This window comes from Bacillus sp. FSL H8-0492, assembly GCF_038006145.1.
In the GTDB taxonomy this organism is placed as follows: Bacteria; Bacillota; Bacilli; order Bacillales; family Bacillaceae_G; genus Bacillus_A; species Bacillus_A mycoides.
This window is the reverse complement of the sequence record NZ_JBBOUP010000001.1, coordinates 4518900-4574981: the sequence shown is the minus strand read 5'-3', so window position 1 is coordinate 4574981 and position 56082 is coordinate 4518900. Positions and strand designations below refer to the sequence as shown.

At 37.9% G+C, this 56082-nt stretch carries 63 protein-coding genes and 3 pseudogenes (2 of these 66 running past the window's edge); 50 read left to right on the top strand and 16 right to left on the bottom strand.

The window, feature by feature from the left end:
* On the bottom strand, positions 1–947 hold the beginning of the coding sequence (locus tag MHH66_RS23595; protein ID WP_078184665.1) for a spore germination protein. It extends 1180 nt beyond the left edge of the window; the window shows 947 of its 2127 coding nt (coding positions 1–947); it begins with the start codon at positions 945–947; the stop codon falls past the left edge of the window.
* A 152-nt stretch (positions 948–1099) separates the two neighbouring features.
* On the opposite strand from MHH66_RS23595, the gene MHH66_RS23590 reads away from it, so the two are divergent.
* Complete coding sequence (locus tag MHH66_RS23590; protein ID WP_078184664.1) at positions 1100–2224, top strand: alpha/beta fold hydrolase; 1125 nt, start codon at positions 1100–1102, stop codon at positions 2222–2224.
* Positions 2225–2272: 48 nt separating this feature from the next.
* Here the strand turns inward: MHH66_RS23590 and MHH66_RS23585 are convergent, their stop codons facing one another.
* Complete coding sequence (locus MHH66_RS23585) at positions 2273–2455, bottom strand: hypothetical protein (RefSeq protein WP_002129493.1); 183 nt, start codon at positions 2453–2455, stop codon at positions 2273–2275.
* Between the two features lie 199 nt (positions 2456–2654).
* Between MHH66_RS23585 and MHH66_RS23580 the strand changes: the two genes are divergently transcribed.
* From MHH66_RS23580 to MHH66_RS23555, 6 genes and pseudogenes are all read left to right on the top strand, one after another.
* Complete coding sequence (locus MHH66_RS23580) at positions 2655–2960, top strand: rhodanese-like domain-containing protein (RefSeq protein WP_000141214.1); 306 nt, start codon at positions 2655–2657, stop codon at positions 2958–2960.
* A gap of 76 nt (positions 2961–3036) precedes the next feature.
* Positions 3037–3261 carry a spore germination protein gene (locus tag MHH66_RS23575; protein WP_000512595.1) on the top strand — a complete coding sequence of 75 codons (225 nt, stop codon included), beginning with the start codon at positions 3037–3039 and terminating at the stop codon, positions 3259–3261.
* 20 nt (positions 3262–3281) lie between these two features.
* Positions 3282–3605, top strand: coding sequence for a hypothetical protein (locus MHH66_RS23570; protein WP_002167540.1), 324 nt, complete (start codon positions 3282–3284; stop codon positions 3603–3605).
* Positions 3606–3726: 121 nt separating this feature from the next.
* Positions 3727–6456, top strand: a pseudogene (locus tag MHH66_RS23565) (BclA-related collagen-like exosporium protein).
* Positions 6457–6653: 197 nt separating this feature from the next.
* Positions 6654–7667: a GTP 3',8-cyclase MoaA gene (gene moaA / locus MHH66_RS23560; RefSeq protein WP_002138702.1), complete on the top strand. Its 1014-nt coding sequence runs from the start codon at positions 6654–6656 to the stop codon at positions 7665–7667.
* A 16-nt stretch (positions 7668–7683) separates the two neighbouring features.
* Entirely contained in the window at positions 7684–8697 is a 1014-nt protein-coding gene (locus MHH66_RS23555; RefSeq protein ID WP_002067678.1) for a molybdopterin-synthase adenylyltransferase MoeB, read from the top strand.
* Positions 8698–8739: 42 nt separating this feature from the next.
* On the opposite strand, the gene moaC is transcribed toward MHH66_RS23555, so the two are convergent.
* The gene (gene moaC, locus MHH66_RS23550; protein ID WP_002129484.1) at positions 8740–9225 is read right to left on the bottom strand and encodes a cyclic pyranopterin monophosphate synthase MoaC; all 486 of its coding nucleotides are present in this window, start codon (positions 9223–9225) and stop codon (positions 8740–8742) included.
* A gap of 83 nt (positions 9226–9308) precedes the next feature.
* Here moaC and MHH66_RS23545 point away from each other — a divergent pair, with 83 nt between their 5' ends.
* From MHH66_RS23545 to MHH66_RS23515, 7 genes are all read left to right on the top strand, one after another.
* Positions 9309–10598, top strand: a complete 1290-nt coding sequence (locus MHH66_RS23545; protein ID WP_078184663.1) for a molybdopterin molybdotransferase MoeA — start codon at positions 9309–9311, stop codon at positions 10596–10598.
* Positions 10562–11083 (top strand): molybdopterin-guanine dinucleotide biosynthesis protein B, encoded by a 522-nt coding sequence (mobB, locus tag MHH66_RS23540; protein WP_033709510.1) that lies wholly within the window; start codon positions 10562–10564, stop codon positions 11081–11083. Before MHH66_RS23545 ends, mobB begins: the two co-directional genes overlap by 37 nt.
* Positions 11080–11544 carry a molybdopterin synthase catalytic subunit MoaE gene (gene moaE / locus MHH66_RS23535; RefSeq protein WP_002129479.1) on the top strand — a complete coding sequence of 155 codons (465 nt, stop codon included), beginning with the start codon at positions 11080–11082 and terminating at the stop codon, positions 11542–11544. The genes mobB and moaE overlap by 4 nt, the downstream gene beginning before the upstream one ends.
* Before the next feature lie 2 nt (positions 11545–11546).
* Positions 11547–11780 carry a molybdopterin converting factor subunit 1 gene (moaD, locus tag MHH66_RS23530; RefSeq protein WP_002089064.1) on the top strand — a complete coding sequence of 78 codons (234 nt, stop codon included), beginning with the start codon at positions 11547–11549 and terminating at the stop codon, positions 11778–11780.
* A gap of 99 nt (positions 11781–11879) precedes the next feature.
* A complete protein-coding gene (locus MHH66_RS23525) occupies positions 11880–12302 on the top strand; it encodes a DUF3888 domain-containing protein (RefSeq protein ID WP_063218520.1) in 423 nt (140 codons plus the stop codon).
* A gap of 33 nt (positions 12303–12335) precedes the next feature.
* A complete protein-coding gene (gene glcU, locus MHH66_RS23520) occupies positions 12336–13193 on the top strand; it encodes a glucose uptake protein GlcU (RefSeq protein WP_002015656.1) in 858 nt (285 codons plus the stop codon).
* A 12-nt stretch (positions 13194–13205) separates the two neighbouring features.
* Positions 13206–13991, top strand: coding sequence for a glucose 1-dehydrogenase (locus MHH66_RS23515; protein ID WP_002067691.1), 786 nt, complete (start codon positions 13206–13208; stop codon positions 13989–13991).
* Between the two features lie 74 nt (positions 13992–14065).
* Here MHH66_RS23515 and MHH66_RS23510 read toward each other — a convergent pair whose 3' ends face one another.
* Entirely contained in the window at positions 14066–14545 is a 480-nt protein-coding gene (locus MHH66_RS23510; protein WP_002089061.1) for a CarD family transcriptional regulator, read from the bottom strand.
* 280 nt (positions 14546–14825) lie between these two features.
* Between MHH66_RS23510 and MHH66_RS23505 the strand changes: the two genes are divergently transcribed.
* Positions 14826–15062 (top strand): DUF2553 family protein, encoded by a 237-nt coding sequence (locus MHH66_RS23505; RefSeq protein WP_002089059.1) that lies wholly within the window; start codon positions 14826–14828, stop codon positions 15060–15062.
* A gap of 1 nt (position 15063) precedes the next feature.
* A complete protein-coding gene (locus tag MHH66_RS23500; protein WP_000621751.1) occupies positions 15064–15246 on the top strand; it encodes a sporulation protein Cse60 in 183 nt (60 codons plus the stop codon).
* Between the two features lie 34 nt (positions 15247–15280).
* On the opposite strand, the gene MHH66_RS23495 is transcribed toward MHH66_RS23500, so the two are convergent.
* A complete protein-coding gene (locus MHH66_RS23495; protein ID WP_078184662.1) occupies positions 15281–15508 on the bottom strand; it encodes a DUF3973 domain-containing protein in 228 nt (75 codons plus the stop codon).
* Between the two features lie 424 nt (positions 15509–15932).
* Between MHH66_RS23495 and MHH66_RS23490 the strand changes: the two genes are divergently transcribed.
* Positions 15933–16364 carry an SRPBCC family protein gene (locus tag MHH66_RS23490; RefSeq protein ID WP_002015664.1) on the top strand — a complete coding sequence of 144 codons (432 nt, stop codon included), beginning with the start codon at positions 15933–15935 and terminating at the stop codon, positions 16362–16364.
* Positions 16365–16688, top strand: a complete 324-nt coding sequence (locus MHH66_RS23485; RefSeq protein ID WP_002015665.1) for an ArsR/SmtB family transcription factor — start codon at positions 16365–16367, stop codon at positions 16686–16688. It abuts the gene before it with no gap.
* A gap of 40 nt (positions 16689–16728) precedes the next feature.
* On the opposite strand, the gene MHH66_RS23480 is transcribed toward MHH66_RS23485, so the two are convergent.
* Positions 16729–18171 (bottom strand): MDR family MFS transporter, encoded by a 1443-nt coding sequence (locus tag MHH66_RS23480; protein ID WP_002112346.1) that lies wholly within the window; start codon positions 18169–18171, stop codon positions 16729–16731.
* Positions 18172–18383: 212 nt separating this feature from the next.
* Positions 18384–19655, bottom strand: a complete 1272-nt coding sequence (locus MHH66_RS23475) for a BaiN/RdsA family NAD(P)/FAD-dependent oxidoreductase (RefSeq protein WP_078184660.1) — start codon at positions 19653–19655, stop codon at positions 18384–18386.
* Between the two features lie 283 nt (positions 19656–19938).
* Here MHH66_RS23475 and MHH66_RS23470 point away from each other — a divergent pair, with 283 nt between their 5' ends.
* Both MHH66_RS23470 and MHH66_RS23465 read left to right on the top strand, forming a co-directional pair.
* Positions 19939–21591 carry a putative polysaccharide biosynthesis protein gene (locus tag MHH66_RS23470; protein ID WP_002089053.1) on the top strand — a complete coding sequence of 551 codons (1653 nt, stop codon included), beginning with the start codon at positions 19939–19941 and terminating at the stop codon, positions 21589–21591.
* 41 nt (positions 21592–21632) lie between these two features.
* Entirely contained in the window at positions 21633–22361 is a 729-nt protein-coding gene (locus tag MHH66_RS23465; RefSeq protein WP_002034388.1) for a pseudouridine synthase, read from the top strand.
* A gap of 82 nt (positions 22362–22443) precedes the next feature.
* Here MHH66_RS23465 and MHH66_RS23460 read toward each other — a convergent pair whose 3' ends face one another.
* Complete coding sequence (locus MHH66_RS23460) at positions 22444–22665, bottom strand: DeoR family transcriptional regulator (protein ID WP_000805512.1); 222 nt, start codon at positions 22663–22665, stop codon at positions 22444–22446.
* Positions 22666–23022: 357 nt separating this feature from the next.
* Between MHH66_RS23460 and pepV the strand changes: the two genes are divergently transcribed.
* The 4 genes from pepV (at position 23023) to MHH66_RS23440 (ending at position 28485) form a co-directional block, all read left to right on the top strand.
* Positions 23023–24429: a dipeptidase PepV gene (pepV, locus tag MHH66_RS23455; RefSeq protein WP_078184659.1), complete on the top strand. Its 1407-nt coding sequence runs from the start codon at positions 23023–23025 to the stop codon at positions 24427–24429.
* Between the two features lie 103 nt (positions 24430–24532).
* The gene (gene thpR / locus MHH66_RS23450; protein ID WP_002067707.1) at positions 24533–25078 is read left to right on the top strand and encodes an RNA 2',3'-cyclic phosphodiesterase; all 546 of its coding nucleotides are present in this window, start codon (positions 24533–24535) and stop codon (positions 25076–25078) included.
* Positions 25079–25300: 222 nt separating this feature from the next.
* Entirely contained in the window at positions 25301–27442 is a 2142-nt protein-coding gene (gene pulA, locus MHH66_RS23445; protein WP_078184657.1) for a type I pullulanase, read from the top strand.
* Positions 27443–27687: 245 nt separating this feature from the next.
* Positions 27688–28485 (top strand): phosphotransferase family protein, encoded by a 798-nt coding sequence (locus MHH66_RS23440; protein ID WP_002034382.1) that lies wholly within the window; start codon positions 27688–27690, stop codon positions 28483–28485.
* 3 nt (positions 28486–28488) lie between these two features.
* On the opposite strand, the gene MHH66_RS23435 is transcribed toward MHH66_RS23440, so the two are convergent.
* Positions 28489–28767 (bottom strand): YtzH-like family protein, encoded by a 279-nt coding sequence (locus MHH66_RS23435; RefSeq protein ID WP_002015625.1) that lies wholly within the window; start codon positions 28765–28767, stop codon positions 28489–28491.
* Between the two features lie 232 nt (positions 28768–28999).
* Between MHH66_RS23435 and trmB the strand changes: the two genes are divergently transcribed.
* Positions 29000–29653 carry a tRNA (guanosine(46)-N7)-methyltransferase TrmB gene (gene trmB / locus MHH66_RS23430; RefSeq protein ID WP_002015624.1) on the top strand — a complete coding sequence of 218 codons (654 nt, stop codon included), beginning with the start codon at positions 29000–29002 and terminating at the stop codon, positions 29651–29653.
* A 70-nt stretch (positions 29654–29723) separates the two neighbouring features.
* Positions 29724–30578 (top strand): YtnP family quorum-quenching lactonase, encoded by an 855-nt coding sequence (locus MHH66_RS23425; RefSeq protein ID WP_100248573.1) that lies wholly within the window; start codon positions 29724–29726, stop codon positions 30576–30578.
* Between the two features lie 128 nt (positions 30579–30706).
* Here MHH66_RS23425 and MHH66_RS23420 read toward each other — a convergent pair whose 3' ends face one another.
* Positions 30707–31018, bottom strand: coding sequence for a PepSY domain-containing protein (locus MHH66_RS23420; protein WP_002015622.1), 312 nt, complete (start codon positions 31016–31018; stop codon positions 30707–30709).
* Positions 31019–31166: 148 nt separating this feature from the next.
* Here MHH66_RS23420 and MHH66_RS23415 point away from each other — a divergent pair, with 148 nt between their 5' ends.
* The 17 genes from MHH66_RS23415 (at position 31167) to MHH66_RS23335 (ending at position 47149) form a co-directional block, all read left to right on the top strand.
* Positions 31167–32240: a M42 family metallopeptidase gene (locus MHH66_RS23415; RefSeq protein WP_078184718.1), complete on the top strand. Its 1074-nt coding sequence runs from the start codon at positions 31167–31169 to the stop codon at positions 32238–32240.
* 289 nt (positions 32241–32529) lie between these two features.
* Positions 32530–33039 (top strand): DUF84 family protein, encoded by a 510-nt coding sequence (locus tag MHH66_RS23410; RefSeq protein WP_078184656.1) that lies wholly within the window; start codon positions 32530–32532, stop codon positions 33037–33039.
* An 83-nt stretch (positions 33040–33122) separates the two neighbouring features.
* A complete protein-coding gene (locus tag MHH66_RS23405) occupies positions 33123–33437 on the top strand; it encodes a thioredoxin family protein (protein WP_002015619.1) in 315 nt (104 codons plus the stop codon).
* 79 nt (positions 33438–33516) lie between these two features.
* Positions 33517–34329, top strand: a complete 813-nt coding sequence (locus MHH66_RS23400) for a DUF1444 domain-containing protein (RefSeq protein WP_002089043.1) — start codon at positions 33517–33519, stop codon at positions 34327–34329.
* Positions 34326–34940 carry a YtpR family tRNA-binding protein gene (gene ytpR / locus MHH66_RS23395; protein ID WP_002089041.1) on the top strand — a complete coding sequence of 205 codons (615 nt, stop codon included), beginning with the start codon at positions 34326–34328 and terminating at the stop codon, positions 34938–34940. Before MHH66_RS23400 ends, ytpR begins: the two co-directional genes overlap by 4 nt.
* A 143-nt stretch (positions 34941–35083) precedes the next feature.
* Positions 35084–35428 (top strand): thiamine transporter, encoded by a 345-nt coding sequence (locus MHH66_RS23390; protein ID WP_078184655.1) that lies wholly within the window; start codon positions 35084–35086, stop codon positions 35426–35428.
* Positions 35429–35468: 40 nt separating this feature from the next.
* Positions 35469–36425 (top strand): N-acetylmuramoyl-L-alanine amidase, encoded by a 957-nt coding sequence (locus MHH66_RS23385; RefSeq protein WP_078184654.1) that lies wholly within the window; start codon positions 35469–35471, stop codon positions 36423–36425.
* Between the two features lie 156 nt (positions 36426–36581).
* Positions 36582–40760 carry a DNA translocase FtsK gene (locus MHH66_RS23380; protein WP_078184653.1) on the top strand — a complete coding sequence of 1393 codons (4179 nt, stop codon included), beginning with the start codon at positions 36582–36584 and terminating at the stop codon, positions 40758–40760.
* Between the two features lie 61 nt (positions 40761–40821).
* A complete protein-coding gene (locus MHH66_RS23375; RefSeq protein WP_002015597.1) occupies positions 40822–41940 on the top strand; it encodes a nicotinate phosphoribosyltransferase in 1119 nt (372 codons plus the stop codon).
* A 251-nt stretch (positions 41941–42191) separates the two neighbouring features.
* The gene (murC, locus tag MHH66_RS23370) at positions 42192–43502 is read left to right on the top strand and encodes a UDP-N-acetylmuramate--L-alanine ligase (protein ID WP_002015598.1); all 1311 of its coding nucleotides are present in this window, start codon (positions 42192–42194) and stop codon (positions 43500–43502) included.
* A gap of 121 nt (positions 43503–43623) precedes the next feature.
* Positions 43624–44037 (top strand): MerR family transcriptional regulator, encoded by a 414-nt coding sequence (locus MHH66_RS23365; protein WP_002015599.1) that lies wholly within the window; start codon positions 43624–43626, stop codon positions 44035–44037.
* Positions 44027–44923, top strand: coding sequence for a DMT family transporter (locus MHH66_RS23360; RefSeq protein ID WP_078184652.1), 897 nt, complete (start codon positions 44027–44029; stop codon positions 44921–44923). The genes MHH66_RS23365 and MHH66_RS23360 overlap by 11 nt, the downstream gene beginning before the upstream one ends.
* 64 nt (positions 44924–44987) lie before the next feature.
* Positions 44988–45536: a GNAT family N-acetyltransferase gene (locus MHH66_RS23355; RefSeq protein ID WP_078184651.1), complete on the top strand. Its 549-nt coding sequence runs from the start codon at positions 44988–44990 to the stop codon at positions 45534–45536.
* Positions 45533–46024 carry a GNAT family N-acetyltransferase gene (locus MHH66_RS23350; protein WP_078184650.1) on the top strand — a complete coding sequence of 164 codons (492 nt, stop codon included), beginning with the start codon at positions 45533–45535 and terminating at the stop codon, positions 46022–46024. The genes MHH66_RS23355 and MHH66_RS23350 overlap by 4 nt, the downstream gene beginning before the upstream one ends.
* A gap of 76 nt (positions 46025–46100) precedes the next feature.
* Positions 46101–46505 carry a PH domain-containing protein gene (locus MHH66_RS23345; RefSeq protein ID WP_078184649.1) on the top strand — a complete coding sequence of 135 codons (405 nt, stop codon included), beginning with the start codon at positions 46101–46103 and terminating at the stop codon, positions 46503–46505.
* Entirely contained in the window at positions 46502–46684 is a 183-nt protein-coding gene (locus MHH66_RS23340) for a hypothetical protein (RefSeq protein ID WP_078184648.1), read from the top strand. The genes MHH66_RS23345 and MHH66_RS23340 overlap by 4 nt, the downstream gene beginning before the upstream one ends.
* An 18-nt stretch (positions 46685–46702) precedes the next feature.
* Complete coding sequence (locus MHH66_RS23335; RefSeq protein ID WP_078184647.1) at positions 46703–47149, top strand: hypothetical protein; 447 nt, start codon at positions 46703–46705, stop codon at positions 47147–47149.
* A 39-nt stretch (positions 47150–47188) separates the two neighbouring features.
* On the opposite strand, the gene MHH66_RS23330 is transcribed toward MHH66_RS23335, so the two are convergent.
* On the bottom strand, positions 47189–48304 hold the full coding sequence (locus tag MHH66_RS23330) for an aminopeptidase (RefSeq protein WP_078184646.1): 1116 nt from the start codon (positions 48302–48304) through the stop codon (positions 47189–47191).
* Between the two features lie 187 nt (positions 48305–48491).
* Here MHH66_RS23330 and MHH66_RS23325 point away from each other — a divergent pair, with 187 nt between their 5' ends.
* The 5 genes and pseudogenes from MHH66_RS23325 to ccpA all read left to right on the top strand — a co-directional run bounded on the left by MHH66_RS23325 (position 48492) and on the right by ccpA (position 52386).
* Complete coding sequence (locus MHH66_RS23325; RefSeq protein ID WP_100248575.1) at positions 48492–49001, top strand: DUF948 domain-containing protein; 510 nt, start codon at positions 48492–48494, stop codon at positions 48999–49001.
* 2 nt (positions 49002–49003) lie between these two features.
* A complete protein-coding gene (ytxJ, locus tag MHH66_RS23320) occupies positions 49004–49330 on the top strand; it encodes a bacillithiol system redox-active protein YtxJ (RefSeq protein ID WP_002067603.1) in 327 nt (108 codons plus the stop codon).
* A 113-nt stretch (positions 49331–49443) separates the two neighbouring features.
* Complete coding sequence (locus MHH66_RS23315) at positions 49444–50460, top strand: CamS family sex pheromone protein (protein WP_002015611.1); 1017 nt, start codon at positions 49444–49446, stop codon at positions 50458–50460.
* Between the two features lie 172 nt (positions 50461–50632).
* A pseudogene (locus MHH66_RS23310) lies at positions 50633–51112 on the top strand (bifunctional 3-deoxy-7-phosphoheptulonate synthase/chorismate mutase); the annotation flags it as partial.
* A gap of 275 nt (positions 51113–51387) precedes the next feature.
* Complete coding sequence (ccpA, locus tag MHH66_RS23305; protein WP_002034370.1) at positions 51388–52386, top strand: catabolite control protein A; 999 nt, start codon at positions 51388–51390, stop codon at positions 52384–52386.
* A gap of 34 nt (positions 52387–52420) precedes the next feature.
* Here ccpA and MHH66_RS23300 read toward each other — a convergent pair whose 3' ends face one another.
* A complete protein-coding gene (locus MHH66_RS23300) occupies positions 52421–52783 on the bottom strand; it encodes a DUF4288 domain-containing protein (RefSeq protein ID WP_002184820.1) in 363 nt (120 codons plus the stop codon).
* A gap of 15 nt (positions 52784–52798) precedes the next feature.
* Positions 52799–52906, bottom strand: a pseudogene (locus MHH66_RS23295) (DUF3949 domain-containing protein); the annotation flags it as partial.
* 111 nt (positions 52907–53017) lie between these two features.
* On the opposite strand from MHH66_RS23295, the gene MHH66_RS23290 reads away from it, so the two are divergent.
* Positions 53018–53290, top strand: a complete 273-nt coding sequence (locus tag MHH66_RS23290; RefSeq protein WP_000636592.1) for a DUF3917 domain-containing protein — start codon at positions 53018–53020, stop codon at positions 53288–53290.
* 49 nt (positions 53291–53339) lie between these two features.
* On the opposite strand, the gene mscL is transcribed toward MHH66_RS23290, so the two are convergent.
* From mscL to MHH66_RS23275, 3 genes are all read right to left on the bottom strand, one after another.
* Entirely contained in the window at positions 53340–53741 is a 402-nt protein-coding gene (mscL, locus tag MHH66_RS23285) for a large-conductance mechanosensitive channel protein MscL (RefSeq protein WP_002015591.1), read from the bottom strand.
* 128 nt (positions 53742–53869) lie between these two features.
* Entirely contained in the window at positions 53870–54796 is a 927-nt protein-coding gene (locus MHH66_RS23280; protein ID WP_061674729.1) for a Gfo/Idh/MocA family protein, read from the bottom strand.
* A gap of 79 nt (positions 54797–54875) precedes the next feature.
* Positions 54876–55556 (bottom strand): ankyrin repeat domain-containing protein, encoded by a 681-nt coding sequence (locus MHH66_RS23275; protein WP_078184643.1) that lies wholly within the window; start codon positions 55554–55556, stop codon positions 54876–54878.
* Between the two features lie 296 nt (positions 55557–55852).
* Between MHH66_RS23275 and MHH66_RS23270 the strand changes: the two genes are divergently transcribed.
* Positions 55853–56082: the 5' end (the start) of a sensor histidine kinase gene (locus MHH66_RS23270; protein WP_078184642.1), read on the top strand. The gene runs 1225 nt beyond the window's last position; 230 of the gene's 1455 nt are visible here — the first part of the coding sequence; the start codon lies at positions 55853–55855; the stop codon falls past the right edge of the window.

Here is a 56082-nt window from a genome sequence, read left to right as displayed (position 1 = left end):
GCATGGCCTTTTAAAACCATGTCCTCAATTTTTTGTAAGTCGTTCGTAATTGTAATACCACTCATCGGAATATGTTCTTTTAATTCTTCTAATGGAGCGCAAGGACGTTCCATTAGAGTAGGCATTAAATACTTTTGCAATTTCTCACCATCAAGTGAAGGGCGATAGTAAGAAATCCAATAAGGCATCGCTTCATCGTCAGATGTGTGGTAATTAACAAAATCACTAGACTGTTTCAGCTTCTCTATTAAATCTTGTAGAGAATGGATATGGTCATTTGCTGGCTTGCTAAAGTCATAAATGCTGTTACTTCCTGAACTTTGCTGCTTGTTTTGAGAATTACCCTCTTGTTTAGAACTTTGCTGCTTGTTTTGAGAATTACCCTCTTGTTTAGAACTTTGCTGTTTGTCTTGAGAAGAACCCTCTTGTTTAGAACTTTGTTGTTTGTTTTGAGAAGAATCCTCTTGTTTAGAATTTTGTTGTTTGTTTTGAGAAGAATCTTCTTGTTTAGAATTTTGCTGCTTGTCTTGAGAAGAATCCTCTTGTTTAGAGTTTTGCTGTTTGCTTTGAGAAGAATCCTCTTGTTTAGAATTTTGTTGTTTGTTTTGAGAAGAATCTTCTTGTTTAGAATTCTGCTGCTTGTTTTGAGAAGAATCCTCTTGTTTAGAATTTTGTTGCTTGTTTTGAGAAGAATCTTCTTGTTTAGAATTTTGTTGTTTGTTTTGAGAAGAATCTTCTTGTTTAGAATTTTGCTGCTTGTCTTGAGAAGAATCCTCTTGTTTAGAGTTTTGCTGTTTGTTTTGAGAAGAATCCTCAGTTTGTTCCGTACTTTTTGGCTCGCCATTCTTATCTTTGTTATGTTCCTTTTGATCATCTGGCTGTTGTTTCGAATCATCTGTCTCTTTTGTATTTGAGTTTTTTTTCTTACGTAACCAATTCCAAATCATATGTATGCCCTCTTTGATCTTGTAATATAGTGCTATTTTGTGGCTAATTTTGTATATTATTCATTTATTTATGAAAAGAAGGAGGAGATTGGTTTGTATAGAAAAAATCCTTTAGTAAGCAGTTCATAATATGACGGGAAGAAGGCGAGTCTGTGCAAATTGTAAAAAAGGAGAAGTTTGTTTTAAAAGAATTTGTGTTTGAAAATGGTAGGGAGATTCCTGTTCAAATGGGGTATGAGACGTATGGTGCTTTAAATAGAGAAAGATCAAATGCAATTTTGGTTTGTCACTATTTTAGTGCAACAAGTCATGCGGCAGGAAAATATACAGAGTATGATGAGGAAGCTGGTTGGTGGGATGGATTAATTGGACCGGGGAAAGCAATTGATACAAATAAATATTTCGTTATATGTACTGATAACCTTTGTAATGTACAGGTGAAGAATCCCTACGTAATTACAACGGGACCAAAATCGATAAATCCGATGACTGGTTTTGAGTATGCGATGGATTTTCCAGTTTTCACATTTTTAGATGTAGCACGTATGCAATATGAGTTAATAAAAGATATGGGGATTGCTAGGCTACATGCTGTAATGGGACCGTCGGCAGGTGGGATGATTGCGCAGCAATGGGCTGTTCACTATCCTCATATGGTAGATCGAGTGATTGGAGTTATTACGAATCCACAAAATTCAATTATAACGTCGGGAAATGTAGCGCAAAATGCGATTGAAGCAATTCAGCTTGATCCAAACTGGAAAGGTGGAAAGTATGGAGAAGAGCAGCCAACGAAGGGTCTTCATTTAGCAAATCGAATGATGTTTATGAATGCGTTTGATGAACATTTTTATGAAACGGCATTCCCGCGGAACAGTATAGAAATGGCACCTTATCAGGAATTTTCTGCATTAACATCATTTGAGAAAGAGATTAATAAAGTGACATGCAAAAGTATAGATTTAGTAGATGCAAATTCGTGGATGTACACTGCGAAAGCAGTCTTATTACATGATATTGCGCATGGATTTTCTTCTTTAGAAGAGGCTCTTTCTAATATAGAAGCGAATGTACTCATGATTCCGTGCAAACAAGATTTACTTCAGCCACCTCGTTATAATTATAAAATGGTAGACATTTTGCAAAAGCAAGGGAAGTACGCAGAAGTATATGAGATAGAAAGTATAAATGGGCATATGGCAGGAGCGTTAGATGTTCATTTATTTGAAAAGAAAATTTATGAGTTTTTAAACCGGAAAGTATCTAGTTTTGTGTAGGAAATAATTAATGTGGAAAGGTGCATGATTTATAGTAGGCACCTTTTTTTACATGATTTGCAGACGGAAAATATATGAAGCGATTGATAAACCGAAGAAAGCTATACTAAGTAATAGAAATAAGAATGACATTTCTTGAGGGGATTTTATCTTTTTATTATTTTTCATACTAAGAGCAATAACTGCAAAAACTAAGAAAATGATGCCCATAATGAAAAGAAAAAGTGTCATTTTAACTGGCTCCTTTCATCAAACAAGTATATTGAGGATACAATGCGTCAGTTATGTTTGTAAAGAATAAGTTTTGCTGGAAAATTGAGAAATAAATGTTCCATTCTTTGCGTTCCTTCCTTCGCGTGCTAAAATTGATGAGAAATGATTGTTTAAAGAAGAAACTGAAGGTTTTATTGTATATAAGGAGGAACTACATATGACAGAAGTAAAAACAATTACTACAGAAGAAGTGCAAGAGCGTTTAGAAAATGGAGAAACATTATTTTTAGTAGATGTAAGGGAAGATGAAGAAGTAGCGGCAGGGAAAATTCCAGAAGCTGTACATATTAAAATGGGCGATATTCCAAATAAAGTGGATTTCTTTGAGAAAGAGAATGAATATATCTTTATTTGCCGTTCGGGAATGCGTAGTGAAAATGTATGCCATTATTTAAATGAGCAAGGATTTAAAACAGTGAATATGGTTGGCGGTATGCTTCAATATGAAGGCGAAACTAAATAAGTAGCTGCAAAAACTTGAAACGAGTCTGTTTCAAGTTTTTTTCTTTTGCATACAGTATACAAAAGGGGGAGGGGAAATGGGAATTAACATGCGTAAAGTAAAAATTATTAATAATACAGGAGCTGTTAATGTCGGCGACTGTTATGATATCTCACCTTTAGCTGTGGCAAAAATATATGCTGGTGCTGGAGGATCGAGTGCGGCTGTTTTTTTAAATGGGAAACGACAGCCAGAAGCTGTGATTAGAACATCAGTGTTTCTTCCGCCATTAGCGACGAGTACACGTACATTAGGTGCATAAAGGAAAGGTAGAGTGTAAGTATGCCTGCACGTATTAAAGAATTTATTATCGTTAATAACACTGGGAATATATTTACAGGGGATAATTTGAGTGATACTTCATTTACTGCTACGAAATCGTATAGTGGTTCAATGGGTTGCACTTGGATTGATGTTGTTACAGTAATAGGGACGGAGACGAAGCTTTGTTTACAGCCAGGGGATTCTGTGACGACAACATATACACGAGGAACTCCTGCTGGTACTTTAACAGGAACAAATATGGGGCAAAGTGTAAATGCATCGGGTATAGCGCAAGCTGTCCCGAATACAGATAATATGGATTCAATTGCGGGACTCCCTTAAGGAATTAAGGGAGTTTTTATTATTTAAAATAAAAATAGTCTTTGAGATTGTTTTTGTAAATACATATTAAGAAGAAGAGGTTTGTTTAAAGTAAAAAAGATGGTGTGTAGGTGGTGAAAGTGTGAAAGAGCGCGATAGACAAAATTCATTAAACTCTAATTTCAGAATTTCACCGAATCTTATTGGACCTACCTTTCCTCCCGTTCCAACGGGATTTACTGGCATTGGGATTACTGGTCCAACCGGTCCACAAGGCCCGACTGGCCCACAAGGACCAAGGGGATTTCAAGGTCCGATGGGGGAGAGGGGCCCGACAGGACCTCAAGGAGTGCAAGGGATTCAAGGACCAGCTGGACAAATGGGTGCAACAGGACCAGAAGGATAGCAGGGACCACAAGGATTAAGGGGACCACAGGGAGAAACTGGAGCGACAGGACCTCAAGGAGTGCAAGGGTTACAAGGTCCAATTGGTCCAATCGGAGCGACTGGGGCACAAGGCATACAGGGCATACAGGGATTACAAGGACCGATTGGGGCAACAGGACCTGAGGGGCCTCAAGGAATTCAAGGTGTGCAAGGGTTACCAGGGGCAACTGGTCCACAAGGGATACAAGGAGCTCAAGGGTTTCAAGGACCACAAGGACCGAGTGGAAGTACGGGTCCGACTGGAGCAACAGGTCAGGGGCTAACCGGCCCGACAGGAATAACAGGTTCAACAGGGATAACAGGTCCATCAGGAGGACCTCCTGGTCCAACCGGGCCGACCGGAGCAACAGGTCCTGGAGGTGGACCGAGTGGAAGTACAGGGGTGACTGGAGCAACAGGAAATACTGGAGCAACAGGTCAGGGGCTAACCGGTCCGACTGGAAGTACAGGAGAAACCGGTGCACAGGGCCCGCAAGGAATACAAGGAATTCAAGGGTCAATTGGTCCAACCGGTCCAGAAGGCCCACAGGGCATTCAAGGTATTCCTGGTCCGACAGGATTGACGGGTGAACAAGGAATCCAAGGTATTCAGGGGATCCAAGGGATAACGGGAGCAACAGGAGATCAAGGTCCTCAAGGTATACAGGGTGTTATAGGACCTCAAGGTGTAACAGGAGAAACAGGAGATCAAGGTCCACAAGGAATACAAGGGGTACCAGGTCCATCAGGAACAACGGGACCACAAGGAGTTCAAGGGATTCAAGGTCCGATGGGGGATATAGGACCAACAGGTCCAGAAGGTCCAGAAGGACTTCAGGGCCCGCAAGGAATACAAGGAGTGCCAGGACCAGCTGGAGCAACAGGTCCAGAGGGCCCACAAGGAATTCAGGGAATTCAAGGGCCAGTAGGAGCGACAGGTCCAGAAGGTTCACAAGGAATACAGGGAATTCAAGGGGTTCAGGGGGTAACTGGAGCAACAGGAGTACAAGGAGCAACCGGAATTCAAGGGGTACAAGGGGAAATAGGCGCAACTGGTCCAGAGGGTCCCCAAGGAGTGCAAGGTGCTCAAGGAGCGATCGGTCCAACAGGTCCGATGGGGCCACAGGGAGTGCAAGGAATCCAAGGAATTCAAGGACCAACGGGTGCACAAGGAGTGCAAGGTCCTCAAGGAATTCAAGGAATCCAAGGTCCGACCGGAGTAACAGGAGATGCGGGAGCAACAGGGGCGACAGGGGAAGGAACTACAGGCCCAACGGGTGTAACAGGCTCAACAGGGGTAACAGGACCTTCCGGAGGGCCAGCAGGGCCGAGTGGCCCAACAGGTCCATCAGGTCCGACGGGAGTGACAGGTCCATCCGGTGGACCACCTGGCCCGACAGGAGCGACAGGTGTAACGGGAGGAGTAGGAGATACGGGAGCAACAGGGGCGACGGGTGTGACTGGAGCAACTGGAGTAACTGGTGCAACCGGAGCAACGGGGCTGCAGGGTCCACAAGGAATACAAGGAGTACAAGGAGAAATAGGTCCAACAGGCCCGCAAGGTATTCAAGGTCCACAAGGGATACAAGGAGTAACTGGTGCGACGGGAGATCAAGGTCCACAGGGAATCCAAGGGCCACAAGGAATTCAAGGGCCAACCGGTCCACAAGGAATTCAAGGAGCACAAGGCCCGCAAGGGATACAAGGGGCAACAGGTGCAACGGGAGCACAAGGCCCACAGGGAATTCAAGGGATACAAGGAATCCAAGGTCCGACCGGTCCACAAGGCCCAACTGGCATTCAAGGTGTGCAAGGGGAAATAGGTCCAACAGGTCCACAAGGTGTGCAAGGCTTGCAAGGCCCACAAGGCCCAACCGGGGACACGGGAGCAACCGGTTCGCAAGGCCCACAAGGAATTCAAGGTCCAACGGGAGTCACGGGAGCAACAGGGCTACAAGGAATTCAAGGCCCAACGGGGGCAACGGGGGCAACAGGAGCCACGGGAGCGACCGGGGTGACTGGAGTGACTGGAGTTAGTACAACTGCAACGTATGCATTTGCGAATAATACATCAGGAACCGCTATTTCTGTTTTATTAGGTGGTACGAATATCCCATTACCGAACAATCAAAATATTGGACCAGGAATAACCGTTAGTGGTGGAAATACTGTATTTACGGTTGCGAATGCAGGTAATTATTATATAGCCTACACAATTAATATAACAGCAGCTTTACTTGTAAGTTCGCGTATAACTGTAAATGGAAGTCCGCTAGCAGGAACAATAAATTCACCGGCAGTGGCTACAGGTTCATTTAATGCGACAATTATTAGTAATTTAGCTGCGGGCTCTGCTATTAGTTTACAGTTATTTGGATTACTTGCAGTGGCTACATTATCTACGACAACGCCAGGAGCTACTCTAACTATTATTAGATTAAGTTAATAGGCAAAAAAACCTTGGAACTTTTATGTTTCAAGGTTTTTTATCCCTCTATTTGTGGGCTAATAATCAGTGGGGATGGACAAAACCCCCACTGATTAAAGTTTCACTTTATTCACTTGAGCAAAAACATCGCGGTTCAAAAATATATTATAATAGAATGAAGAGAGGTATAAATTTGGCAGAAAGGGAGAGTGGCGATGCAGGAGAAGGTTAAAGATTTTTTCGGACGCCCACTTCAAGATTTACGCATCTCTGTCATTGATCGTTGTAATTTACGGTGTACGTATTGTATGCCAGCGGAAGTGTTTGGTCCTGATTATGCTTTTTTGAAAGATGAGTTTTTACTGACATTTGATGAAATAGAGCGATTAGCAAAAGTATTTGTTAGCATCGGTGTACGGAAAATTAGACTTACTGGTGGCGAACCCTTGCTCCGTAAGGACTTAACAAAACTTATCGAACGTCTCGTGAAAATTGACGGTTTAGTAGATATAGGATTAACGACAAATGCGATTCATTTAACGAAGCAAGCGAAGGCGTTAAAAGAAGCTGGGTTACACCGAGTAAATGTTAGTTTGGATGCGATAGATGATAATGTGTTCCGCGCAATTAATGGCCGGAATATGAATACGAAGCCAGTGTTAAAAGGAATTATGGCAGCGAAAGAAGCAGGCCTTGAAGTGAAAGTAAATATGGTTGTGAAAAAAGGAATGAATGATCATCAAGTACTTCCGGTTGCTACGTATTTTAAAGAACAAGGAATCACGCTTAGATTTATTGAGTTTATGGATGTTGGCAGTACGAATGGATGGAATTTTGATCAAGTTATTACGAAACGAGAATTAATTGATATGATTCATGGGGTGTATCCAATTGAGCCAGCTGAAGCTCATTATTTTGGTGAGGTTGCGAAGCGGTATCGATACGTTGGAACGAATGTAGAGGTTGGTTTTATTACCTCCGTTTCTGAGTCATTTTGTTCTTCTTGTACGAGAGCAAGAATTTCGGCAGATGGAAAGTTTTATACTTGCTTGTTTGCAACAGAAGGAATGGATTTAAGGAAACTTCTGAGGGAGAACCTTTCGGATAATGAGTTATTAAAAGCTATACAATATGTATGGGAGAATAGAAAAGATCGATATTCAGATGAACGGACAGAAGAAAGTGCGAAAAATCGTCCGAAAATTGAAATGTCTTATATAGGAGGATAAGAAAGGGGGATGTCGTATGCAAGAGCGATATTCAAGACAAATGTTATTTTCTGGTGTTGGGGAAGAAGGGCAACGGAAAATAAGAGGGAAGCATGTACTCGTTATCGGTGCTGGTGCGCTCGGAGCAGCGAATGCAGAAGCAATTGTTAGAGCAGGTGTTGGAAAAATTACAATTGCGGATCGTGATTATGTAGAATGGAGTAATTTACAAAGGCAACAATTATATACAGAAGAAGATGCGAAGCATTATAAGCCGAAAGCGATAGCGGCAGCAGAACATTTAAAGGCAATTAATTCCGAAGTAGAAATTGTACCGGTTGTGACTGATGTAACGGTGCAAGAAATGGAAGAGTTAATTAAAGGTGTAGATTTAATATTAGATGCGACAGACAATTTTGAAACGCGCCTTCTTATTAATGATATATCCCAGATGTATAACGTTCCGTGGATATACGGAGGATGTGTTGGAAGTTACGGAGTAACTTATACAATCTTGCCAGGAAAAACGCCGTGTTTTCGATGTTTAATGGAACATCCGGCGAGCGGAGCGACATGTGATACGGCCGGTATTATACAGCCAGCAGTGCAATTAGTAGTTGCACATCAAATAACGGAAGCCTTGAAAATATTAGTAGAAGATTTTGAGGCACTTCGTGAAACGATGCTATCATTTGATCTTTGGAATAATCAACAGATGGCATTTAAAGTGAATAGGCAGAAAAAGGATACATGTTTATCCTGTGGAAAGTTACGTACATATCCGAGTTTAACATTTGAAGCACAAACGAAAACAGAAGTATTATGTGGGCGAAATACAGTTCAAATCCGTCCAGGTGTGCGTCAGGGTTTTAATTTAGAAGAAATTAAAAAGCGCTTACAAAAAAGTGTGGATGTAAAAGCAACGCCATATTTATTGTCATTTCCGGTGGAAGAATATCGTTTTGTTTTATTTACAGATGGTAGGGCGTTTATTCATGGTACGAATGATATGAATGTTGCAAAACGACTATATGCAAGATATATAGGTTGAACCTAAAGGAGAGTCCTTTAGGTTCAAATGGAAAAGGTAGGATTAAGAATTTCTAATATAATCTCCATTTTTTCCGCCCGTTTTTTCAAGTAAGTACGTTTCGCCAATAATCATACCCTTATCAACGGCTTTACACATGTCATATACAGTAAGAGCGGTAGCGGAAGCAGCTGTTAAAGCTTCCATCTCAACGCCGGTACTACCTTCTGTTTTAACTTTTACTTCAATAAGTAGCCGATATTGTTCTTCTGACTGTTTCCAATCGAAAGAGACGTCAACACCTTTTAATAATAAAGGATGGCACATTGGGATAATATCAGAAGTACGTTTTGCAGCCATAATACCTGCGATTTGTGCGACGGCTAATACGTCACCTTTACCAATTTCGTTGCGTGAGATTTTATCAAAAATTTCTTTTGTAACGAGAATGCTAGAGCATGCTATTGCTGTTCGAACGGTTATTTTTTTGTCACTTATATCAACCATTTTAGCGCGCCCTTGGTCGTTGAAATGTGTGAATGAAGACATGGAATTCCTCCTTGAAGTAATTACGATTTAATATATAAAGTGTAATCGAGATTAGATATTTTGCAAATATGAGGTGAGAAACAATGGTAGAAAAACGAATCCCGATTCAAGTTGCTGAGGCTGTAGAGCGGGTTATGAAATATGCTAAGCATGGTGAAGTAGAAGAAGTTTCTATTACAGAAAGTTATGGGAGGATTCTTGGAGAGGATGTTGTCTCAGATCACGACGTTCCTCACTTTGATCGTTCTCCTTACGATGGTTTCGCAATTCGAGCAGAAGACACGAAGGAAGCGAGTCAAGAGCAGCCGATTGAATTTGAAGTAATAGGAGAGATCGGAGCAGGATCTGTTTTTACAGAAGAAGTAGGGGCTTTTCAGGCGGTTCGTATTATGACAGGAGCAGCTATTCCAGAAGATTGCAATGCAGTCGTAATGCTAGAACTGACGGAAGGATTCGAGAGGAACGAAAGTACATATATGAAGTTAAAACGTCCTTTCCAAAACGGTGACAATGTGTCATTTAAAGGAGAAGATATAAAACAAAATCAAGTCCTCGTTAAGAAAGGTGTTGTAATCAATCCGGGTGTTGCCGCATTATTAGCGACGTTTGGATATAGCACTGTGAAAGTTGTAAAACAGCCTGTTGTCGGTATTGTAACGACAGGAAGTGAATTACTAGAAGTGCATGAGGCGTTAGAGCCAGGGAAAATTAGAAATAGTAACTCTTACATGATTGCCGCTCAAATTATGAAAGCTGGCGGGAAAGTGCGTTACTATGGACAACTTGCCGATGAGTTAGATGCATGTTTTACAGCTGTTAAATCAGCGATGGATGAGGTTGATATTTTAATTACAACGGGCGGTGTTTCAGTAGGGGATTACGACTATTTGCCAGCTATTTATGAAAGGTTACAGGCGAATGTACTCTTTAATAAAATAGCGATGAGACCGGGGAGTGTAACGACAGTAGCTGAAGTTGATGGAAAGCTACTCTTTGGTTTATCAGGTAATCCGTCAGCTTGTTATGTAGGTTTCGAATTATTTGTGCATCCAATTATGAAAACGTATTTGCATGTGAAGGAGCCTCACGTATATAGAACTGATGCTATTTTACAAAAAGATTTCCCGAAACCAAATCCGTTTACTCGTTTTGTAAGAGCGAAAGCGAGTATTGTTAATGGGGCACTACAAGCGATGCCAGTCGGTTTAGATAAATCGAGTGCGGTCTCTTCACTTGCGGATGCAAATGCTTTTATCGTGCTGCCTGGAGGAACGAGAGGATTTGAAGCAGGAATGAAAGTGTCTGTATTATTGTTAGAATGCTCTGAGGGAAGTGATTGGCCGTGGACAAATCCTCTTCAATCTTACAAATAGTAGGGTATCAAAATAGCGGGAAAACAACACTTGTAGAGAAGATGGTGCATGCATTAACTGAAAGAGAAATGAAGGTTGCTACAATTAAACATCATGGTCACGGGGGCTTTCCTGAAGTAGCGCAAAAAGATAGTGAAAGACACAGAAAAGCTGGTGCTGTAGTAAGTAGTGTAGAAGGTGCCGGATTACTATCTTTGTCCTCTTTGCGAGATGAATGGTCCTTGCAAGAAATTATCCGCTTGTACGAATTTTTTGAAGTAGATACGATTTTAATAGAGGGCTATAAAGCTGAGAACTATCCGAAAGTAGTGTTACTTCGTTCTGCGGAAGACGCTGAACTTTTACATAAAGTAGAAAATATAGCGGCAGTTATTACGTGGTATGATGCTTCGTCAAATGTACGAGAAGAATATAAAGTATTTCATATAACAGAAGAAAAATTGTATATAGACTGGTTTTTACAAACGGCTAGGGGTGCAAAATGATAAATACGTATTATGAAGTAATTGATACAGAAATCTCGATTGAAGAGGTGACAAAGAAAGTAGTTCGCCGTGAATGTGGTGCTGTTACAACATTTATCGGGACAGTTAGGGAGTTTACGAAAGGGCGTCGTACACTATACTTAGAGTATGTAGCTTATAAGACGATGGCAGAAAAGATGCTACAGAAAATTGGGTCAGAAGTGAAGGAGAAGTGGCCCGGTACACATGTTGCGATTACGCATCGCATCGGCACGCTGCAAATTTCTGATATAGCGGTTGTTGTTGCTGTATCAACACCTCATCGCAAAGAGGCTTATGAAGCGAATGAATATATTATGGAGCGTATTAAGCAAATTGTTCCAATTTGGAAAAAGGAGTTTTGGGAAGATGGTGACTCATGGATTGGTGACCAATTAGAAAAAACACCATATCCAGCAGGAGAGCCTGGGAAGGAGTTATAAATATGATTCGAGTATTGTTATTTGCGAACTTGCAAGAAGAAGCAGGAACGAGTGAATTACAAATAGAGAAAGAAAATATTACTGTTGCAGAGTTAAAAGATATTGTTGCGAAAGAATATAATGTACCAGTGTCAGCGCCAATTATGGTTGCGATTAATGAAGAGTACGCAAATGAAGATGACACGATACACACTGGTGATGTAGTTGCACTAATACCACCAGTGAGTGGTGGTTAATATTGGATTTATGCTATAAAAAACGACTTTCCTAAATAGGGAAAGTCGTTTTTTTATGGCATTTTGGAGAACACTATCTTATAGGAAAAGGAGGAAGTTATGAAAAAGATATGTGTAATGATTGCAATGATATGTTCTGTTTTTTTCTTTTCTCCAAGCAATTCTTTGGCAAAAGAATCGACGGAACAGCTTTTAGAAAGTGCGTTACTGAATCGATATTACTCGGTTATAAGGCAAGTGACAGAAGATCAACATGAATGTGAATCTGTTATAAATATAAAGCGTCTCGGTAAGAAGGATGAGTTCGTTCCTAGATTTGAAATTATGCTACAATTTCTTACGTTTCAAGGTGCACATAATCCGCCGAATGATAAAGTTACACTTACATTGGAAGATAATTTAGATTACGTAAAGATAAAGAAAGTGGAGCGAGAAAAGAATGTTTCTGGTGCTATTGTAGAAAAGATTTGTGCACGGAAAAACGAAAAAATAAAAGCTCACTCTAATGATTTAGAGCGGTAATCTATGACATTTTGTAGAGAAAGGTAATGAGCGATGGATATACTTTTAGCGATTTTACCAGCTATATTTTGGGGGAGTATTGTGCTATTTAACGTGAAACTGGGCGGGGGACCGTATAGTCAAACGCTCGGTACAACGTTCGGTGCACTTATCTTCTCAATTGTCGTTTATATTTTTATGAAGCCGGTATTAACTCCGACCGTTATTGGAGTTGGAATTGTATCTGGCTTATTTTGGGCACTTGGTCAAGCGAATCAATTAAAAAGTATTGATTTAATGGGTGTTTCTAGAACGATGCCGATTTCAACAGGGCTTCAATTAGTCGCGACAACATTATTTGGGGTTATCGTGTTTCATGAATGGTCAACGACGATATCGGTCGTTCTTGGAGTTTTGGCGCTCGTTTGTATTATTATCGGGGTTATTTTAACATCGCTTCAAAGTAAAGAAGAGAAAAATGCAGAGCAAGCAGGAAATTTTAAAAAAGGAATTATTATTTTATTAATTTCAACAGTCGGTTATTTAGTTTACGTAGTAGTTATCCGGTTATTTAACGTGAACGGTTGGTCGGCTTTATTACCACAAGCGGTCGGTATGGTATTAGGCGGGATTTTACTCACATTTAAACATCATCCATTCAATAAATATGCGATTCGAAATATTCTTCCAGGATTGATTTGGGCAGCTGGAAATATGTTTTTATTCATTTCGCAGCCAAGAGTGGGGGTCGCAACAAGCTTTTCCCTTTCACAAATGGGAATTATTATTTCGACGCTTGGCGGGATTTTTATATTAGGTGAAAGGAAAACGAAGCGTCAATTAATTGGGATTGTTATTGGTATCGTTTTTATCATTGCAGCTGGAATTATGCTGGGGATTGCGAAAAGTTAAGGAGGTATTAAAATGTATAGTGATTTAGAAGGGAAAGTCGTCGTTATTACAGGATCAGCAACTGGTCTTGGAAGAGCCATGGGAGTAAGATTTGCTAAAGAGAAGGCGAAAGTTGTTATTAATTATCGCTCAAGAGAGTCAGAAGCGAACGATGTATTAGAAGAAATAAAAAAGGTAGGTGGAGAAGCGATTGCTGTAAAAGGTGATGTGACGGTCGAGGCAGATGTTGTGAATCTCATTCAATCTGCTGTGAAAGAGTTTGGTACGCTCGACGTTATGATTAATAATGCAGGGATAGAAAACGCGGTACCGTCGCATGAAATGCCGTTAGAGGATTGGAATAAAGTAATTCATACAAATTTAACAGGTGCTTTTTTAGGAAGTCGTGAAGCGATTAAATATTTTGTGGAACACGATATTAAAGGTTCGGTTATTAATATGTCTAGTGTTCATGAGAAAATCCCGTGGCCATTATTTGTGCATTATGCGGCTAGTAAGGGAGGGATTAAGCTTATGACAGAAACGTTAGCATTAGAATATGCACCAAAAGGTATTCGAGTAAATAATATTGGTCCTGGTGCAATTAATACGCCAATTAATGCTGAAAAATTTGCTGACCCGAAAAAACGTGACGACGTAGAAAGTATGATTCCAATGGGGTACATTGGAAAATCTGAAGAAATCGCAGCAGTAGCAACGTGGCTTGCTTCAGCAGAGGCAAGTTACGTAACTGGAATTACGTTATTTGCAGATGGTGGAATGACTTTATACCCATCGTTTCAAGCGGGGCGTGGGTAATATGAAAGGCCAAAGAGATTTAACTCTTTGGCCTTTTTTACGCAAAAAAAAATAGCGGTCGGCTATTTTTAAAATTAATGATTGATTGTATCTTGAAGAAATTCTGTTGCTTGATGTTCTGAAACATTCTGTACGAGCGCAACTTCACTAATAACCATTTTACGCGCATTATCTAGCATTTGTTTTTCGCTCGCATTTAATGCTCTTTCTTTATTGCGACGAAGTAAATCACGAACAACTTCTGCACTATCTTGAAGATTGCCGTTCTTCATTTTTTCCATATTCATTGTATATCTTTGTTTCCAAGAGAGTGAGGGGTCTGATTCCCCATGATGAAATTCAAGAAGTATACCATCTAACGTACCTTTATCGACGATATAACGTATACCTGATTTTTGTAATTGATTCATCGGAAGCATTACTTGCATATCTTTACTAATGATGCGTATAACACAATATTGACGCGTAGTGCCTAATATTTCTTTCTCTTCAATTGCTTCGATGATTCCTGCACCGTGCATTGGATAAACGATTTTATCACCAATTTGAAACAAATCATCCACCTCCGTATGTGGTAACTACTTTTAATGATAACATACTAGGATAAAAATGTCAAATTTTATATAATATCACATCTGATATGCTGTAGTCAATATATAAAAGTCGTTTTTTTGTTTGTTTTTTTGCTCTTATAAGTTGAATAAATAGGGGGAATTTTTTTAGAAAAATAGTACAGGCGCAGAAAGAGGGCATATCCACTTATTTTTAAGCATAAAATATAAAATCGCTAATACAATATACCTAAATCCGTTCTTTGCAAGGGAGGGAGAGAAGGTGGGGCGCACAATTAGAATTGATATTACAAATAAAGTTGTAGCTAAATTTAGGCAAGATTATTTGGAATTATATACGAGTAAGTTTATGATAGGTAAGTTTTATGTCTATACTGAAGATAAACAATATGTGTTAGAAGACGGATATATATATGAAGATGGAAAGTTTTATCGCATCATAGATACGCACCGTGGCAATAAACAAGCGGCGGAGGGCTGCGATCTAGGATGGTGTTAACATGATTCGTGTGAAAGTGTTTGATGAAAGTCATGAAAAAGACTTAGAAGACGCTGTAAATGTATTTTTGAAAAAAATTGATGATAGTAACTTTGTAGATATTAAGTACCAAGTCGGTGTTTCTATTAACGATGACGAAAACCAAATTTATTGTTTTTCAGCAATGATCGTTTATAAAGCATAAAAAAGAGCTGGGTGAGCCAGCTCTTTTTTATGTTTTATGTTGGGACAACATGTGTCGGTAATACGTTCATAATAGATTGAGTTGTGCCTAATTTCTTTGTCGCTAAAAGAGACGCCCCTGTTTCATGGTTTTGGGCATCTGTACACATACCAAGGTGATAACGATCACCTAAAAATGGATCAATATAAAAACCGTTTTTAAAAACTTTATCATTCGGGTGTTTTTCATGGTGAATTTCAGAACAGTTAATGCAATAGAACATAGCTTTCATCTCCTTTTTATTTTTGTTTGAAAAAGTGGGTCGGTAGTCATTTCGCTCCTAAGGAAATATTGAGGAGAAGAGAAATAACTACCTACCCAAATGGCGGGCATACTCCTTCTGATTTTTACATATCTCGCGTATTGTCCCCGAGGGAAGGAGGAGAGACGAAGTACAGATGAGATAAGTTAGGCGCTTCTCTCAATAGGAGTGATAGAGTTTCATATTGAGGGAATTTTCTATTTTTCATTGCCTTTGTGAGTATATTATGAAGGAATGGTGAGAGGGTGTTTGTCCTGTTGAAAAAATGTTGAGAATTTCTCAACAGTGAAAAAGAGTCTTTCTTGACATGAAACCAAAAGGTGTTATATTGTTAATGTGAAACTAAAAGGTGTTATATTTTAATGCCGAATAAAGGAGATATAAAATGGAACAACAAAATACATTAAATGATATTAAACAAACAATCGTTTTTAACGCGCCTATTCAAAAAGTATGGAATGTAGTATCGACTGCAGAAGGAATTGCGTCATGGTTTATGCCAAATGATTTCGAATTGGCGGTAGGACATGAGTTTCATGTGCAATCACCTTTCGGACCATCACCATGTAAAGTGTTAGAGATTGATGAGCCAAATTATTTATCTTTCTCATGGGACACAGATGGCTGGGTTGTTTCATTTAATTTGAAAGACCTAGGAGATAATAAAACAGAATTTACGTTAATTCACGGCGGCTGGAAACATCCTGATGAAATCCTTCCGAAAGCGAATGCGAAGAGCTCTATTATTCGCGATAGAATGAATGGTGGCTGGGTAGCGATTGTAAATGAAAAACTGAAAAAGGTTGTTGAAGGTTAAGTGTCCTCGTCAGCAGCGAAATATGATGTATTTCAAGCAATTGCTGATCCAACCCGCCGAGAAGTGTTACGGTTATTAAGTGATAAAGAGTTACCAATTTCAAAAATAACGGATCATTTTCCGATGAGCCGTACTGCAGTTGTAAAGCACCTTCATATTCTTTCAGAAGCGAATTTAGTGAGTGGAAGAAAGAGTGGAAGAGAGAAGATATATCGTTTGCACCCAGAACCATTAGAGGAATTACAGCAGTGGCTCTCGTACTATGAACGATTTTGGGATAATAAATTGTCCGTGCTTAAACATATTGTGGAGAATGAAGAGTAGATTTTATGCAAAAAGGATGACCAAAATGGTCATCCTTTTTTTATTGTTCACTTGTTTGTTTAGCTGGCTTTAATAGGATCCAAGCGATAATTAATGTGAATACCGCTAATACGAAAGTGCTCATATAAATGACGTGTACACTTGATGCTAATGCGGATTGTGACTCGGTTGCTACGTTTGCTGTAGCCCCTCCATGTCCGCCAGAAGAAACAAGATCAAGGTTTTTAATGCCACGTGCATGAATCATCGTATTGAAGATCGTTCCGAAGATTGCAGCTCCTAGTGTTTGACTAAATGTATTAATAAATGTATTTAAACCAACTGCCGTTCCGCGCGTATGGGCCGGTACAGCTGCTTGAATTGTTACCATGTAAATTGGTGTAACAAGCCCCATTCCTAAGCCGAATAATCCGACTGCAACATAAATAAGGAATGATGGTGAATCTGTTGATAATGTAAATAATAAGAAAGTAGCAACTGATAAAATGCTAGCTCCAAGTAAAATAATTTGTTTCGTTTGTAACTTGCCAACTAAGTTACCGGAGAACATAGCACCGAATGTCCACATAACAGGAATCGGCATTAAAATGAGTCCAGCCTCTGTCGCATTTTTTCCTAAAACACCTTGGCTCCAAATTGGAAGATACACTGTAATACTAATAATCATTGCGCCAGCAATAAGTGTTAGTATGTTTATTGTAGATAATGTACGGTTAGAGAAAAGTGCTAGCGGAATTAATGGCTCCGGAGACTTTTTCTCGATGTATAAGAAAATAATGAATGAAACAGCGGCAAAGATTAATAGGCCGATAATTGAAATGTCTCCCCAGTTTTGCTTACTGCTACCTGTTAATAATGCGTATAGTAAAGCAATTGTACTTAATGAGAAAACTGTCGCACCAAGATAGTCGATATGTTGCTTAGCGGCGGACTTAACAGATTCCTTATAAGAAGTGGCAAACATTAAGCAAGCGATAATTCCAAAAGGAACGTTTAAGAAGAAAATATAGCGCCAAGAAAGAGAATCAACTAAAAATCCACCTACTAACGGCCCAATAACACCAGATACACCCCAAACGGCACTCATCCAGCCTTGTGCTTTCGCGCGGTCTTTAGCTTCGCTATATAGATCTCCAATAATCGTCATTGTGATCGGCATAACAGCACCAGCCCCTATACCTTGAAGAGCACGGAAGAAGATTAATTGTTCCATTGATGTAACGACTCCGCAAAGTGCAGAACCGATTAAGAAGATTGTTGCTCCGATGAGCAGAACTTTTTTACGGCCGAATAAATCAGCTAGCTTTCCGTATATTGGAGTCGAAACAGCTGTTGCAAGCATATAGATTGCATATACCCAACTAACAAGTTCGACACCTGACAAATCACTCGTTATACGAGGGATCGCTGTACTAACAATCGTTCCTTCTACCGCAGAAAGAAACGTCATTAGCATTAAAGACATCATGACTTTTTTTCTCATTTGTTTTCCCCTTACCCTTTTTCGAATATTCAACAATATAAAATATAAAGGTACTAAGGTATATAAAGCAACAAAAAAGCAATGGGAAGTTAGGAGGAAGGGATATTTTTGAAGAAACGGTCGATATATTTAAAGTATCGCCAATATAATTTCGTGTACTGCTTTGCTATTTCAACATACTAAAAAAAGAAACAGGAGTCCCTGTTTCTTCTTTAATATTGCATTTTTGAATTTTGTCCTGCTGTTGTTCCGGCAATTCGGCCAGTAACAAGGGCAGATGTAATGTTATAGCCGCCAGTATAACCGTGAATATCAAGAACTTCTCCACAGAAGTATAAACCATTCGTGAATTTCGAAGCCATTTCTTTCGGGTTAATTTCTTTAACGGATACCCCTCCGCCAGTAACGAATGCTTTTTCAATTGACTGCGTACCATTTACATGGACGGTAAATTCTTTAAAATCTTTCACAAGTGCGCGAATCTTCTCATGAGAAACTTGTCCAGCTTGTTCGCTACCGTCAATTTCATTTTTTTCTAATAAGAATAGGAAGTAACGTTCAGGAACATAGCCTTTTAAAACGTTTTTAATTCCTTTTTTCGGATCTTCTTTCATTTGTTTCAGCATGCGCTGGAACAGTTGCTCACTATTTTCTTCTGGCAATGCATCGATACTCATGTGCACTGTGTTCGTTTTAAACTTTTTCATCGCTTTCACAACGAATTGGCTACAGCGAAGAGCAGCAGGACCAGATAGGCCGAAGTGAGTGAAAAGCATGTCCATTTTATGAGAAATGATAACTTTTCCTTTCGGGTTTAATACACTTAAGTTTACATCTCGTAAAGCAAGACCTTGTAATGTGCGGTCACGAATAAACGGTTCGTTTGAAAGAATTGGTACTTCTGTTGGGAAAAGTTCTGTAATTGTATGCCCAGCTTTTTCAGCCCAAGCGTATCCGTCTCCAGTAGAACCAGTTTGAGGAACAGATTTTCCGCCAACGGCGATAACGACGTGATTCGTTTCTAACACTTCACCTGTTTGCAGAATAACAGCCTTCGTTTGACCGTTCTCATACTCAATCGTTTCGACAGGCGTATTCGTACGTATTTTCACACCTAAGTCTTTTAATCGTGTTAACAGTGCATCTACAACAGATTGCGCTTTATTTGATACTGGGAACATGCGGCCATGATCCTCTTCTTTCAGTTTTACACCGAGATTTTCGAAGAATGTAATAATATCTTCATTACTGAAAATAGAAAAAGCACTGTATAAGAAGCGACCATTTCCAGGTATATGTTTAACGATTTCATCAAGTGGTAGACGGTTCGTTACGTTACAACGACCACCACCAGAAATCGCAAGTTTACGTCCTAGTTTATTTCCTTTATCAAGAAGTAAGACGCTTGCGCCTTCTTCAGCAGCACCGATTGCAGCCATTAGCCCTGAAGGACCGCCGCCGATGACAATAACATCATAATGCATAATATATCGACCTCATTTTCTACATTTCCTGCCTAAAAGAATAGCATGTTTTCCCTTAAAAGAAAAATAGAGTGAAGTACTGCTTAAGAGGAGAATTGTGGTACAATACAAAAGTTAGAGTTCAGCATTATCCTGCTATTTATGGGCAATAAGACTACTATCTTAAGAGTTATGAGAAGTAAAGAGGGAGTTAAAGCGGCCTGTAAATGCTCGAATAATTAGTAGGGGGGGAGTCTCCCACTAATTATAGTTTCACTTTATGTAGATGTAGGAGGATTTTCGTATGTCCGATTCAAAATTTCTGCGCGGAACGCTTATTGTGACGTTAGGGACATTTTTAGTAAAGTTCTTAGGCATGATTTACGTTTTTCCGTTTCATGCATTAGTAGGCACAGAAGGCGGAACGCTCTATACATATGGATACATTCCATATACGATATTTTTAAGTATCGCAACGGCAGGAGTGCCGCTTGCTGTTTCTAAGTTTGTTTCCAAATATAATGCACTTGGAGATTATAAAACGAGCCGGAGAATGTTCCGCTCGGGAATGGTTATGATGATAGTAACAGGAGTTCTTTCCTTCTTAGTACTGTACATGACCGCACCATTATTTGCAGAAGCAATGCTTGGTAAACAAAGTTTACAAAATAAGATAGAAGAAGTTACGACGATTATTCGCCTCGTAAGTTTTGCGCTTATTGTTGTGCCGGCAGCAAGTTTGATTCGTGGTTATTTCCAAGGCCACCAATCGATGGGACCGACTACGGTTTCACAAATTATTGAGCAAATTATTCGTATCGTCTTTTTATTAGCGGGTAGTTTCATCGTTATTAAAGTACTTGGCGGTACAGTAGCAACGGCAGTTGGGGTTGCGACATTCGCTGCGTTCGTTTCAGCAGTTGGAGCACTTGGCGTATTAATTTGGTACTGGTTAAAACGTAAAAAATATTTGGATCAATATTTAATTGAGCAAACTGTACCAGAGTCGACGGTAAGTACCGCTCAATTGTTTAAAGAGTTGTTTGCATATGCAATCCCTTACGTTGTAATTGGATTAACAATTCCTTTATATCAACAAATTGATACATTGACATTTAACTCTATTATGCAGGCGATTGGTCAAGGAGATATCGCAGAGCGAGCACTCGGTATTTTCACGATGTGGACGCATAAATTAATTATGATTCCAGTATCACTTGCAACAGCGTTTAGTTTAACGCTCGTGCCAGCGATTACAAAATCGTTTACTGAAAAGCAATACCGTTATTTGAAATTACAAATTACACAAACATTCCAGGCGAATATGTTTTTAACATTGCCAGCAGTTGTCGGTATTTCTACACTTGCATATCCGATTTACACTGCTTTCTACGATTCAGACCCACTAGGTGGACAAGTATTAATGTGGTATGCGCCAGTTGCACTGTTATTCGCTTTATTCACAGTAACAGCAGCAATTCTGCAAGGGATTAACCAGCAGAAACATGCGGTTATTGCGCTTGTGATGGGTGTTATTTTGAAATTTGCATGTAACGTAATCTTTATTCGTTATTTCGGTACAGTTGGGGCGATTTTAGCTACTGCAGTCGGCTTCTTAGCTTCCGTATGGTATACGAATAGACAAATCAAAAAACACGCACACTATTCATTTGGTGTTGTATATAAGAGAACATTCCAAATTGCAGTCTTAACACTTGTAATGGTTATTGCTGTAAAACTATCACAATGGCTTCTATCCTTCATGATTTCGCCTGATGGCCGTATTGGTGCTCTTATTACAGTTGCGATTTGTGCAGGTATTGGTGGTCTTGTTTACGGATTGTTAGCGATTCGCACAGGAGTACTAGAAAGAGTATTTGGCGGAGAAGCTTTAGAGAAAATCCAGCGTAAACTTGGTAGTAGATTCAAAATAAAGTTGAAATCAAAAGGGGCGTAAATACGTCCCCTTTTCTATGATAAATAAAGAAGGTGAAGAACATGAGATTAGATAAATTATTAGCGAATATGGGACACGGAAGTAGAAAAGAAGTAAAGAAATTACTGAAAGACGGCGTTGTGAAGATTGATGGAACGCCAGTGAAAGATGCGAAGTTTCATGTGAATGTAGAAGAGCAAGAGGTTATGATTCACGGTGAAGTTGTGGAATATAAAGAGTTTGTTTATTTAATGATGCATAAACCACAAGGTGTTATTTCAGCGACAGAAGATGATAACCACGAAACAGTAATAGATTTATTAGAATTAGAAGATGCGATTTTCGATCCATTCCCTGTTGGAAGGCTCGATATTGATACAGAAGGTTTCTTATTAATCACAAATGATGGGAAGTTAACGCATCAACTATTATCTCCGAAAAAGCATGTGCCGAAAAAATATTATGCACACATTTCAGGTGTTGTAACGGAAGAGGATGTAATAGAATTCGCTAAAGGTGTTATTTTAGAAGATGGCTATGAAACGAAGCCAGGCGAACTTACAATTTTAAAAAGTGATGATATTTCTGAGATTGAACTCGTTATTACAGAAGGAAAATTCCATCAAGTGAAGCGTATGTTTGAAGCGGTAGGGAAAAAAGTAGTTTATTTAAAGAGAACAGAGATGGGACCTTTAATGTTAGATGAAGAGTTAGAACTTGGGCAATATCGTGAATTAACAGATGAAGAAGTAGAAATGTTAAAGACGTATCAAGTAGATAACGAAAAGTAACGCCAATTTCAGAGCATAGAAAAGACCCCTTTCTAATGAGTTAGAAAGGGGTATGTATTTATTTACATACAATTATTTTTTATTATGAGGTCATTCTCACTTTCTTTCCTGTCGTTGTCCACTTGCCGCGGCAAGGGCTATACACGAGTTCATTAAACTGCAACACATTTAGATCACGTTGTATCGTTCGCGGTGTGATCCCGAACTCATCTACAAGGTCTTTCGTTGTTACCGTACCGTTTTCATTGATGTACATATAAATTGATTTAATGCGTGTTAGCATACGAGTAGTTGTAGGTTTCAAGAGAAAACCACTCCTCTACTAGTTTTTTTGACCCCATTCAGGAAAGAAGGTCGTTACTACCATTGTACTCTACATGATAAAATTCATGCTTTAATCTACTTAAATTTTACAAAAGTTTAACAAATATTCATATAGAAAAATATTGGTAGTTGACATTGTATGTCTGGTCAGTCAACTAACTCATAAATTTCTACGTAAAACGCCAAATTCCTGCAAATTTTTTTAAAAAAATAAAAGAAAAACTAATAAGAAATATCTGAAATATTACAATTGTCCGTTATTAGGTTTTCATGTATGGCATAAGAGATTTTCGTTTGCTATGATGAAAGAGACAATATAGTGAAGGATGGATGCGTGATGTCGACGATTAATTGGACAGAAGAAGTTACAAAACGAAAAGATGATTTAATTCGTGATACACAAAAATTTTTACAAATTAAAAGTGTATGGGAAGAAGAATCTGCGAAAGAGGGCGCACCATTTGGTGAAGGTGTAGAAAAAGCCTTATCTTTCATGTTACATAAAGGAGAAGCAGAAGGTTTCTGTTCTAAAAATTTAGAAGGATATGCAGGTCATCTTGAAATGGGACAAGGAGAAGAATTAGTAGGTATTCTTTGTCACGTTGATGTTGTACCAGAAGGAGATGGCTGGACAACTCCTGCGTATAGTGCGGATATTCGCGACGGGAAGATTTTTGCACGCGGTGCAATTGATGATAAAGGGCCGACGATGGCAGCTTACTATGCGATGAAAATCGTTAAAGAATTGGGCTTACCTCTTTCAAAACGTGTTCGTATGATTTTAGGAACAGATGAGGAAAGTAATTGGAAGTGTGTAGATCATTATTTTAAAAATGAAGAAATGCCAACAATCGGTTTTGCGCCGGATGCAGATTTTCCTATTATTAATGCAGAAAAAGGAATTTCTGACATACAAGTTGTGCAAAGTGGTGGCGAAGAGAAAGAAGGCACATTTAAGCTTATTTCATTTGAGTCAGGTCGTCGTTTAAATATGGTTCCTGATTTTGCAGAAGCAGTTATTACAGGAGAAGATGTAAATACACTTACAGTAGCATATGAAGAGTATTTACAAACTGCTAAAAAAATAGGTAAAGCAATTGTAGAAGGAAAGACGGTGACGTTGCAAATCAAAGGGATTTCAGCTCACGGATCTACTCCGGAAAAGGGAGAAAATGCAGGTTTATTATTGGTAAACTTCTTAACGAAAGTTTCTCTTGATGGAAAAGGGGCTTCATTTGCCTCGTTTGTAACAGAAACATTTACAGGTGATATTATTGGAGATAAAGCTGGTATTTCTTATAAAGACGATATTAGCGGCCCGTTAACGGTGAATGTTGGTCGCCTGTCTTATTCGCAAGAAAACGGTGGTAATTTAGGATTAAATGTACGCTATCCAGTTACGACTAATTTTGAAGAAACGATTGCAAAGTTAAAAGAATATGTTGGTACTCATGGATTTGAAGTAGCGGATTATTCTAACTCTCGCCCGCATCACGTTGACAAAGATCATACGTTAATTCGTACTTTGCAACGCGTATATGAAGAACAAACTGGTGAAAAAGCTGAATTGTTAGCAATTGGCGGTGGTACGTATGCTCGTTCATTGAAAGCTGGCGTTGCATTTGGCCCGCTATTCCCTGGAAAAGAAGAACTTGCGCATCAAAAAGACGAGTACATTGAAATTGAAGATTTATTAAAAGCAACAGCGATTTATGCGCAAGCAATTCATGAATTAGCGAAATAAAAGATATGTAAATAATGACCGCTCTCTACTTTAGAGGGCGGATTCTTTTTAGCTGAATGAGATAAGAAAGAAAAGCAACAATAACATAAAGGAGACGATGTAGATGGTGCCGCATTATTTTGTCGCAGTAACTTTACCACGTCATATAAAAGAAATTCTTTCTAATTATAAAGAGGAAATGAAGGATGAATTACCATTTCGCTCGTGGGTACATGAAGAAGACTATCATATTACCCTTTCATTTTTAGGAAGTGCGACAGAGGAACAGTTAGAAGGAATAAAGAATGGATTACAAACACTTACAGAAAAAACGGAATTATCGTTCACGTTACAAGGACTTTCTACATTCGGACAGGTGGACCAGCCGCGTATATTTTGGGCGGGGATAAGTGATAATCAAGATTTGTTTACTTTACAAAAGCAAGTGCATACAATTTGTGAAGAAAATGGCTTCTCTCTAGATACACGTCCTTATCATCCACATATTACTGTTGCGCGTAAATGGGTAGGAGAAAAAGTGTTTGATCTGACAAATGTAAAAGAGTTACCTGTAACATCATTTCAAGCAGATACGATTACTTTGTATGAATCTCACGTTAAGGAAACGCCGAAGTATAAATCGATTACTGAAATAAAACTACAAAAATAGAATGTATGAAAACGTTTTTTATACAGGTGAATATACTATAGGGAATAATGTGTTACTGTATAGAGCTTCGCTGATAAGAAAACCCTTATCACTTGCAGCTCGTTTCACCCCTCTACTGCCCATAAAGGCCCGATTGGTTCAACTAATAATCAGTGGGAGTAAAGCGTTCACACTGATTAAAGTTTCACTTTATTTTAATTTTGAGAATGATGGTGATTTTTTATGTTGAAAGTAAAACGTCCATTTGATGCCTATTTAGATGAAATGAATAAAATTACAATTTTGCTCCCGCATGCGTATGGAACAAGCCGGACATTTCGTTTACAAGAAGGAAGCAATGTGAAAGAGTTACCGATTGTTCATACTATTGCTCTTCCAGATGCAACGAAGTATGAATGTTTTATAGAAGAGCCGATAGATGTGGGGAAGTATTATACAGTACGGGATGAACGGAATGAAGAAACAGATTTACAAATAGGCGCTGTGATTCGAACAGTAGTTTTCGATGAAAAATATTATTACGAAGGTACCGACTTAGGTGCTGTGTATAAAAAAGAAGAAACAATATTTAAAGTATGGGCTCCGACTGCAAGGCTTGCGAAAGTACGGATTTATAAAAGTGATAAAGAATATATTGATTATGAAATGTACAGAGAAGAAAGCGGAGTGTGGATTCATACATTGCAAGGTGATCATGATGGAGCACGATATACATTCCTTGTTTGTATTAATTTAATATGGAACGAAGCGGTTGACCCTTATGCAAAGTCTGCGACGATAAATGGAAAATACGGCGTCGTTATCGATTTGGAAAAAACGAATGTGACAAAACGAGTAGAATTATCACCATTACAGTCAATGACAGATGCCATATTGTATGAACTGCATATTCGTGACGCTACTATTCACCCAAACAGTGGGGTGAATAAGAAAGGAACATATAAAGGGCTAATGGAAGAGGAGACAGTAGGGCGAAATGGGACATTAACAGGATTGTCTCATATAAAAGATTTAGGCGTTACACATGTTGAACTATTACCTTTACATTGTTTTGGTGGTATAGATGAAGTGAATCCTGCTTCCGCATATAATTGGGGCTACAATCCGTTATATTACAATATACCAACAGGATTTTATGTTACAAACCTTTCTGATCCATATAACAGGATAGTAGAGTGTAAACAACTAATTGAAACATTTCATGATCACGGCATCAGGGTGATTATAGATGTTGTATATAATCATGTTTATGAAAGAGAATTATCATCATTTGAGAAGCTTGTCCCGGGATATTATTTTCGTCATGGGGAAGACGGTATGCCTTCTAATGGGACGGGAGTTGGAAATGATATAGCATCTGAACGGAAAATGATGAGGAAATTTATTATAGAATCTGTTTTATATTGGCTTACTGAATACAATGTTGATGGATTCCGATTTGATTTAATGGGAATTTTAGATGTTGAAACGATGAATGAATTAGAAAAAGAAGTACGAAAAATAAAGCAGGATGCGCTGTTATTAGGTGAAGGATGGGATTTACAAACACCGATTCCTCTTGAAGAGAAAGCAACGTTAAATAATGCGAATAAAATGCCATGTATCGCACAGTTTAATGATCAATTTCGTGATGGAATAAAAGGAAGTACTTTTAATATTAATAAACGTGGCTTTGCATTTGGTGGGCATGTAGATTGTAATCATTTGCAGTATATAGTAGCTGGTAGCCTTTTAAGTATGAAAGAAACAGGATTGTTCCTAGAGCCAATGCAAAGCATCAACTATGTAGAATGTCATGACAATATGACGATGTGGGATAAACTAGTGCAAAGTAATCCAGAATCAGAAGAAATTTTGAAAAGGCGTCATCGTTTAGCAACTGCAATGGTTATTCTTTCACAAGGGATTCCTTTCTTACATGCGGGGCAAGAGTTTTATCGTACGAAGCAAGGGAATGAAAATAGTTATAATGCAAATGATGAAATTAATCAATTAGATTGGGATCAAAAAGAGAAAGAGATGGAGACCGTTAACTATATAAAAGGGTTAATTGCGATTCGCAAAGGGCACGGGGCATTCCGATTACAAAATGCAGACCTTATAAAAACGCATATGACTTTTTTGCAAACATCTACAGAAGTACTGGCATACCACCTAGAGCATGTAGAATTATTTGGACCGTGGAAAGAGATTGTAGTTTTATTTAATAGCGGTTTAGAAGCTAAAACGGTGCAGCTTCCAAAAGAAGAAACGTGGCATGTGTTAGTAAACGAAAAGCAAGCGAAAATAGAGCCAATTTCTTCATTTAGAGGAAAGGAACTTCAATTGGCTCCAATTAGCACGTATATATTGACGATAATGTGACAAATCGCTACTTGACGATGAGAATGTAATAAATGTAGAATTGACAAAGGTGACGATTTTCATAAGTTGTCATTCTATGATTGATTTTGTAAAATAAACTAGAAGAACAGGTGATTTATCCTGTTTTCGGCTTATGCCAAGTTTTTTCATTCAAATACAGTAAAATATATGAATCCACAACATGCGTAGAAATGTTGCGGTTTTTCTTTTCATAACTATAAAAGATAAGGATTTGTTAACGGGTAATGAATATGGAATGGTTGGAACAATTATTAGGAAAAGAGTGGAGTCTTATACCGGCTGGTGGAGTAACGGGCGATGCATATATTGCGCAAAACGGACAACAAAAGTTATTTTTAAAGCGGAATACATCGCCCTTTTTAGCGGTATTGTCAGCAGAAGGAATTGTTCCAAAATTACTTTGGACAAGAAGGGTAACGAACGGTGATGTAATTTCTGCTCAAAAATGGCTTCCGGGACAGAAGTTAGAGCCAGAGGATATGAAACTAGAACGTGTTGCGAAACTTTTGAAGAAAATACACTCCTCTAAAGCGCTTGTGCAGATGATTCAAAGGCTAGGAAAGCAGCCGCTTCATGCGCAAGAGTTATTACAACAATTACAGCTCGTTTTAAGAGGAGATATAAGAGTTGATGAAACAATTCAGCAAGGTCTTCAATATTTAACGGAGTCATTAAAAGATATTGAGTACAATGAATTCGTTGTATGCCACTGTGATGTAAACCATAACAATTGGATATTGTCGGACGAAGATGAATTGTTTTTAATTGATTGGGATGGGGCTGTTATTGCTGACCCAGCTTTAGATCTTGGTATGTTATTATATTGGTATGTTCCGCGCCATGAATGGAGTGAGTGGCTCGGATATTATGAGATTGAACTAGATGAATCATTGCTTAGGCGTATGAGATGGTATGTGATAGCACAAACGATTTTATCTATGCAATGGCACACAACAAAAAAGCAGCAAGCAGAAGCTAAATATTGGCATCAATATTTACAGCAACTACTTGCTTCAGAATAATACTTAAGAAAAATTGTCCATTCCAGCAATCCACTGAGTAAGTTGTTCTTGATTATTGGAAATATGGTTGTCCAAATTAGAGGAAGATTTACCCGATTGACTATAAGAATATACATCGTTTAGCATTACTTTAGTGTCACTACTTATACTATCGTTTGCGAGTAACGATTGAATGAGTCGCTCTAATTGCTCGCATTCAGAAACTGTCCCGCAGCAATCACTTTGATGGTTGATTAAAATATCTTTTAACACTTCTAATTGATGCTGTTGATTAATTGGCATGAACGGATCATCCTTTCGAGTGTTTTTCTCTCCCTAGAAATGTAAGAGAAAAAGCTGTTTCGTCATGGAATGTTTAATGCTTTATGTAGTTTTTATCAAAATGGTACATCTTATACTTGAAAGAAACGGACCGAGTGCTCGTACGTACTTGGTTTTTTGTTTGATAGATTGATTAAAACAGAAAGAAGGAATTTTTCCTTTAAAATAGTTTTGTAAAGAGAGGGAGACATCTATGCGTTTAAGACATAAGCCTTATGCAATGGATCGAATTAATGAGTATTCACATATCGTAATTGGAAACCCAGAGGAGAGCGCTGGTAACTGGAAGGAAATATTTGGAAATGAACAGCCGATTCATATTGAAGTAGGTACAGGACGTGGCCGCTTTATGTATGATATGGCAAAAGCAAATCCGCATATTAACTATATTGGAATTGAAAAATTCACAAGTGTTGTTGTAGATGCACTTGATAAATTAATTGAAGAAGAAGTACCGAACTTAAAGTTAATTAATAAAGATGCTGAAGATTTAACAGTTTTCTTTGCGAAAGGTGAAATTGACCGCGTTTATTTAAACTTCTCAGATCCATGGCCGAAGAATCGTCATACGAAGCGTCGTTTAACGTATAAAACATTTTTACGCAATTATGAAGAAGTGTTAGTAGATGGCGGAGAAATTCATTTCAAAACTGATAACCAAGGTTTATTTGAATATTCTATTATGAGTATGGCTGAGTATGGTATGTTATTAACTTACCTTAGCCTAGATCTTCATAATAGTGATTATGAAGGAAACATTATGACAGAATACGAAGAGAAATTTTCTAGTAAAGGTCATCGTATTTATCGAGTTGAAGCAAAATATCGTACGGAGCCTATGCAGTAATGCATAGGTTTTTTATATGAAAAATAATCGGAATATTATGTTAAAATTAAATAGAAAAGGGGGATGGGATATGGAACAGTTACAAATTGGAAATATAAAAGTGACGTGGCTAAAAGGTGGGAATACACATTTAGATGGAGGCGCGATGTTTGGAGTTGTGCCAAAAGTACTTTGGTCACGAAAATATAAACATAATGATACAAATCATATTTATTTACGAACAGATCCGTTACTCTTACAAACGAAAGAAGGAAACATGCTTATTGATTCAGGGATAGGGAATGGTAAATTGAATGAGAAAATGAAGCGGAATCAAGGTATAACAGAAGAATCATCAGTTAAGGAATCTTTAGAAAAATTGGGACTGCATAATGAAGATATTCATTACGTCTTAATGACGCATCTTCATTTTGACCATGCATCTGGTTTAACAAAATGGGAGGGAAATCACCTTGTTCCGGCGTTTCCGAACGCAACGATTTATGTAAGTGAAACTGAATGGAATGAAATGAAAAATCCGAATGTTAGATCGCGTAATACATATTGGAAGGAAAATTGGGAGCCAATCGTTGATAAGATTGTTACGTTCAGGAAAGAAATAGAAATTACGGATGAAATAAAGATGGTGCATACGGGTGGTCATAGCGATGGACATGCCGTTGTCGTCCTTGAAAGTCAGGGTGAAACGATGCTTCATTTAGCGGATATTTTACCGACGCATGCACATCAAAATGTATTATGGGTAATGGCATACGATGACTATCCAATGACATCGATTGAACATAAACAAAAGTGGATGAAGTATGGTACTGAAAAAGAGGCGTGGTTTACTTTTTATCATGATGCATATTACCGTGCAGTAAAGTGGAATGAGGAAGGGCATATAGTGGAGAAGATAGAGAGAAAAACAAATATAGAAGCTTAATATTAATAAGAGGAAGGTGTCCAAAAATATTTATTGGAACAATCTCCACTTATTATGTATTGCTGTTATTATCAGCTTTTGTTGGTAATTCTAAAAAAAAAGAGGTTCACCTAATGGGAAACCTCTTTTTATGCTGCTATAACCTCTAAAACAGTACCTGTTTTAGCATCAACTAAAAATTCAAATCGTTCTTGTATTTCATCTAACATCGTTGTAAGACCGCCGCGATAAACTTCGTACGCGACATCATATTTTTCAAATGCCTCCGGAACCATATGTACCCAAGAGCCAGTAATTTCACCTTTATGACTTAATGCTTGTTTCACCATTTTCAATGCTTTTTCTGAAGAAATATGGGATTGTTCTTGTACTTTGTTTGCAACGAAATAACCAGCTGCGAACCCAACGCCAAGACCTGTGACTAAACCTTTCCAGCTCATATATTCACCTCAATTCTGTAAAATAAAAATAGTGTACCAATAATAATTATAATGCAAATGCAACTAAAAAAGAAGAAACTAGAAACATTTCGAAAATTTCGTTACAATAAAAGAGGTATTCTACTAAGGTTTGAAAGAAGGGGACTTCGTGAATAAAGAGACATTACAATTATTTCGTACGTTAACAGAATTACAAGGTACATCAGGTTTTGAACATGATGTGCGCAGTTTTATGAAGCAAGAATTAAGCAAATATGCTGATGAGATTGTGCAAGACGGTTTAGGTAGCGTATTTGGCCTGAAAAAAGGGGACGAAACTGGCCCGCGCGTTCTTGTAGCAGGTCATATGGATGAAGTAGGTTTCATGGTTACGCAAATTACGAAAAATGGGATGCTTCGTTTTCAAACGTTAGGTGGCTGGTGGAGCCAAGTACTATTAGCTCAGCGTGTACAAGTTATGACGAAGAATGGTCCTGTTATTGGGGTTGTTGGTTCCATTCCTCCTCATTTATTAAGTGATGCGCAACGTGCAAAACCGATGGATATAAAAAATATGTTAATTGATATAGGTGCAGATAGTTATGAAGATGCGATTGAAATTGGCATAAAGCCAGGGCAACAAATCGTTCCAATCTGCCCATTCACGCCAATGGCAAATGAAAAGAAAATTATGGCGAAAGCTTGGGACAACCGCTATGGATGTGGCCTTGCTATCGAATTGCTAAAAGAATTAAAAGATGAAACATTACCAAACACATTATACTCTGGTGCGACTGTACAAGAAGAAGTGGGTCTTCGCGGAGCACAAACTGCTGCAAATATGATTCAACCAGATATTTTCTATGCGCTTGATGCAAGTCCAGCAAATGATGCATCTGGTGATAAGACGCAGTTCGGTCAATTAGGAAAAGGCGCTCTTCTTCGTATTTATGACCGTACAATGGTAACACATAGAGGAATGCGCGAATTCATTTTAGATACAGCAGAAACACATAACATTCCGTACCAATACTTTATTTCACAAGGTGGTACAGATGCGGGCCGTGTGCATACAAGTAACTCTGGTATCCCATCAGCAGTAATTGGTGTTTGTGCACGCTACATTCATACACATGCTTCTATTTTACATGTTGATGATTATGCGGCAGCGAAGGAATTAATTACGAAGCTTGTGAGAGCGACGGACAAAACGACGTTAGAGACAATTAAGAATAACGCGTAAAGAGGAAGGGTGAAAAACCCTTCTTTTTTTAGGTTGAATAGATGACCCAGCGATGAATGGGAGCGGTCAGTGCCTAGTTGGTGCTCGAGCGATGTATTAAGACCGCGGATAGGAAGAGAGAGGAAGGCTGTTTTTGGAAAACCTTTTCTTTTTTTAGGTGGGAGAGATGACACAGAGATGCGTGTGTGCGGTCAGGCGCACTACGGTATAAATCTCAGTCATGAAGACTGATTTGGTGTTCGAGGCTAGTATTAGGATAGAATGATGAATTTATATAGAGGTGAATGAAATGAAGGTAGTAGTTGGGTCGAAGAATAAGACGAAGGTTGGGGCTGTGGAGAAGGTTTGGGAAAATGCTGAAATTACATCTCTTTCTGTTCCATCAGGAGTAGCAAATCAGCCTTTTTCAGATGAAGAGACGATGCAAGGAGCAGTAAATAGAGCGAAGAGAGCATTGCAGGAAGGTGCAGCTTATATCGGCATTGGGCTAGAAGGCGGCGTTATGAAAACGGAGCATGGGTTATTTATGTGTAACTGGGGTGCTTTAGCGACGATTGAAGGTAAAACATTTGTTGCGGGCGGGGCGCGTATTAAGCTACCAGATGATTTTTTAGCACCACTTGAAGAAGGAAAAGAGCTAAGTGAAGTGATGGAAGAGTTTGTAGAGCGAAAAGATATTCGTAGTCACGAAGGTGCTATCGGTATTTTTACAGATGATTATGTCGACCGAACGGAATTATTTGTACACGTTGTTAAGTTACTTGTTGGGCAATATAAGTATGATGAAAAGCAAGCATAAACCTTGCACCATGCGCGATGTATGGTAGTATAAAGAAAAGATTATAGTGTGAAAAAGTGCACTCGTTAGAGGAGGAAATATAGATGAAATCATTAGAAAGCATGGAACAATTCCAAGAATTAAAAAATGAAGAGAATGTAGTCTTCATGTTCTCAGCAGAATGGTGCCCAGATTGCCGTTTCGTTGATCCATTTATGCCAGAAGTAGAAGAGAAGTATAGTGATTTCTCATTTTACTATGTAGATCGTGATGAATTTATTGATTTATGCGTGAAAGTAGACGTATTTGGCATTCCAAGCTTTGTAGCGTACAATAAAGGTGAAGAAACTGGACGCTATGTAAATAAAGATCGTAAAACACAAGAGCAAATCGAAGAGTTTATTGAAGGTTTAAAATAAGACAATTAGCCAATTGAATTGTAAAAACAACCTCTACCTTCGCGGGGGAGGTTATTTTTTTGGAAGGGAGGAAAAAGAGATGAAAATGACAAGTAAAAAGATGAAAGACGAGTTAATGAAGAAATTATCTCGACCAGAATGGGACTGTCATTATGATAGCGAGAAAGAAGTTCTTCGTATTGAACAAACAGACTCGAAAAAAGGTATTAACGTATCACTTCCAGGAGTAGTTGCAAAATGGGAAGTGAACAAAGAAAAAGCAATTGAAGAGGTCGCTTATTACGTACAAGAAGCGCTAATTGCAATGCATAAAGAAGAAAATAGCACGGCGAAAATTTTACCTGTTATTCGCTCTACTTCTTTCCCGAAACAATCAGAAGAAGGAAATCCGTTTATTATGACGGACCATACGGCGGAAACACGTATTTACTATGCGCTAGATTCTAATAAAACGTATCGATTAATTGATGAGCGCCTATTGCAAAAATTAGAGCTTACAGAGGAACAAGTACGTGAAATGGCATTATTTAATGCTCGCTCATTAGGCTATGAATTTAAGCAGGAGACAGTAGCAGGTAATACATTCTACTTTTTAAACACAAATGATGGATACGATGCGAGTCGTATTTTAAACGAATCGTTACTACACTCGATGCGTGAAAAGATCTCTGGTGATATGGTTGTTGCAGTTCCTCACCAAGATGTATTAATTATTGCTGATATCGTCAACGAAATCGGTTATGATATTATTGCACAAATGACAATGAAATTTTTTGCCGAAGGGCATGTTCCGATTACATCACTTTCATTCGTATATGAAGATGGGGACTTCGAACCAATCTTTATTTTAGCGAAGAATCGGAAGAAGACAGATGGAAAAGAGAAAGGATGAACGAAGTGAACGTTTTTTACAACCTTGAAGGAATTGGTGACACTTTAATTGTTACCTTACAAGATATTACTTTAGAAAACCGTACATTTGACCGTAAAGGAGATGTTGCTCGCGTATACGATCGTGAAAGCAATGTAACAGCAGGATTCAACATCTTTAATGCGTCTTCTTATGTAGAAGTAACAGACAACGGAAACGTTACATTAACGAAAGAGTTTGTTGAAAAAATTAACGGAATTTTAGCGAAGAATGGCTTTGAAGAAAAAGTAGAAGCTGATTTCACGCCGAAATTTGTTGTAGGCTATGTAGCTGAAAAAGAGAAGCATCCAAATGCTGATAAATTAAACATTTGTACAGTAGAAATCGGTACAGAAACATTACAAATCGTATGTGGTGCACCAAACGTTGATGCAGGACAAAAAGTTGTTGTTGCAAAAATCGGTGCTGTAATGCCAAGTGGTATGTTAATTAAACCAGCTGAACTTCGCGGTGTTCCTTCTTCTGGAATGATTTGCTCTGCACGTGAGTTAGAGCTTCCAGATGCTCCAGAAGAAAAAGGTATTCTTGTATTAGAAGATAGCTTTGAAGTTGGACAAGAATTTAAATTTTAATTGATGTTAGAAAAAGTAGTCTCGCATATGTGAGGCTATTTTTTTGTGCGAAATTCCTAGGATTGTAACGTTTCCTCTCAAAATCTATATTGTATTTCAAAAACGGATTAGGTAAAATTTAGAAAAAAGAAGGGGGTAGACGTATGAAGCAACAACCAAAAATTGCAGAACTTCTGAAACGAATTGAAACTTCAAAACAGCAAGATATCGAACTAGGTTCCTATGAAATATATGTGTTTAGCGAAAATGAATTAGAAAAAGGACAAATCGGTTATCGATATGATAAACATAAAAATTTATTAATAAGTGAAGAAAGTGGAAAATGGAAAGAGGAATGGATTGTTATCGGATATGAAACGGATATGGGGGATCCTGTTTTCGTAAATGTAGCTGATGATGCTTATCTAGTCTATACCGCAGAGCGTGGTACAGAAACGTGGCAACCCGTTCATATTGGAAATATGGATGAAATTATAAAACAATTATAAGAAATACTTTGAGCCCGGTGCAAAGTGATAGGAGAGAAAAATGAAGTATATAAAAATAATGAGCGCTATTGCAGTCATTGGAATATATATGGGAGGTTGTTCGCAAGAAGAGCCGAAAAAAGAAACAACATCTTCTATACAAGAAAAAAACAAAGATAATAAGGAAGACGCACCGGTAGAAAAGCAGCAAGAAGAACAAGAAAAGAAAGAACAGGCGCAAGCAATTCAAACGAATGAGAAAGTGGAACATAAGCAGGAGGAAGTGCCGACCGAGGAAAAGAAAGAGGAAACTACGCCGCTGCAGCCAACTGAGCAACCGCTGCAAAATAATGAACAAAAAGTAGAGAGTAATGAAAAACAAGAAAAGTTTCTCGTCGTTATTGATCCAGGGCATCAACAAAAAGCGAATTTAAATTTAGAGGCAATTGGTCCAGGAGCAACTACGCAAAAATATAAAGTAACAGACGGAACAGCGGGAGTTGTAACGAAAAAGAGGGAATCAGTTCTTGTATTAGAGATGGCCTTTATATTGAAAGAAAAACTGGAAGCAAAAGGTATACAAGTATTGATGACGAGAACGTCACATGAGGTTGATATAAGTAATAAGGAACGAGCAACATTCGCGAATGATCATAAAGCGAATTTATTTTTGCGCCTTCACGCAGATGGTTCTGAAAATCCAAATCAAAGTGGATTTGCTGTATTGACACCGGCAGAAGGAAGTCCGTATACGAAAGAGATTTATGCTGAAAGTTTTCAAATCTCTCAAACGATAGTAAATAAAATGAGAGAGAATCATCAAGTGAAAGTAAATGGAATTAAATTTCGGGATGACCTTTCTGGATTTAATTGGTCAAAAGTTCCAGGAGTACTATTAGAACTTGGATTTATGTCAAACCCTGAAGAAGACAAAAAATTATCTGACCCACAGTATGTAAATTCTTTATTGCAAAGTGTAACGGATAGTGTGGATGAATATCGGAAGGGTAAAGATTAAACGAGGTCTTACATGTAAGACCTCGTTTTTCTATATGAAAAACAATCGTGAATTAGAATATTATGGATAAAACTAATATGCTTAATTTTACCTGCACTTTTTGCCGAATGCTGATACAATAAAGGATGTTACTATTTAGTAGAAAGAGTGGTAAACATGTTAGATTGGATGAAAAAGCTGTTTAACAAAGAGGAAGAAAAAACAGTGATGAATAAAGAAGTACCGGCACAAATTGAAAGTCAGCCGAAAATTCCTCGTGTAAACCACTACACTGAAGCAAGAGAAGCACAAATGGCAAGTCGGAATGCAGGGAAATGTCGTTTTCCATTAATACCAGATAATGGCTTTGATGAGGAGGATGTAAGAGAACTGCCTAACTTTGAAGAACAACCTATTCAAAGAGGAGTATATGAAGAACAGCCTACTCAAAGAGGAATAAAAGTGGAAAGAAGCAGACGACCGTATGTGGAAACAGAAGCACCTACATATGAGGAACCGGAATTGCAATATGAACCGGAACCAGAGCCTGTCGTAAAAAAAGCATTCGTACCGTCGCAAGAAAGTAACCGTAGACCATTTCGTCCAACAGAAATGATTTCTCCGATTTATGGATATAACCGTCCTTCAGTAGAAACGAAGGTTGTGCAGGAGGAAGAAAAGGAAAGAGAAGATCTTGAAATATCTGTTGAAGGAAAAGCTGTTGTTGACGCATGGTTAGAGAAAAAGGGATATACATTATCCGACTTTTCGGGAGTTCTACAAGGAAGTTCATCTGTTAAGAACGGAGTGAACGAACGAAGTAATAAAGTAGAAGAAAAATCGGTTGTGGATACATGGTTAGAGAAAAACGGTTACGAAGTTGAACGTCAAGCCCCTTCATTAGAAGAAAGCCTAAGTGATGATTTGCTTCATAAAACAGTAGGACAGCATGTGGAAGAAGAGGCTACAATTGTACAAGCCTTGAAGCAGGAGCAAGATGTAGTGGCGTTATCATCTACAGAAGATAACGAAGAAACTTTACAAGAAGAGTCAATAGATTCTAAAGTAGAGCATGTGTATTCGATATTAACAGAAGAAAATGAATGTAATACAGAAATAGAAGAAACTGTTGCTGAAGTTGCAGCAAATCAAGTCGAAGAAGAAACATTAGAAGATGTAGTGATTGTAAAAGCAGATGAAAAGCTTGAAGAAACAATTACTATAGAAATACCAGATGCTTTTGAAGAAGCTAAGGAAGCAGAAGAAGTTGTGGAATTAGAAGAAACTGAGGAAGCAATAGAAGAAGTTGCAGAATTAGAGGAAGCTGAGGAAGCAGCAGAAGAAGTTGTGGAATTAGAGAAATCTGAGGAAGCAGCAGAAGAAGTTGTAGAATTAGAGAAATCTGAGGAAGCGACAGAAGAAGTTGTGGAATTAGAGAAACCTGAGGAAGCGACAGAAGAAGTTGTGGAATTAGAAGAAACTGAGGAAGCAATAGAAGAAGTTGCAGAATTAGAGGAAGCTGAGGAAGCAGCAGAAGAAGTTGTAGAATTAGAGAAATCTGAGGAAGCGACAGAAGAAGTTGTGGAATTAGAAGAAACTAAGGAAGCAGCAGAAGAAGTTGTAGAATTAGAGAAATCTGAGGAAGCGACAGAAGAAGTTGTGGAATTAGAAGAAACTAAGGAAGCAGCAGAAGAAGTTGTGGAATTAGAGAAATCTGAGGAAGTGACAGAAGAAGTTGTGGAATTAGAAGAAACTAAGGAAGCGACAGAAGAAGTTGTGGAATTAGAAGAAACTGAGGAAGCAATAGAAGAAATTGCAGAATTAGAGGAAGCTGAGGAAGCAGCAGAAGAAGTTGTAGAATTAGAGGAAGCTGAGGAAGCAACAGAAGAAGTTGTGGAATTAGAGGAAGCGACAGAAGAAGTTGTGGAATTAGAAGAAACTAAGGAAGCGACAGAAGAAGTTGTGGAATTAGAAGAAACTAAGGAAGCAGCAGAAGAAGTTGTGGAATTAGAGAAATCTGAGGAAGTGACAGAAGAAGTTGTGGAATTAGAAGAAACTAAGGAAGCGACAGAAGAAGTTGCAGAATTAGAGGAAGCTGAGGAAGCAGCAGAAGAAGTTGTAGAATTAGAGAAATCTGAGGAAGCGACAGAAGAAGTTGTGGAATTAGAGGAAGCTGAGGAAGCGACAGAAGAAGTTGCGGAGTTAGAGGGTACTAAGGAAGAAGAACCAACTTCTCAAGAAACAGTAATTGAAGAAACGATGAATACAGATTTAGTGGAAAATACACCAGTTGCAGAGCAACCAGTGATTTCTCAACAAGAAACAATTACGTTCAAGGAAGAAAGTGAAGTATGCGTACCAGTTTCAGAAACGGATGAGCAAACAAAGAAAGATGTTCAAAACTTTGCGAACGTTTTAGTTGAAGAAGCGGAAGAAAAGAAGCAAGTTGCTGAAGAACAGCCTGCTTTACAAATAGAAGAACCGAAACGTGAGAAAAAACGTCATGTCCCATTTAATGTTGTCATGTTAAAGCAGGATAGAAAGAAATTAATGGAAAGACATGCGGCAAGAACGAACGTAATGCAATCAACTGTCAGTGAACGAGTGGAAGAAAAGCCAATGCAGCAAGTGGTAGTAGAACCACAAGCAGAAGAAAAGCCAATGCAGCAAATGGTAGTAGACCCGCAAGTGGAAGAAAAACCAGTGCAGCAAGTGGTAGTAGACCCGCAAGTGGAAGAAAGTCCAGTGCAGCAAGTGGTAGTAGAAGCCCAAGTGGAAGAAAAACCGATGCCGCAAGTGGAAGAAAAACCGATGCAACAAGTAGTGGTGGCTGGACAAGTACAAGAGCCAATTTCAAGTACGGAAGTACAAGAGAAAGCATATGTTGTAAATCAAAAAGAGAACGATATGCGCAACGTACTACAAGCGCCACCGAAGTATGAACTTCCGCCATTAACGTTGTTGTCAATTCCACAGCAGGCAGCATTAGATAATACGGAGTGGCTAGAAGAACAGGAAGAATTATTAAATACGACATTTAATAATTTCCATGTTGGAGCACATGTTATTAATGTGTCACAAGGGCCGGCGGTAACTCGTTTTGAAGTACAACCAGACCCAGGTGTGAAAGTAAATAAAATTACAAATTTAAGTGATGATATTAAGTTAAGTTTAGCTGCGAAAGATATTCGAATTGAAGCGCCAATTCCAGGGAAGAGTGCAATTGGAATTGAAGTTCCAAACAAGGAAAGTAAGCCAGTATTCCTGCGTGAAATTTTAAGAAGTCCTGTATTTACAAAGAGTGAATCACCGCTTACAGTTGCGCTGGGGCTTGATATTTCCGGTGATCCAATTGTAACGGATATTCGAAAAATGCCACATGGACTTATTGCGGGTGCAACTGGTTCAGGGAAAAGTGTGTGCATTAACGCGATTTTAACGAGCATTTTATATAAAGCGAAGCCGCATGAAGTGAAGTTGATACTAATTGATCCGAAGATGGTTGAGCTTGCACCATACAATTCTGTTCCACATCTTGTAGCACCTGTTATTACTGACGTAAAAGCAGCTACAGCTGCTTTAAAGTGGGCGGTTGAAGAGATGGAACGTCGTTATGAATTGTTTGCTCATGCTGGTGCTCGTGATTTAACTCGTTACAATACGATTGTAAGTGGTAGAGAAATCCCAGGTGAGACATTACCGTATATTGTAATTGTCATTGATGAGTTAGCGGACTTAATGATGGTTGCTCCTGGTGATGTTGAGGAAGCGATTTGTCGTATTGCACAAAAAGCGCGTGCTTGTGGTATTCACTTATTAGTTGCGACGCAGCGTCCATCTGTAGACGTTATTACAGGTTTAATTAAATCAAACATTCCAACGCGTATTGCGTTTACAGTATCATCTCAAGTTGATTCGCGTACGATTATCGATATTGGGGGCGCGGAGAAGTTACTTGGTCGTGGTGATATGCTATTTTTAGGAAACGGCACATCTAAACCAGTTCGTGTACAAGGTGTATACGTATCAGATGATGAGATTGAAAGAACAGTTGATCATGTGAAAAAGCAAATGAAGCCAAACTACTTATTTAAGCAAGAGGATTTATTAGCAAAATCAGAGCAGAGTGAGTCTGAAGATGAACTATTTTTTGATGCATGTCAATTTGTTGTAGAGCAAGGGGGAGCGTCCACATCTTCTGTACAGAGAAAATTCCGCATAGGTTATAATCGCGCGGCACGTCTAATTGAAGAGATGGAGTCGCAAGGGATTATTTCTGAAGGAAGAGGAACGAAACCGAGAGATGTCCTTATTTCTGAGGATGAATTCGCTGCTATGCAGGAAACAAATGTATAGGAAACGGTTTTGCTGTATACTAATAGAAAATGTTGGATAGTAAAGTAGGGAGTAAAGCGACATGAAAGAAATTGAATTAAAATTAAAAGGTGAAATAAATCGACTAACAAATAAAACATTTAAATTTGATGAACGTGTTGGAGAAGGCTGGTTCTCTGCCGTTTACTTTTTAAAAACTAGAGAAATCATTGAAGAATTTCGCCCGAAAAGCGTTGTAACAATGCAGTTTTTTCAAAAAGAACATGCAGTTCTTTGCGGAGCAGATGAGGTAATCGCATTGCTACAAACATTTGCCAAAAATCCTGAGGAATTAGAAATTCATTCTTTAAAGGATGGCGATAATATTAGTCCGTTTGAAACAGTTTTAACAATTCATGGTCCTTATGAATACTTCGGCTTTTTAGAAGGTGTAATTGATGGGATTTTAGCTCGTCGTACATCAGTTGCGACAAACGTATATAACGTTGTCCAAGCTGCACGTAGTGTAGATAAAGAAAAACCGGTTATTTTCATGGGAGATCGTGACGATCATTATACGCAACAAGCTGGTGACGGCTATGCGGCATACATCGGAGGTATGAGCGCGCAAGCGACGCATGCAATGAATGAATGGTGGGGCAGAAGTGGTATGGGGACGATGCCTCACGCTTTAATTCAAATGTTTAATGGTGATGTTGTTGAAGCTGCAAAGGCATATCATAAAAAATTCCCAGAAGATGAATTAGTCGTACTAATTGATTATAACAATGATGTCATCACAGATGCACTTCGCGTAGCGCGTGAATTTGGATCAACATTAAAAGGTGTACGTGTCGATACGTCTCGCACAATGATTGATCAATACTTCATTCGTCACCCAGAAGTACTTGGAACATTCGATCCACGTGGTGTAAATCCATCACTTGTATTTGCACTTCGTAAGGCTCTTGATGAGGAAGGGTTCCAACATGTAGATATCGTTGTAACTGGTGGGTTTGATGAGAAGCGTATTCGTGAATTTGAAGCTCAAAATGTTCCTGTCGATATATACGGAGTAGGAAGTAGCTTATTAAAAATGAATATTGGTTTTACTGGTGATAACGTAGAATTAAATGGAAAACCAGAAGCAAAAGCGGGTCGTAAATACCGTCCAAATTCACGTCTAGAGCGTGTTCAATTAGAAACAAAAGAAGATATGTAAAAGCGAGAAAAACTGATAGGTGATTGACCCTATCAGTTTTTCTGTTATCATAGTATAGCGGCTTGTTTTTTGCTATAATAAATGTGTTATGGACATAAAAGAAGTACGTACGAGTTTATCACTGATAAGTGAATATAAAAAGAAATTCACTGCATCAGAAATGTATGATGATTACCAAAATAAGAAAAGATTCATATACTGTCTTATAGATAGGCCGTTGTATTAGTTCGAAATGTTGGAGGTTCTTTAAGATGACAGTTTACCATTTTGTAGGAATTAAAGGAACAGGAATGAGTTCATTAGCACAAATTCTTCATGACATGAAGCATACTGTTCAAGGGTCTGATTATGAAAAGCGTTTCTTTACACAAACAGCATTGGAAAAGCGTGGTATTTCCATCCTTCCTTTTGATAAGAATAATATTAAAGAAGGACAAGTGATTATCGCAGGAAATGCATTTCCTGATACGCATGAAGAAATCGTAGCAGCAAAAGAATTAAATATCCCAGTACATCGTTACCATCACTTCTTAGGTGATCTTATGAATCAGTACACAAGTGTTGCTGTAACTGGTGCACATGGAAAAACATCAACAACTGGTTTGTTAGCCCATGTAATGCAAGGTGCACACCCAACATCATACCTTATTGGAGATGGAACGGGGCATGGGGTAGAAAATAGTAAGTATTTTGTATTTGAAGCTTGTGAGTATCGTCGTCATTTCTTGTCTTACTATCCAGACTATGCAATCATGACAAATATCGATTTCGATCACCCAGATTACTTTGCAGACATCAATGATGTATTTAATGCATTCCAAGAGATGGCATTGCAAGTGAAAAAAGGTATTATTGCATGTGGTGATGATGAAGAACTTCAAAAAGTTCAAGCGAAAGTACCTGTTATTTTCTATGGATTTGGAGAAGATAATGATTTCCAAGCACGTAACATTCAAAAGAGAACTGATGGTACTATATTCGATGTATTCGTTCGTAATACGTATTATGACACGTTCAAAATTACAGGATACGGCGATCACAGCGTATTAAATGCATTAGCAGTAATCGCGCTTTGCCATTATGAAAACGTTGATGTAGAAGCAGTTAAGCATCAGCTAACAACTTTTGAAGGCGTAAAACGTCGCTTTAATGAAAAGCCAATGGGAGAACAAGTTATCATTGATGACTATGCACACCATCCGACAGAAATTAATGCAACGATTGAAGCAGCACGTCAAAAACATCCAGAGCGTGAAGTTGTCGCTGTATTCCAACCACATACATTCTCACGTACAGAGAAATTTTTAGATGAGTTCGCGGAAAGCTTAAGTAAAGCTGACCAAGTATACTTATGTGATATTTTCGGATCAGCACGTGAAAACAAAGGTGAATTAACAATTGAAGATCTGCAAAAACGTATCGATGGCGCAGAACTAATTACAGATACAACAACGGATGTGTTAAAGAAACATAAAAACGGCGTTCTTATTTTCATGGGCGCAGGAGACATCCAAAAATTCGAAGCAGCTTACGTAAAAGAAGTTCAAGTTGCAGAGAAGTAATAGAAAAGACGCATAGCTTGGCTGTGCGTCTTTTTTTGTTGTGTCCGATTTTTATTTATGTATTGACCTAGAGTTAGCTCTAGGTTGTAAGATGAATATGTAAAAACAAGGGGGAGAAAACATGTATAAAATCGGTGAAGTAGCAGAGCTAACAGGGATGGGTATTCATACTTTGCGCTATTATGAGAAACTAGGTTTATTGCCACCACCAACGCGAAATAGTGGTATTCGTCAGTATACAGAAGGTGATGTGCGCCTGTTAAAATTTTTATATTCATTAAAGCAAACTGGAATGTCTTTAGAAGAGATGGCTGAGTTTGCAAGTGACGGATGTATTATAGAGGAGATTAGACAGCGGGAAGAGGAAGTACCTGCGAAAATAAAAAAGAGGATTTCAATTTTAACAACACACTTAGATCGTTTAAGGGAACAGCAGGAGCAATTGCAAAAAGTAGTTTTGTTAACAGAGGAGAAGTTAGAAATTTATTATGGTTTTCTAGAAGAGAAAAACTCGGAGGCCAACAATGAAGAATAAAGTATACGCTCAGTTACTAGGGTTTGCGATTTTCACTGGCGGAACATTTAATGCTTCGAAATATGCGGTGCAATATTTCGAAGCGATTCATATAGCGGCATGGCGTTTTGTGATTGCTGCATTTGTGATGTTATGTCTGTTAAAAATACGAAAAGATTTTGAGGTGGAGGTATGGAGGCAGAATAGGGCTTATTACCTTTTGCTAGGTATTGTTGGTATATTTGGTTTTAACTTCTTTTTCTTTTTAGGTATGAAACATACAGAAGCTATTAATGGTGCACTTATTATGGCGACGAATCCGCTCGTTACGACGCTGTTAGCAAGAGTTATTTTACGAGAAAAAATTATAAAGCGCCAAGGTATTGGAATGTTACTTGCATTACTTGGTGTTGTTTTTGTACTTACACAAGGTTCGTTTACAATACTACAAAGCTTATCATTTTCAAAAGGGGATTTTTATATTTTATTAGGGAATATTTGCTGGGCGTTATACGGTGTACTAGGCAGAAGGTTTATTAAAACTGGTAGCCCAATACAAACTACGACATATACGATGACGATTGGTGCTCTTGCCTTTATTGTGATATCTGTCACTCAAAAAAGTATAGTACCAGTTTTGGAAATTCCTTTGTTAGCTTGGGGAGCGATTCTCTTTATGGCAATTGGAATGAGTGTGCTCGGTTACTTATGGTGGAATAATGGAATTGCTCAAATTGGGGCAGCAAGGACATCTTTATTTTTTAATTTAGTGCCTGTTGTTACAATGATTATTTCTTTTATTGAAGGAGTAAATATAACACCCGCACAATCTGTAGGAATGATATTAGTTGTTACGGGAGTAGTATATTCTTCTGGTTTTATACAAATAAAACCGAAAAAAGTGTGAATATTTAACATTTTGTATCTGTAAGTGTTAGAATAATAAGAAAAATAAAAAGGGGCTAAAAAACATGTTCACACTCCGAGTAGATGACGAAATCGAACTACAACTATTAGAAAAACATCATAAAGAGGAATTATATGAATTATTAGATCAAAACCGTAACCATTTAAGAAGATGGCTCCCTTGGGTAGATGGAACGAAATCAGCTGATGCGTATAATGAGATTTTTCCGATGTGGTTAAAGAAATTTGCAGAGGGCGATGGGTTTGAAGCTGGCATACGTTATAAAGGAAAGCTCGTTGGGATGGTGGGGATTCATCCGGTGAGCTGGGGTAAGAAAGCTACGAGTCTTGGATATTATCTTGCAGAAGATGCTGGTGGGAAAGGTATTATGATGCGAAGTGTGAAGGCTGTGCTTCATTATGCATTTGATAATTTAAAGCTGAATAAAATTGAAATTCGTTGCGGTGTTGAAAATGCGAAAAGCCGTGCGATTCCAGAACGTTTAGGTTTTAAATTAGATGGTATTTTAAGAGATGACGAATGGTTATACGATCATTTTCAGGATATTGCTGTTTATAGTTTATTAGCTTCAGAATGGAAGAAGATTCGATGAACAAGAAGATTTGTATTATTCCGTATGAAAGTATGTTTCAAGAGGAAGTAGTGGATCTTATCGTTCATATTCAGCAAAAAGAGTACAATGTCCCAATTACGAAAGAAGAGCAGCCTGACTTACTTGAAATAGAAACGTTCTATCAAAGGGACAACGGAAATTTTTGGGTAGCAACTTATGATGGGAAAGTAGTTGGAACGGTAGCTTTATTAGATATTGGAAAGCATCAAGTAGCGCTAAGAAAAATGTTCGTGAAGAAAGAGTTCCGTGGAAAAGAATGGGGTGCATCACATACGCTACTTCAAACGGCAATTTCTTGGGCGAAAGAAAAGAACTTGGAAGACATTTATTTAGGAACAACAGTTAAATTTCTAGCAGCACACCGTTTCTACGAAAAGAATGGTTTTCAAAGCGTGAGTATAGAAGAGTTACCAAAAAGTTTTCCAGTGCTAGAGGTAGATAAGAAATTTTATAGGTATACAGTTTAAAAAGGTCATTCATAAATGGCCTTTTTTTATGAACTAAAATGGAAAAAATGGTATAATTTAGTTAGGGGGTGCGTGTATGGATTTTCCAATTCAAAGAAGTAAATCAGCGGTAATTTTCGTTAGTCTCACGTTAGCTTTTATGTTTGTGTATCCAATTGTCATGCTTTTCACAAATAAAGAGCAGTGGATGTCAGCGTTAATTGGAATGGGTTTATGTTTCCTTGTAAATGTACCACTCGTTTGGGAAGTATTTATTAAAAAGCATAAAGTAGAAAATGGTGTATTAAAGTACGGCATTTTAAATGACGATATCGTATTGAAAGAGATAAGAATCATTCGTCAAGTGGGAAAATCTCTTGAAATTACGACGAATGCATACAAAGTACATATGGTTGCGATGCCGCAAGATATGAATGGATTTTTCGCGCTTATCGAGAAAGAGAACCCAAATGTGAAAATAGCAATGGTAGGTAAGAAATGAAATATGTAAAACCTTTATTTTGTTTGGAAATTTTGTTTGTGCTTGTTGGTTGCACTAGAGTATATATGAAATGGGATCTGCCCTTATATGTTCCAATATTAATAGGTACTATCGCAGTGACGTTTTTATTTTATTTTCATTTTCAGCAAACAAAAAGTGAGGAAAGTAGTTCTATATAGTGTAGGGAGGGATTTGGAATGAAAAAAATATGTGCGCTCTGTTTATTTTTATTAACGACATCGATTCTTTTAATAGGATGTAGTGCGAAGAAAGAGAAGTCTGATGTTAGTTTAGAAAAGGCACAAAAAATTGAAATAGAATCCCTTATTGATTCGAGTGATAAAAAAACAATTACTGATAAGAAAGAAATCACAAAGTTGTTTGAATCAATCAAAATGGATGAGTGGGAAATGGAATCGGCTCCTATGGATACTCCGCAAGGGAAAACGTTTAAAATGTATCAAGAGGATACACCGGAATTATTGGATTCGAGTAAAGATAAAAAAGAGTTATATGAAATTGGTACTATGACAGTATATAAAGATGTCCCTTATGTTGAGGTTGAATTGAAAATTAATAAAATAAAAAATAAAAATAGTTTTAAAGTACCAGAAGATGTGGCTAAAAAATTATTAGAGTATTAATAAAAAAGCGCTCGGGATTCTATCCGAGCGCTTTTCATATTATTTTAAGTTCTCAGGATTTAAAGCTTCTAGTTCAGTTACAACGAAGCGTCCGTCTTTACGGATTAATACGTCGTCGAAGTAAATTTCACCGCCGCCGTATTCAGGGCGCTGAATGCATACTAAATCCCAGTGAATGTTAGAGTTGTTGCCGTTCCATGCATCATCATAAGCTTGTCCAGGTGTGAAGTGGAAGCTGCCATCGATTTTTTCATCGAATAGAATGTCACCCATTGGATGTAAGATGTATGGGTTTACGCCGATTGCGAACTCACCAACGTAGCGTGCGCCTTCGTCCGTATCGAAGATTTTGTTAATGCGCTCTGAATCGTTTGCAGTTGCGTCAACGATTTGGCCATTCTCAAATTTAAGTTGTACATTTTCAAATGTATAACCGTTGTAAGGAGATGGTGTGTTGTAAGAAACTGTACCGTTAACAGAATCGCGAACTGGTGCAGAGTATACTTCACCATCTGGAATGTTTAAATGACCCGAGCATTTAATAGCTGGAATGTCTTTAATAGAGAATGTTAAGTCAGTTCCAGGGCCAGTTAAGCGAACCTTATCTGTTTTATTCATTAATGTAACAAGGCTATCCATCGCCGTATCCATTTTACCGTAGTCTAAGTTACAAACTTCGAAGTAGAAGTCTTCGAAAGCTTCTGTGCTCATTTTAGCAAGCTGCGCCATAGAAGCATTTGGGTAGCGAAGAACAACCCAGCGTGTTTTCGGAACACGGATGTCTCTATGAACTTTTTTGCCAACTGTTTGGCCGTGAACTTTCATACGTTCACTTGGAACGTCAGCTTGTTCGTTAATGTTATCACCAGAGCGAAGGCCAATGTAAGCATCCATATCTTTCATTACACTAGCTTCATATGCAGCGATTTGTTCGAAATGTTCTTCAGTAGCACCCATTAATAAAGAGCGATCTACTTGATGATCTTTTAAAGAAACGAATGGGAAACCACCAGCTGCATATGCTTCTTTTACAAGTGCAGTTACAAGTTCTTTTTGTAAGCCAAAGTTTTCAATTAATACTTTTTCGCCTTTTTGTAAACGAATAGAGTAGTTAATTAAATTGTATGCTAACTTTTCAATGCGTGGATCTTTCATATGTAAAGCCTCCCTACTAATTATGTATCCTCTCCTATTGTAACCTACTTAGTGGAATTTGTTGAATCATTTATGTTAAAGTTAACGAATAAGTATGAAAATTCTAATGAAAAGATAGGGATTAGAATGAAACGGAAAATGATTGTATAATGGGAGAAAGTATGAAAAAGATAAAGGAAGTGATGAAATGCAAGTTCTTCTATATGTAAGTGCGGCTATTATCGCGGTTGCTTTCGCAGTATTAGTAGTGTATGTATGCAGAACGTTGTTATCGGTTCAGAAGACGTTAGAAAACGTTGCGAGCACGTTAGAAGGTTTAGAAAAGCAAATGCAAGGAATAAGTATAGAGACGGAGCAATTATTACATAAGACAAATGCGTTAGCTGATGATATTCAACAGAAGTCACAGTCGCTAAATAAAGTAGTAGAAGGTGTGGATGGAATCGGAACGACGATCCACTCTTTAAATACGAAGCTTCGCAACGTTTCAGAGTCTGTTACGGACGAAATTGAAAATAATGCAGATAAAGTGGCACAAGTTGTACAGTGGAGCAGCGCAGCAATTGAAGTATATAATCATTACCGTACTACGAGACAAGAGAAAAAGATTGAAAAAGAAGAGCGTAAACTTGAGAAAGCTGAGCAGAAGGCTGAAAAGAGAGAGAAGCGCTCTAGACTTCGCATGAGAGGTGAGTAATGATGAGTATGATGAAGATTGAAACGATTGAAGAACTTGAAGCGTTAGTAGAAAAGAACGAGCCTTACGTTCTTTTTAAACATAGTACGACATGTCCAATTAGTCACGGGGCATATACAGAGTTTCAAGCGTATTGCGGTGAAGAAAGAGAAGTGCCAGCATATTACTTATACGTACAAGAGGCGAGAGATGTTTCGAACCATGTTGCAGAGCAGTACAGCATTAAGCATGAATCTCCGCAAGTCTTATACATAAAAGATGGAATGGTAGTATGGCATACATCGCACTGGAATATTAAAAAAGAAGCTTTAGAAGAGAATGTAAAATAGGGAGAGGCAAGCGAAGGGCTTGCTTCTTTTTTATTTTGTTGCAATATGTTTAGTGGTACACTAGAGATACTTTAAAACTAAGTAAATTGACTTTTGAAAGTGGGTTTTAAGCAATGAAGAAAATGGCATTATGCATCGCAAGTTTAAGTTTATTACTGGGGGCTTGCAGCAATAATACTATTGAGAAGAAAGATGAAGTTGTACAGAAGGATACGAAAGAAAAAAGTATGATTCCAAGAACTGCTGTTTCTAAGGATTACTATAGAACTGTTATTCCTTTAAAAGAACAAAAGGTAATTAATACAGTTAATGTTAAAACTAATTCTAAACTAGATTTAGCAGAATATGAAAATGGTTTAATGGATATTGCTTCAAAACAATTCGATACAGAAAATTACGTATTACAATTAAATCAATATATTCCAGAGAAAACAATTGATGAATTAGTTACGAAACAAGAAGTACCAGTTTTGACTAATATTATAGAACAGGACTACTTCGGCAAACAAAATTCAAATGAACTAAGCTTATCTGGCGTTGTTATTGGTTTATCTATGTCTTCAAGTGTATCTAATGAGGAAGCTATTTCTAAAGGTACTGAAGTCGCTAAGGGGCTTATAGAAGCTATTAATAAAAATGATAAATATAACAAATCTCCAATTACGTTTGCTATATTCAAGCAAGAAAGTACAAGTTCTTTAAAGAATGGTACTTATATTTCAAGCGCTACTGTTCAAAAGAACGAGACTAATCTTGGAAATTGGGATACTATTGATGAAAAGTCGTATTCGTATCCTTCTCAAGAATTTGGGGGGGCACATGGAGAAGATAATGATAAGCTAAAGAAATTTTCTGAAGCAATGAAGGCATTTTCTCCAGGAGATTATATCCCTGTTAATGCTAAGATTTCTTATAAGCAAAATAAGATGGATAAATTAAAGATGGATATTGTCGTTAAATATAACGGTAAGTCAGAATTAATGGCACTCTCTCAAACGGCTGCTCAAAGTATGTTAGAACAATTTCCTAAAGATGCTAAAGTTCAATTACAAATAAAGTCCGAGAATAAAATCGAGGCTGTTATTATAAAAGAGAAGAACAGCGATAAACCGTTTGTTTCTTTCCTATAATAAAAAAAGACAGTTTTTAAGCTGAGGCTACTGAAAAAGTGAATACTTCGAGAAAAACATTTCGAATTTCCTAAAGATGTTGAAAGAAGAAAGGAGGTCATTACCTGTACATAGTAGGGAATGACCTCTTTTTTCTTATGAAATAGACTCTTTCAGTGCCTTCTTTAAAGTGTCAGATTATGTTGATGTTATTCAAATTGGCGCTCGCGATATGCAAAACTTTGAACTGTTAAAGGCAGCTGGTGCTGTAAATAAACCAATATTATTAAAGCGTGGTTTATCAGCAACAATTGAAGAATTTATTAATGTAGCAGAATATAGTATGGCAGAGGGGAATGGTACTATCATTTTATGTGAGCGTGGTATTCGCACATATGAATCAGCAACGCGTAATACGCTTGATATTTCCGCTGTGCCAATTTAAAAGAAAGAAACACATTTACCTGTTGTTGTCGATGTAACACACCCTACAGGGCGACGTGACCTTCTCTTACCGTTTGCAAAAGCGGCTATGGCAATTGGTGCTTTTGCTATTATGGCTGAAGTACATCCAGACCCAGCAGTTGCATTATCAGATGCAGCGTAGCAAATGGACATTCCAGAATTCAATGAGTTTATGAAAGAATTAAAAGCATTCGGAAGTAAATTATAAAAAGATTTCTTAGTCTATGTAGCCTTGTTACATAGCTTTTTTACAAAAATTGACCTTTTTTGCATAAAAAATACGAAAATACGAGAAAAGAAGCGAATTTTTTCGAAACTTTTGCGGGAAAATATTGTATGACCCTGTGTTTTTAGCGTATCATTAGTAAAAGGAAGAACTCGGGACGATTGTTGGCATCTGCAAATAGAGTTGATGTCTTTTTTTCATTCAAGTGAACCGATACATAAAAATAGATAACATAAATAGAAGGAGTGTGCGAAGAGATGAACGTAACAATCTATGATGTAGCGCGTGAAGCAAATGTTTCAATGGCTACCGTATCACGCGTTGTGAATGGTAACCCAAATGTAAAGCCTACAACAAGAAAGAAAGTATTAGAAGCAATTGATCGTTTAGGATACCGCCCGAATGCGGTAGCACGTGGACTAGCAAGTAAGAAGACAACTACAGTGGGTGTTATTATTCCGGATATCTCAAATACGTTTTATGCAGAACTTGCTCGTGGAATTGAAGATATCGCAACAATGTACAAATATAACATCATTTTAAGTAACTCTGACCAGAACAAAGAGAAAGAGTTCCACTTATTAAATACGATGCTTGGGAAACAAGTGGACGGGATTGTTTTCATGGGTGAAGATATTACAGATATTCACGTTGAAGAGTTCAAAAAATCTCCAGTACCAATTGTATTAGCAGCGTCATTTGATGAACAAAATGAAACGTCATCAGTAAATATTGATTATACACAAGCAGCTTACGATGCAATGAAGCATTTTATTGAGCAAGGACATAAACGTATCGGTTTCGTCTCTGGTCCTTTCATTAATAAAGCAGGAAGCGCGAAGAAGTTACAAGGTTATAAAAAAGCTTTAGAAGAAGCAGGTATTTCATATGATGAAAATCTTATAATTGATGGAGATTACACATATGATTCAGGTATAGAAGCGTTTGAAAGACTTTGGGGCATGGATGAAAAACCAACAGCAATCTTCGTATCTTCTGATGAAATGGCACTAGGTGTAATCCACGCAGCACAAGACGCGGGATTAAACGTACCAACTGATATCGAAGTGCTTGGTTTTGACAACACACGTCTTGCATTAATGGTTCGTCCGCAACTTTCAACAGTTGTACAACCAATGTATGATATCGGTGCAGTAGCAATGCGTCTACTAACGAAATATATGAACAAAGAAAAAGTAGAAGATCACTCAGTTATCTTACCTCACCGTATCCAATTTAGAGATTCAACGAAGTAAGAATAAGAGAGCTCACAGCGATAGCTGTGAGCTTTTATTCATATTCAGGATAATGATGTTTAACTACTGTATCTACACTTTCAGTTTTCTTAACATGTAAAAAGCGTGCATATAATTCTTTTCCTGTCTCAAATGGTGTGTCATCTAATTCGAAAACATGCAACACTTTTCTAAACGTCCATGTTACTTGCTCACCGTACATATTATCGTACGTATCTTCAGACTGTAGGGCTATCTTTTCACCTAGCTCATGAGCTTCCTCTAAACTGTTCGCCTTAACGAGAATGATACTTTCTTCAAAAAGTGTATCGTGATTCTCTTCATAATGTTCATCAATTTTACTAGGATTAGGTTTACCTGAATGGACAGATTCAAATAATAATTTTACAGCATACACATGAGATCAGTCTCCTTATGCTGAATGTTTTACTTTATAAACAATACTCGCGATAAGTGAAGCCGGTATTGTAAATACGTTACTTTGATAATGATAATGTATTTGGGATTCTTCATAAGACATTCGCTACAGTGGGGGAGATTCCTTGTTATATGTCACACAAGTGCAAATTTAACTATTATAGGGCAATGTCATGTATAATAGAAAGAAAAGGCTTGTGAGGGGGGAGAAGAGATGATCGTTCTTTGGATAATTACGCTTTGCATGACCGCTATTTTTGCATATATGACGTTAAAACAAAATGGCTTAAAGCGATTTGTTCCAGGAAGTATTCTTGCAGGAATCGCCCTTATCACGTATGTAATTTCTATTTTTATTGAAAGTGTATCAGTGGACATGAGCACAAGTTTAATGTTTATGGGTATTACACTATTTGCAGGTAGTATTATGGTACTTATGGTTGCTGGTATTATTTTATTTATTCATATGAATTCGGAAACTTTATAGCATATAGAAAAGGCATGTCCCGAGGGGGCATGCCTTTTTATCCGTTCAATTATGCTCTATCTTTAGAAGAGTTTTGTTGTTTTAGTAAGTCGCGAATTTCGCCAAGAATTTCTTCTTCTTTTGTTGGTTCTGGAAGTTCTTCTTTCTTTTCTTCTTCTTCTCTTTTAGATGTTAGTTTGTTGAAAACTTTAACAAACATAAAGATAGCAGCTGCAATAATTAAGAAATCAAAAATAGTTTGGATGAAGTTACCATACATAATAGATGATTTACCGAATGTAAGTTTTAAATCTGTAAAGTTAACGCCGCCCAGTACCATACCAAGTAATGGTGTGATGATATCTTTTACTAAAGAACTAACGATTTTACCGAATGCAGCACCGATTACAACCCCGACAGCTAAATCGATTACATTCCCTTTGAATGCGAACTTTTTAAACTCGTTCCACATGTGTTAATCCCATCCTTTCCACGATTCAATATGAAATTTATAATTCCTATCAACATATTCTATAGAAATTTGCGACAGAAATAAAGGGAAAATGGGAATGAAAGTAAATTCTGAAAAATGTATCCGTTTTAATTTTTAGTTGCATTCTCCAGTAGAGATTGCAACAGTTGCTGCGTTTTTAATCCTTCTAATCCATCTACAACAGGTTTTGTATCTCCGTGAACACATTCGATAAAATGATGAACAGCATCTTCAAAACCGCGCTGTTTTAACGTCGTATCCCATGATGGTGAACCGCTTTGCGAAACGGAGTTTTCTTGTTCAATTTCAAATGTATTCATATTTTTTACGCGAATAATTTTCCCTGTCGTTACAAGTTCAATTTGTTCTAAGTTTGTACCGGCATGGCGATGCATCGCTGTTGAAAGTAACAGTCCATTTGCAGTTGTATATGTATGATGTCCGTAAAGAAGTTCATTCTTTTCATTAATTTGCATCATATTATGAACGACGTTAAGATCATCATTAGCTAACCAGCGAGCAGTATCTACAATATGTAAGTAATCATCTAACATAGTAAAGTCGTACGTATATGGCCCGACTTTATTTGTGCGGTGTTTTTCAATTCGAACCCATGAAATATCATGAGCTTGCTCTTTTGCAGCAACATACATAGGAACGAATCGGCGATTAAATCCGACCATTAACTTTCGGTTATGCTTTTCGCTCAACTCGACTAGTTGCTCAGCTTGTTCCACTGTAGCTGCTAGCGGTTTATCAACATAAACGTCGATTCCTTTTTTCAGAAGTTCAGAAACGATTTCATAATGTGTAGCAGTTGAACTGTGAACGAAGATTGCATCACATTCCGAAGCTAACGTTTCAATAGAATGGAAGTCTTGAATGCGGTATTGTTGGCAAACTTGTTTCCTTTTCTCTGCGTTAGGTGTAAACGCCCCTACAAAATTCCAATCTGTTTCTTTTGTAAGTGTTGGAAGATAGGCCTTTTGCGCAATACTTCCAAGTCCAATCATCCCAATTTTAGGTTTGTTCATGTTTATTCCCACCCTATTAATATTAATGTAACGGGTTAAATGTAGCATAGGGTGGGGGAGGAAGGCAAAAATTAGCTTTTTACTTACGCCCTTCTAACAAAATCTTCTCTATCTCTTCAAAGTTATGAGCGCGAGCATGCTCTAGCGGGGTAACACCATCGTTGTCTGGAATATTTACATCTGCACCGTGCTCAATAAGAAGCTGAATGACTTGTTGCTGTGTTTCGTTTCCATTACTTAGTACGATGGCTTCCATTAAAGCGGTCCACCCGAGATTATTTACATGGTTAACATCAATAGTTGTTCGCGTAAGGAGTTCTTTAATAACATCAATATAGCCATGTTCTGACGCGGGAATAAGAGCTGTTCCGCCGTAACGATTCGTAAGCGATGGATCTGCACCGGCATCAATCGTTAGTTTTAAAATATCAAAGTAACCTTCTGCACCGGCGTATAGAAATGGATTGTTTTTCATATCATCTTGGATATTTACGTCAGCCCCTACTTCAATAAGCACTTTTGCAGTTTTTACATCATTTTTGTATGTAGCAATCATAAGAGAAGTACGTCCTTTATTGTCCGTTATATTTATGTCAGCCCCTTTTTTGAGTGATGATATAACAGTATTCGTTTCTTGTTTCTCAGTAGCTGTTAGTAGCGCTGTCTCCATGTTTGTCATCTCCTTTTTTACTTCTTGTTCTTGCGAGCATCCTTGCAAAAAAATTACGCAACAGATCATGCTTAATGTTTTTTTGAACATGGAATTCCAACCTCCTCATTTCAACTGTAAAATAAGAACATTAAATTTTTATAAACTGACGCTAAAATTACTATAAAATCGCTTGAGTATTTGAACATATATTTTTATGCTTATGAGTAATAAGGTTTGATAAAGTGAAAATTTAATCAGTGGGGGGGTACCCCCCACTGATTATTAGTTGAACCAATCGGGCTTTTATGGGCAGTTGATCCCTACCTAACTTCGTTGCTTTCTCTGAATTTTGAGGTGGGGGGTCTTACTGCCCGTTAATGCGGGATAAAGTGAGGATGTAAGATATGTCTATTAAAACAAGATTTTTATTTTCTTATATCACTGTTATTCTCGTTTCCATCACGCTCATATTAGTCGCGGGATTTTTAATTGTTTTTTCCATAACAGGAGACTTGGAATCAGTGAAAAATTTCTATAAAAGTTCCTATATTCAAAAGCCGCTTACGCCAGAAGAAGAGAATACGTATATTGAATTGAAATTAGCGGCAAAGAAAAATCAATCACAACTATTAGA

Excerpts from the sequence above, each read along its gene's own strand:
- trmB (WP_002015624.1), top strand. The coding sequence starts at position 29,000 with ATGCGTTTAAGACATAAGCCTTATGCAATGGATCGAATTAATGAGTAT.
- MHH66_RS23490 (WP_002015664.1), top strand. The coding sequence starts at position 15,933 with ATGGAACAACAAAATACATTAAATGATATTAAACAAACAATCGTTTTT.
- MHH66_RS23435 (WP_002015625.1), bottom strand. The coding sequence starts at position 28,767 with ATGCCAATTAATCAACAGCATCAATTAGAAGTGTTAAAAGATATTTTA.
- MHH66_RS23340 (WP_078184648.1), top strand. The coding sequence starts at position 46,502 with ATGAAATATGTAAAACCTTTATTTTGTTTGGAAATTTTGTTTGTGCTT.
- MHH66_RS23580 (WP_000141214.1), top strand. The coding sequence starts at position 2,655 with ATGACAGAAGTAAAAACAATTACTACAGAAGAAGTGCAAGAGCGTTTA.
- MHH66_RS23275 (WP_078184643.1), bottom strand. The coding sequence starts at position 55,556 with ATGTTCAAAAAAACATTAAGCATGATCTGTTGCGTAATTTTTTTGCAA.
- MHH66_RS23425 (WP_100248573.1), top strand. The coding sequence starts at position 29,724 with ATGGAACAGTTACAAATTGGAAATATAAAAGTGACGTGGCTAAAAGGT.
- MHH66_RS23315 (WP_002015611.1), top strand. The coding sequence starts at position 49,444 with ATGAAGAAAATGGCATTATGCATCGCAAGTTTAAGTTTATTACTGGGG.
- MHH66_RS23330 (WP_078184646.1), bottom strand. The coding sequence starts at position 48,304 with ATGAAAGATCCACGCATTGAAAAGTTAGCATACAATTTAATTAACTAC.
- MHH66_RS23375 (WP_002015597.1), top strand. The coding sequence starts at position 40,822 with ATGAAAGAAATTGAATTAAAATTAAAAGGTGAAATAAATCGACTAACA.
- ytxJ (WP_002067603.1), top strand. The coding sequence starts at position 49,004 with ATGAGTATGATGAAGATTGAAACGATTGAAGAACTTGAAGCGTTAGTA.
- MHH66_RS23385 (WP_078184654.1), top strand. The coding sequence starts at position 35,469 with ATGAAGTATATAAAAATAATGAGCGCTATTGCAGTCATTGGAATATAT.
- MHH66_RS23525 (WP_063218520.1), top strand. The coding sequence starts at position 11,880 with ATGAAAAAGATATGTGTAATGATTGCAATGATATGTTCTGTTTTTTTC.
- moaC (WP_002129484.1), bottom strand. The coding sequence starts at position 9,225 with ATGTCTTCATTCACACATTTCAACGACCAAGGGCGCGCTAAAATGGTT.
- MHH66_RS23365 (WP_002015599.1), top strand. The coding sequence starts at position 43,624 with ATGTATAAAATCGGTGAAGTAGCAGAGCTAACAGGGATGGGTATTCAT.
- MHH66_RS23380 (WP_078184653.1), top strand. The coding sequence starts at position 36,582 with ATGTTAGATTGGATGAAAAAGCTGTTTAACAAAGAGGAAGAAAAAACA.
- MHH66_RS23410 (WP_078184656.1), top strand. The coding sequence starts at position 32,530 with ATGAAGGTAGTAGTTGGGTCGAAGAATAAGACGAAGGTTGGGGCTGTG.
- MHH66_RS23350 (WP_078184650.1), top strand. The coding sequence starts at position 45,533 with ATGAACAAGAAGATTTGTATTATTCCGTATGAAAGTATGTTTCAAGAG.
- MHH66_RS23420 (WP_002015622.1), bottom strand. The coding sequence starts at position 31,018 with ATGAGCTGGAAAGGTTTAGTCACAGGTCTTGGCGTTGGGTTCGCAGCT.
- MHH66_RS23495 (WP_078184662.1), bottom strand. The coding sequence starts at position 15,508 with ATGTTCTATTGCATTAACTGTTCTGAAATTCACCATGAAAAACACCCG.
- MHH66_RS23475 (WP_078184660.1), bottom strand. The coding sequence starts at position 19,655 with ATGCATTATGATGTTATTGTCATCGGCGGCGGTCCTTCAGGGCTAATG.
- pepV (WP_078184659.1), top strand. The coding sequence starts at position 23,023 with ATGTCGACGATTAATTGGACAGAAGAAGTTACAAAACGAAAAGATGAT.
- MHH66_RS23585 (WP_002129493.1), bottom strand. The coding sequence starts at position 2,455 with ATGACACTTTTTCTTTTCATTATGGGCATCATTTTCTTAGTTTTTGCA.
- pulA (WP_078184657.1), top strand. The coding sequence starts at position 25,301 with ATGTTGAAAGTAAAACGTCCATTTGATGCCTATTTAGATGAAATGAAT.
- MHH66_RS23325 (WP_100248575.1), top strand. The coding sequence starts at position 48,492 with ATGCAAGTTCTTCTATATGTAAGTGCGGCTATTATCGCGGTTGCTTTC.
- MHH66_RS23465 (WP_002034388.1), top strand. The coding sequence starts at position 21,633 with ATGAGATTAGATAAATTATTAGCGAATATGGGACACGGAAGTAGAAAA.
- MHH66_RS23480 (WP_002112346.1), bottom strand. The coding sequence starts at position 18,171 with ATGAGAAAAAAAGTCATGATGTCTTTAATGCTAATGACGTTTCTTTCT.
- MHH66_RS23390 (WP_078184655.1), top strand. The coding sequence starts at position 35,084 with ATGAAGCAACAACCAAAAATTGCAGAACTTCTGAAACGAATTGAAACT.
- moaA (WP_002138702.1), top strand. The coding sequence starts at position 6,654 with ATGCAGGAGAAGGTTAAAGATTTTTTCGGACGCCCACTTCAAGATTTA.
- MHH66_RS23355 (WP_078184651.1), top strand. The coding sequence starts at position 44,988 with ATGTTCACACTCCGAGTAGATGACGAAATCGAACTACAACTATTAGAA.
- moaE (WP_002129479.1), top strand. The coding sequence starts at position 11,080 with ATGATAAATACGTATTATGAAGTAATTGATACAGAAATCTCGATTGAA.
- ytpR (WP_002089041.1), top strand. The coding sequence starts at position 34,326 with ATGAACGAAGTGAACGTTTTTTACAACCTTGAAGGAATTGGTGACACT.
- MHH66_RS23335 (WP_078184647.1), top strand. The coding sequence starts at position 46,703 with ATGAAAAAAATATGTGCGCTCTGTTTATTTTTATTAACGACATCGATT.
- glcU (WP_002015656.1), top strand. The coding sequence starts at position 12,336 with ATGGATATACTTTTAGCGATTTTACCAGCTATATTTTGGGGGAGTATT.
- mscL (WP_002015591.1), bottom strand. The coding sequence starts at position 53,741 with ATGTGGAACGAGTTTAAAAAGTTCGCATTCAAAGGGAATGTAATCGAT.
- moaD (WP_002089064.1), top strand. The coding sequence starts at position 11,547 with ATGATTCGAGTATTGTTATTTGCGAACTTGCAAGAAGAAGCAGGAACG.
- MHH66_RS23360 (WP_078184652.1), top strand. The coding sequence starts at position 44,027 with ATGAAGAATAAAGTATACGCTCAGTTACTAGGGTTTGCGATTTTCACT.
- MHH66_RS23570 (WP_002167540.1), top strand. The coding sequence starts at position 3,282 with ATGCCTGCACGTATTAAAGAATTTATTATCGTTAATAACACTGGGAAT.
- MHH66_RS23470 (WP_002089053.1), top strand. The coding sequence starts at position 19,939 with ATGTCCGATTCAAAATTTCTGCGCGGAACGCTTATTGTGACGTTAGGG.
- MHH66_RS23515 (WP_002067691.1), top strand. The coding sequence starts at position 13,206 with ATGTATAGTGATTTAGAAGGGAAAGTCGTCGTTATTACAGGATCAGCA.
- MHH66_RS23545 (WP_078184663.1), top strand. The coding sequence starts at position 9,309 with ATGGTAGAAAAACGAATCCCGATTCAAGTTGCTGAGGCTGTAGAGCGG.
- MHH66_RS23280 (WP_061674729.1), bottom strand. The coding sequence starts at position 54,796 with ATGAACAAACCTAAAATTGGGATGATTGGACTTGGAAGTATTGCGCAA.
- MHH66_RS23400 (WP_002089043.1), top strand. The coding sequence starts at position 33,517 with ATGAAAATGACAAGTAAAAAGATGAAAGACGAGTTAATGAAGAAATTA.
- thpR (WP_002067707.1), top strand. The coding sequence starts at position 24,533 with ATGGTGCCGCATTATTTTGTCGCAGTAACTTTACCACGTCATATAAAA.
- MHH66_RS23500 (WP_000621751.1), top strand. The coding sequence starts at position 15,064 with ATGATTCGTGTGAAAGTGTTTGATGAAAGTCATGAAAAAGACTTAGAA.
- MHH66_RS23440 (WP_002034382.1), top strand. The coding sequence starts at position 27,688 with ATGAATATGGAATGGTTGGAACAATTATTAGGAAAAGAGTGGAGTCTT.
- MHH66_RS23405 (WP_002015619.1), top strand. The coding sequence starts at position 33,123 with ATGAAATCATTAGAAAGCATGGAACAATTCCAAGAATTAAAAAATGAA.
- MHH66_RS23290 (WP_000636592.1), top strand. The coding sequence starts at position 53,018 with ATGATCGTTCTTTGGATAATTACGCTTTGCATGACCGCTATTTTTGCA.
- murC (WP_002015598.1), top strand. The coding sequence starts at position 42,192 with ATGACAGTTTACCATTTTGTAGGAATTAAAGGAACAGGAATGAGTTCA.
- MHH66_RS23555 (WP_002067678.1), top strand. The coding sequence starts at position 7,684 with ATGCAAGAGCGATATTCAAGACAAATGTTATTTTCTGGTGTTGGGGAA.
- MHH66_RS23575 (WP_000512595.1), top strand. The coding sequence starts at position 3,037 with ATGGGAATTAACATGCGTAAAGTAAAAATTATTAATAATACAGGAGCT.
- ccpA (WP_002034370.1), top strand. The coding sequence starts at position 51,388 with ATGAACGTAACAATCTATGATGTAGCGCGTGAAGCAAATGTTTCAATG.
- MHH66_RS23345 (WP_078184649.1), top strand. The coding sequence starts at position 46,101 with ATGGATTTTCCAATTCAAAGAAGTAAATCAGCGGTAATTTTCGTTAGT.